Raw genomic sequence first — 54298 nt, 5'->3', positions numbered from 1 at the left:
TGTTCATGAGGGTGCTCTTGCCGCAGCCCGACGGGCCGACGACGGTGACGAACTCGTGGTCCGCGATGTCGAGGGAGACGTCGTCCAGGGCGGTGAAGGTGTCGCGGCCGAGGGGATACGTTTTGCTGACGCCCTGGACGGAGATCTTGGCCGGCTTGCTGGTCATCGGCGTTCCTGCCATCCGGTGAGCTTGCGTTCTGCGAGGAGCAGGATGCGGTCCATGAGCAGACCGAGGATCCCGATCGAGATCAGCCCGACGAAGATGGTCGGCAGATCGTAGTAGAGCTGGGCGTTCTGCATGCGGTAGCCGAGGCCCTCCTGGGCCGCGATGAGCTCCGCGGCGACCAGGGTGGCCCAGGCCGAGCCGAGGCCCACCCGCATGCCGACGAGGATGAAGGGGGTGGAGGCGGGCACCACCACGCGGGCGAAGACGACCGCGTCCCCGGCCCCCAGGACGCGGGCCGCGTTGATCAGGGTGCGGTCGACGTTCACCACCCCCTGGAAGGTGGAGATCACGCACGCCAGGAACGCGGCGAGGAAGATGACGAAGATCTTCGGGGTCTCGTCGATGCCCATGACGACCACGGCCAGCGGGATGATCGCCAGCGGTGGGACGGTGCGGAAGAACTGGATCCAGGGTTCCATCAGACCGCGCGCGATGCCGTACCAGCCCATGAGGAAGCCGACCGGGACGGCCACGGCGGTGCCGAGGGCGAAGCCGATGAGGACGCGCGTCAGGCTGGCGAGGACGTCCTCGCCGAGGGTCCCGTCCGCGATCAGCGTCCCGGCCCGGGAGACGACCTCCGGCGGTGTCGGCAGTTTGAAGCCGGCGGCCGCCGCGGTCCACCACAGTGCGATGCCGAGCGCGACGGACACGGCGTTGAGGATGAGAGGCCGTGCGCGCCGGCTCCGCTGTGAAGGCTCCGACGCGGTTCTCGTGACGTCCGGAGTGCCGGCGTCGTCCGCAGGCGGGGACACCTGTTCGGATGCTGTTGCGTCCCGCTTGTCAAGGACGGACATGGGCGGCTCCTTCGATGGTGGACTCGCCGGCCCCGGCACCTGCCTTCACGTCGGCGGTCTCCGGATACCTGGCCAGGAGTGGGGAGTTGTGGAAGACCGCGGCGAGGGCGCCGATGGCGCCGTCGTCGTCCGAGAGGCGCGCGGCCTCGACGACGGGAGCGGCCGACGCGGTCGGGAAGAGGTCGGCGCCGAGAGTGGCGGCGACCTGCTCGACGATGACGGGCGCCAGCTGGGTGATCTCGCCGCCGATGACGACCTTCGCCGGGTTGAGGGTCATCGTCGCCGCTCCGACGACACGGCCGAGGGCCCCGGCCGCCTCGCGCAGTACCCGGTCGGCGACGGGATGGGCGCGGGCAGCGGCGTCCGCCAGGTCCCGCAGGTCCTTCAGCGGCAGCCCGAACTCCCAGCAGGCGGCGAGGATCGCGGGCACGGAGGCGACCGTTTCCAGACAGCCGCGCTTGCCGCACCGGCACGGCCGGCCCGCCGGGTCGACGGTCACATGTCCCAGCTCGCCGGCCAGTCCGGACGAGCCGGTCACCAGCTGCCCCCCGACGACGAGTCCGCCGCCGACGCCGTCCGACAGACGTACGTAGACCAGGTCGGCGACGCTTTCGGCGCCGCTGATGGCCTCGGCGAGGGCGGCCAGACGTGTGTTGTTGTCGACGATCACCGGGGCGTCGAAGCGTTCGGCGAACGCGACGTCGACTCCTTCGGGGGCCGGGCGGAGCACTGTTCCGGAGGGAGTGGTGCGAGGCCAGGGCCTGCCCTCCGGCGCCGGATAGGGTCCCGGCACGCCGATGCCGATGCCTTGCAGCGCCCCGTAGTGGACACCGGCCTCCGCGGTCAGCCGTTCCACCAGGGTGAGGGCGAGTGCGGTGCGCTCCTGCCAGGGCGTGGTGTCGTCGTAGCGGGTCGCTCCCGACGCCATGATCTCGTGGGAGGCGTCGGCCACGACGACGTGGACGCGTCGATGCCCGAAGTCGACGCCCATGAACTGCGCCGACGCCGGGTCGAGCGCCAGCCGCTCGGCCGGCCGGCCACTGCCCTCACGCCGTGACGCGGTGTCGACGACCACGATGGCGCCCCGTTGCAGGAGGCTCCCGGTGATCTCGGAAAGGGTCGTGCGGGACAGCCCCACGATCCGGGCGATCTCACCGCGGCTCATGGCGCCGTTCTCCTGTAGCGCACGCAGGACACGTTCCTCGTGGGTCCGCCTGACCAGTGCGTGCACTCCGCTGGGCATCTGCATGCCGGTCAAGGTAGGGAGACCCGGCTTTTTCCGTCAACACTCCGACAGAAAAACCTCGGGGCCATTCTTGGGCGCTGTGTGCGCCGAAGAGCTACGGGGTCGCGACTCCTCTGCTCTGCCGCGCAGCGTCATGAGGTGGGCCGACCAGCGGAGACGCTTGGTGCCGGCCCGACCCGGGCGGCTCGTTACCGCATCGTGACCCTTCCGGGTGGTTGCTCGATCCGGCGTCCGACCTGGGCCTTCCGTGGTGAGGACGGGTGCGCGGTGGTCACGCTCCGCACGGCTTATTCATCCGGCCTGTTGACGTAAAAGAGGAGCGGTTCCCATGCTGTGCGGCGGACAGACGGACGACGAAGGAGAAGGCCACTGATGACCACGAACGACAACGCGGTGTACCGGCGATCTCTTCTGGCCGGTGCCGCCGGCCTGGGAGCCGCGGCGGCACTGCCCTTGACTGCGGCCCAGGCGGCGCCCGCGAAGCCCGCGAAGCCGGCGGCCGAGGCGTCGCGGCGGAGATATCCGCCGAACTGGCCCGCCCCGGAGCCCTACGGCGCCGCGGACACGCGGCTGGACCTGTGGCCGCGGGACGACAACTCCTTCGTTCTCCCGCTCGAACCGCGGCCCCGCGACAGGGAGCGCGGACAGGTCTGGATGCGGGACACCTACGTCAACTGTTTCGTTGTCGACGGCCGGCCCCTCTACGTGGCGACGGGCACCACTCGTGTTCCCGGGCTGGACGCGGCCGCTCCGTGGAACGACGGCCTCTTCGTGTGGGTGTCCCGCTCTCTCGGCGGGCCGTGGAGACTGGCCGACACCACCGGCATCCGGCCGGACGCCGAGAAGGGCAAGGTGTGGTCGCCCGAGTTCGTCGGGGAGAACCGGCCCGGACGTACGGTCGTCGCACCCTGGCAGGAGTACTGGCACGACGACCGGTTCGGCAAGCGCGGCAACGTGTGGGCTCCGGAGGTGCACTACGTCAGGGGCAAGTGGTACATCGTCGCCTGCATGGGCGACCACTCCCGCAAGGTCGGCTCGTTCATGCTCGTGAGCGAGGGCGGGGTCGAGGGGCCGTACCGCCTGGTCGAGGGCAACCTCGGCAAGCCGTTCGGGGACCCGTTCGTCGGCGGTCCCGCTTTCGTCGAGCCCGGCGCCTACCACCACATCGACGGCGGCCTCTACAGCGAGGGGGACACCGCCTGGCTCGTCCTGCACAACGATCTGTACGCCAGGTTCCGGGACGACATGGAAGACATCGTCGTCACGACCGGCCTTCCCAAGTTCCGGCAGACGCCCTACGACCCCGAGCCGTACCTCGAAGGCGCGTACGTGTTCAAGCACCGAGGCACGTACTACCTGATGCACGCCGCATGGGACCGGGCGTCGCTCGACGCCTACGGAAGCACGCGTCACGCCTACGACCCGCCGGCGGCAGGCCGTGTGCAGTACCAGTACGACGCGATCGTCGCCGTCTCCGACAGGTTCGAGGGCCCCTACTCCGAGCGGTGGACCCTGGGAGTCGGCGCCGGACACAACAACATCTTCCGGGACCACGGCGGCAACCTGTGGGCGACGTTCTTCCGCAACCCGGCCGCCGGCCACTGGAAGGACCCGGAGCGCGTCGCCGATGCCGCCGTGCCCGGTGTCGTGCGCCTGGAATGGACCGGCCCGGCGGGCAACCGCCTCTACGTCAAGCGCCGTGATGCCGGCCGGTCGATGCGCGAATGACCGTCGGGTGGCGTCCGGGATCGGCCCGCGGCGGCCCGTTCGAGGTCGAGCCGGCCCCACTTCCCTGTGGGCGAAACCGGTTCAGACGTCTCGTACCGGGTCTTCACGCCCGGCAGGGCCGTGCGGGGCGGGCGCCTCGTCCGGTTGCCCGCCTCTGGGCGTGGACAGCAGCTCGCGGCTCCGTTCCGGAGTGAGCAAGGGGCCGAGGAGCGGGTCGGCCACCCAGCCGAGGGGAGCTAGGTGATCCGGGCCCAGGGGCTGCCACCCGGGCACGGCGTCGATCAGGGCGCGCCACGCCTGACCGGTGTCGCCCCGGCCTGCCAGTTCGCGTGCCCGGTCGACCGCCTCGCCGAAGGGGCCGGGGGCCGTGTACCGGTAGGCGCCGGCGCGTACCTGCTCCAGGGTCGCCCAGGCCCGGGACATCAGGGCCTCGTCGGCACCCCGCAGGTGGTGGGTCAGGACGGTGTCGTCCCCGTGCGAGCGGCTCGCGTGCTCGGCGACGAGAGGCGGCAGGAGTTCGGATGCGTACCTAGGGTCGGTCACCAGGCCCGGGAAGTACACCATGTACGTGAGGCCGAGCAGGCGGCGGATCTGGTCGCCCAGGCCGGCGGCGCGAGGCCTGCCGTAGTCCTTGGCCTCGTCCAGCGTCCGCAGCGCGCCTTCCCAGTCACCGCGCAGGGCGTCCCGTCGGGCCTGCTCCACCCGGGCGTCCAGCTCCCGCGTCGTGGCGTTGACGAACTCCGGCCCGTCTTCGGCGCGGTGGGCGCGCAGACTGTGGAACTCGCGGAACATCGCCTCCATGAACGCCCGGAAGCCGCGGTACCGCTCCGGTGCGTCGGCGCGCCGACTCGCCCACGTCCAGACGGCCCATTCGCCGTCCTCGTCCACGTCCTCCGGATCCAGCAGGACGTACGTGGCGTCGGACTCGACGTCGAGCTGGAGGCCGCGCCGCCAGACACCCGCCTCCCACCGTTCCTCCGGTTCGGCGTCCTCCTCCAGGAACTCCTCGAACAGGTCCGCCAGTCGCGACGCGTTGTCGTGCCAGTGCGCGTCCGCCGTGCCCGCCAGCCGCCCCACGAAGCCGCCCGCGTGCCGCCAGCCGTCGCTGACCAGGAGGAAGGACCGGTACGACGGCGGCATCCGCCGGCCCAGACGCTTCTCCATCGCCGCGATCCGCTCCTCGGACGCGGGCGGGAACCCCAGCCACCGCGCCTGCCGCGCGGCCTCGTCGTCCGCGTCCCGCACCTCGTCGTCCGCCGGCGCGTCCGCCCACTCGCCGCTCCAGCGCAGCAGGAAGGTCCGCCAGTCGGCGGCTGCGTCGCCCCGGGCCGCCGTGTTCTCCGTCAGCATGCGCCGATCCTGTCACCCGCCACTGACAGTCACCGACGCCACTGACGGCCCGAGAGGCATGGACCTCCCCTCACGGGGCAACCGGAAGCCTGGCGCCCCACCGGGGGCCTCACTCGTGAGGGGAGACGGAGAGATCATGATCATGCCGGCGGAGAAGGAACTGCGCGCTGTCCTGGCCCGGTTCGCGCAGGCGCGGATCGACCACGACGTGCTGCCCGGCGGCCGCACCAGCCGTGCGCTCGAGGACGCCACCTACACGCTGTGCGTGATCACCGGCTCCCGCACCGCCGAGCAGGCCCTGCGCGCCGCCGACGCCCTGCTCGACCAGTACACGGCCGGCCGCACCGGACTCCGCCGGGAGGACGAGACGCTCGCCGCGTGAGCAGCGGATGATCCCCGGCGACATGCTGTTCGCCGTACTCGCAGGCCCGAAGGCGGGGACGCGCCGGGCGGGCCCGGGTGTGCGACCGTGGAGGTGACGGCCTCCCGCCCGCACCGGAGTTGACCATGACCACAGCGCGTGACCTGGCGCTCGTCGCCGCCGACCCGCAGGACAGGACCGTCGTGGAGCAGGGCGACCTGTCGCTCGCCCTCGCGGGGGCGGAGCTGATCGACCTCCTCGACGCCGAGGCCCTCACCCTGGACGGCGATCTCCTGGTCCCCGCCGGACCCGCACCGGCCGGCGACCCCCTGCTGTCCGAGGCCGCGCGGTGGCTCGCGGACGGCGGACCCGGCGAGACCGTGGACGACTGGCTCTGGCGCCGGGGCCGTGACCTCGCCGGGCGCTACCGGACCGTCCTGGAGGAGGAGGGGCTCGTCGCGCCCGAGCGGCGGAGCCGCAACCCGCTGCGGCGGCAGCGCACCGCACCGGCCGACCCGTCGGCGGCCCGGGCGGCGGGGGAGCGGCGCTCCTCCGGCGAGCCCGTGCTCGGCGCCCTCGCGGCCGCCGTCGGACTGACCGAGCGGGACGGCGACACGCCCGAGGGTCTCGCCGACGACCGGACGACGGTGCTGGCGGCGGTGCTCCAGGCGGTCACGGAACTGGCGGGTGAACGGCAGCGCCGCTCCATCGAGGCCGCGGCCTTCGACAACATCTGGCGCGGCGACTGACCGGCGCGCCGCAGCCCGGCCGCGCCGGCCCGGCGACTGAGCCGCCCGCCGCCCGGCGACCGACCCGATCCCCCCGCCCGGCGACCGGCCGCTGCGAGACGCACCGCGCCCGCCCGCCCGTGACTGACCGGCGTCCGCTCTCCTGACGTGGCTCGGCCGTCCCGTGTTGCCGCCCCCGCGCACCGGTGGTGGGATGGACATTCCCGCGTGCGACGCGGGACGAGGTGACACCGGCGGCTCTCCGCCCCCTCACCCGACCTTCTCCGTCCGCTCCGACCCCGTTCGCCGCGGACCACGCCCCCCTGTGCTCGACGCCGGCCCCGGAGTGACCCCCATGAACACGTACCGAGTCGCGCAAGTGCCCGTCGCCAACGGGTCGTTCGAGATCGTGGAACGCGAGGTGCCCCGGCCGGGCCCGCGTCACGTCCGCATCGCCGTGGAGGCCTGCGGGGTCTGCCACAGCGACGCCATGTTCGTCGCCGCCGGGCTGCCCGGCACGCCGTTCCCCCTCGTGCCCGGGCACGAGGTCGCCGGCCGCATCGACGAACTCGGCGACGGCGCCGACGAGATGGGCTGGCAGGTGGGGGACCGGGTCACCGTCGGCTGGTTCGGCGGCAGCTGCGGTCACTGCGTCCCGTGCCGCCGGGGCGACTTCATCGTCTGCGACACCCTCAAGATCCCCGGCTACTCCTACGACGGCGGCTTCGCCGAGGCGGTCGTCGCGCCCGTGGACGCCCTGGCCCGCATCCCCGACGAGCTCACCGCGGCCGACGCGGGGCCCATGGCCTGCGCGGGCGTCACCACGTACAACGGGCTGCGGCGCAGCAGCGCGCGGCCGGACGACCTCGTGGCGATCCAGGGCATCGGCGGCCTCGGACACCTGGCCGTGCAGTTCGCGGCGGCCATGGGGTACGAGACGGTCGCGATCGCGCGCGGCGCGGACAAGGCCGACTTCGCCAGGCAACTGGGCGCCCACCACTACGTCGACAGCACGGCGGGGCCCGTCGCCCAGGCGCTCCAGGCGCTCGGCGGGGCGAAGGTGATCCTGGCCACCGCGGGCAACTCCGAGGCCATCGCCCAGACCGTGGACGGCCTCACCCCGCGCGGTGAGCTGGTCGTCATCGGGGCGACCGCCGATCCGATGCCCATCAGCCCCCTCCAGCTGATCCTCAAGGGCCGCCTCGTACGCGGTCACCCCTCCGGGACCGCGCAGGACGTGCAGGACACCATGACCTTCGCCGCCCGGCACGGCATCCGCCCCATGACGGAGATCCTGCCGCTGAGCGAGGCGAACACGGCCTTCGGCAAGATGCTGGACGGCAGCGCCCGCTTCCGTATGGTGCTCACTCCCGCCTGACCCGAAGAGCTTCCGCCTGGCCCGAAGAGGCGGCCCCTCAGGCGGCCGTGCCGTCGCTGTCCCGGTACGTCTCCAGGATGCGCAGCCACACCTCGCTGATCGTGGGGAACGCCGGGACGGCGTGCCACAGCCGGTCCACCGGCACCTCGCTCGTGACGGCGACGGTCGCCGAGTACAGCAGCTCCTGGACGCCAGGACCGACGAAGGTCGCCCCGACGACGTTCCGCCGCCCGGTGTCGACGATCACCCGCGCCCGGCCCTGGTACCCCTCCGCGTACTGCACCGCGCCGGCGATCCTCCCGATGTCGTAGTCCACCACGTCGACCTTCAGGCCCGCCCGCTCCGCCTCCCGCGCGGTCGGGCCCACCGACGCCACCTCCGGCTCGGTGAAGACGACCTGCGGCACGGCGGCGCTGTCCGCGGTCGGGGCGTGCCGCCCCCAGGTGCCGTCGTCGAGCGGCTCCCCCTTGGCGCGCGCGCCGATCACGGCGCCCGCGATCCGCGCCTGGTACTTGCCCTGATGGGTCATCAGGGCACGGTGATTGACGTCCCCGACGGCGTACAGCCAGCCCTCGGAGACCTCCGGCACGCGGAAGGAGTCGTCCACCGGCAGCCAGCCGCCCGGGGTGAGACCGACCGTCTCCAGGCCGATGTCCCCGGTGTGCGGCGCGCGGCCGGTGGCGAACAGGACCTCGTCCGCGACCACGGTGTCCCCGTCGTCCGTCGTGACCCGCACCGGACCGTCCCCGCCGTCCTCGCGCTCCACCCCGGTCACGGACCTGCCGAACCGCAGGTCCACCCCGGCCTCGCGCAGCGCGTCGGTCACCATCTCCCCGGCGAACGGCTCCATCCGGCCCAGCAGCCCGCCGCGCACCAGCATCGTCACCTCGGAGCCGAGCGCCCGGAACGCGGTGGCCATCTCCACGGCCACCACCCCGCCGCCGACCACCGCGAGCCGGTCCGGCACCTGCCGCGCCGCGGTCGCCTGCCGGTTGGTCCACGGACGGACGTCCGCCAGCCCCGGCAGGTCCGGCAGCGCGGTGACCGTGCCCGTGCACACCGCGACCGCGTGCCGCGCGGTCAGTTCGACCCGCTCCCCGTCCGGCGTGTCCACGACGACCTGGCGGGGCCCGTTCAGCCGGCCGTGCCCGCGCACCAGGTCCACGGAGACCGAGTCCAGCCACTCCACCTGGTCCGCGTCCTGCCAGTGCGCGGCCATCGCGTCACGGTGCTCGAAGACGGCGGGCACGTCGAGCGGGCCCTCGACCGCCCGGCGCAGACCCGGGACCCGCCGGGCGTCGGCGCGCGCCAGCACGGGACGCAGCAGCGCCTTGCTCGGCTCGCACGCCCAGAACGAGCATTCACCGCCGAGCAGTTCGTTCTCCACGATCACCGTGGTGAGACCGGCGGCACGGGTGCGGTCGGCGAGGTTCTCCCCCGTCGGTCCCGCTCCGAGAACCACCACGTCGTAGGCCGGGGAAGTGCCGTTCATGCCCGCCTCCGTGCACTCGGATGTCGACTGGGCGACGTCTTCTCCAGTGTCCTCCTGCGGGCACGACATCGCCCGGCGTGCGGAGGAGGGCGGGACGCACACCGCCGGTCACGGCCGGGCGGGACGCATCCCGCCGGTCCCGCCCGCCGCCGGCGTGATCAGGGCGGCACCAGGTGCTGGCCGCCGTCGACGTCGTACGTCGCGCCCGTCACGGCCTCGTTGACCATGAGGTGCGCGATCACCGCGGCCACGTCGTCCGGGCCGACGACCCGCCGTATAGGGAGGGTGGCACGCAGTCGCTCACGGCGCGCCTCGAGCCGGTCGCCGAGGAGCGACGCGGACAGGGGCGTGTCGACGAAGCCGGGCGCGACGAGGTTGACCCGGACCGGGGCCAGCTCCACCGCCAGACTCGCGGTGAGCGCCGGCAGGGCGGCCGTCAGCGCCGAGGTCACGGCCGAGCCGACGCCGGGACGGCGGCCGCCGGTCCCGCCGACGAACACCAGCGTCCCGGTGTCCCGCACCACGGCGCCGCCGTACTTGGCGACCCCGAGGGTGAGGGCCAGACGCTCCCCGACGTGGGCGCGCGCCTCGTCGACGTCCATGTCCGCGAGGGGCGCGTAGAAGGGGGACCCGGCGGTGGAGACGAGGTGGTCGACGGGGCCGGGCAGGGCGTCGAAGAACTCCCGGAGGCGGCCCGTGTCGGCGGCGTCGAGGGGAGCGGACCGCTCCGCCCCGACCTCCTCCGCCGCCCGCTCCAGCCGCTCCGGGTCGCGTCCCGCCATCACGACCCGGCCGCCGCGCCGGCGTACCTGACGTGCCGTCGCGAGTCCGATGCCGGAGCTCGCGCCGATCACCACCACGGACTGGTCCGCGAGGTCCTGCGGGAGAGGGGGGCCGGGCGTCATGGGCGCCTCCCGGTGTGGATGCGCGAAGCGGGCGGCCGGGCGACGCGACGCCGGGGCCGCGCTCCCGACGCTACAACGGGGGACCGGAGGCCACCAGTCGAACGGGTGAGCGGTCAGATCCGGGCGCCGGAACCGGGGCCGCGGACGCACCGGGCACGACTCGCCGAACAGGCGCGCGGATTACGCCCGCGGGCCCGCGCCCGGCTGGGCGATCACCGGTGGCGGGCCACCAGGGCCGCTCATAGCTTCGGCCTCATGAACAAACGTCACATCGCGTATCTCGCCTGCGCCACCGCCGTCGTGACGGCGGGACTCGGCGCCGCCCCCTCGACATCGGCCCACCAGTCGGCCGTGCACCGCGTACAGCCCGGGCAGTCCATCCAGAAGGCCGTGGACGCGGCCAGATCGGGCGACACCGTCCTGATCGCCGCCGGCACCTACAAGCAGAGCGTCCAGATCACCCGCTCGGGCATCACCCTGCGCGGCGACGCCGCCGGCCGCACCGTTCTCGAGCCCCCCGCGAGCATCGGAAAGTCCGCCTGCGCCAAGGCGGGCAACGGCGTCTGCGTCACCGGCACCGACAAGAAGCCGCTGAAGAACGTCTCCGTACGGTCCCTGACGGTGCGTGGGTTCGCGAAGAACGGCGTATGGGCGACCGTCACCGAGAACCTCAGGGTGCGCTTCGTGACCTCCGAGAAGAACGGTCAGTGGGGCATCGCCACGGAACGCTCCGCGCGCAGCGTGATCAGCCACAACGTCACCCGCAAGAACGGCGACGCCGGCGTGTTCGTCGCCAACACCGTCGACACCGAGGAAGGCGCCCGCGACGCGAAGAAGACGGTGATCCGCTTCAACGAGACGGCGGACAACCGGGTCGGCGTCACCGTACGGCGGCTGCGCAACCTCAGCGTCGACCACAACGAGGCCACCGGCAACTGTGCCGCCGTGTTCGTCGTCGGCGACGAGTCCAAGCCCCGCGCCGGACACCTCAGCGTCTCCTGGAACCACGTCCACGCCAACAACAAGTACTGCGCCAAGACGCCCCGGCTGCCCTTCCTCCAGGGCTCGGGCATCGTCCTCACCGGCGTCGAGGAGACCCGGGTGACGTTCAACCGGGTCGAGAACAACAAGGGCACCTCCCCGCTGTCCGGCGGCATCGTGCTGTTCAAGAGCCTCGTCGGCACGCCCAGCGAGCGCAACGAGATCCGCGACAACCTGGTGACCGGCAACAGCCCCGCCGACCTCGCCAACCGCGACACCGCCACCACCAACACCTTCAGCGGCAACACCTGCACGCTCTCCGAACCCACCGGAATGTGCTGACCGACCCGACCGTCCCCCCCCACCCACGGCACAACAGCAGAAGCGAGGCAACGGATGACCACCGTTGATCCGGCCCCCGCGCCGCCCATGCGGCTGAGGGAGCTCGTATTCGGAGCGGCCTGCGCGGCCGCCGTACGCGCCGCCGTCCGTCTGGGCGTGCCCGACGCGCTGGACGACAGCCCCATGACCGTCGACGACCTGGCGACGGCGGTGAAGACCCAGCCGCACACCCTGCGACGGCTGCTGCGCGCGCTGTCGTGCCAGGGCGTCTTCGCCGAGAACCCCGACGGCACCTTCGAGCACACCGACATGTCCCGGCTGCTGCGCGAGGACGACCCGCACAGCCTGCGCTACATCGCCCTGTGGTGCACCGAGCCCTGGACCTGGCAGGTGTGGCCGCGCCTCGACGAGGCGGTACGCACCGGCGGCAACGTCTTCGAGGAGGTGTACGAGCAGGAGTTCTTCGCCTACCTCAACGAGTCGGCGCCCGAGTCCGCCCACGTCTTCAACCGGGCCATGACCACCTCCAGCGAGCAGTCCGCGCGGGACGTCGCCCGGCTGCTCGACCTGGACGACGTCCACTCCGTGGTGGACATCGGCGGAGGCCAGGGCCACGTCCTCGCCAGCCTCCTGGAGAAGCACCCCCACCTGCGGGGCACCCTGCTCGACCTGCCGGGCGTCGTCGAGAACGCCGACCCCCGGCTGCGCGACGGCGGCGCGCTCGCCGACCGGGCCCGCATCGTGGCCGGCGACTGCCGCGAGGACGTGCCCGTCGAGGCGGACGTGTACATCATCAAGAACGTGCTGGAGTGGGACGACGACAGCACCCGCCGGGTGCTCGCCGCCATCCGCAGGTCGGCGCGGACCGACGCCCGGGTCGTGGTGATCGAGAACCTCGTCGACGACACCCCGTCCATGCGTTTCACCACCGCCATGGACCTGCTGCTGCTCCTGAACGTCGGGGGCGCCAAGCACACCCGGCAGTCCATGGTGGACCGGCTCACCAAGGCGGGCCTCGTCATCGGCGAGATCCGTCCGGTGAACGCGTACCTGCACGCCTTCGAGTGCACCGTCCCCGCCACGTAGGACCCGCCACACAGGACCCGCCACGTAGGACCCGCCACACAGGACCCGCCACGCAGGGACCCCTACGCAGGGACGAGAAACCCCGAGGCCGCCGGCTCCGCGACTGACGCGGAACCGGCGGCCTCGGGGTTCTCCCGGTTGCGGCGGCTCAGGAGCCGGCGCCGCGCTCCCAGCGGTAGAAGCACTGCGCCATGGCGTCCTTGGGGCCGCGCCACGTGGCCGGGTCGTACGGGCTGACGTACGCCTCGAGCTCCTGGCTGATGCGGCGGAACTCGGGGTGCGAGGCCACCTTCGCGATGGCGGGCGCCGGGTCCTGCTCCGACTCGATGAGGTGCAGGTACACGTCGTCCCCGAACTGGAAGAGACTGCGCCGGCTGACGCCGACCAGGTGGGGGAGCTCACCCCGGTCCGACGCGGCGAACACGTCGGCGATGTCCGGCGCCGAGCCGGGCTTCATCCGGGCGACGATCAGGGCGTGGTGCATGGGATTCCTTCCGGGTCCCCGGCGGGACCGGTGCTCAGCGCGAGGACGCGACGGACGCGGTCTCGGACTCGCGGGCGGCCTGCTCGATCTTGTCCCGGATGAGCGTCATCTGGGTGCGGGAGTTGCGGTTGATGTTGTCCGTCATCCACGCGTCGTCGACCGGCGCGTCGGGCTTCATCGCGAAGTCCTGCGTCCAGCGCATCTCGATCCCGCCCGGCACCTCCTCGTACTCCCACAGGATGTCCATGTGGGCGAAGGGGCCGGTCTCCACGCGGCGGGCGCGCACGGTCCGCTTGGAGCGGTCCGGGGTGCGCTCGGACACCCAGCTCCACACCTTGCCGTTCTCGTCCGGGTGCATGGTCAGCCGGAACGTCGTCGTGTCGCCCTCCCGGGAGAGGACGTCCACCGACGCGTACTCGCTGAACAGCCGCGGCCAGTTCTCGAGGTCGTTGGTCATCTCCCAGACCAGGTCGAAGGGAGCGTCGATGGTGATGCTGTTCTCGGTGTGTCCTGCCACTTTCAGGCTCCAGCCGTGAGGGTGCTGTTGACGAGGTTCAGGAACTCCCGGGGCGTCCTGCACCGCTCCGAGTCGGGCGGCAGGGACGCGCCGTACCGGTTCTCCAGTTCGCCGACGATGCCGAGCAGGCCGAGCGAGTCGAGACCGAAGGAGTCGAAGGGGGACTCCGCGGCGTCCTTGAGTTCCTTGGGGTCGACGGTGATGCCGGCCGCCTGCTTCATCAGGGCGGCCAGCTCGTCGAAGGTCACTTCGGTGGTGATCATGGGTGACTGCTCCTTCCCCGCCCGGATCACCGGGCGGAATCGTCACCGCGGCGCACGACCAGCGCCGCGTTGGAGCCCATCAGTCCCCGGCTGAGGACGAGGGCGGTGCGCAGCTCGGCGGGGCGGGCGTGCTGCGTCACCAGGTCGAGGTCGTGGCAGACGTCGAACACGTTGGGCGTGGGCGGCACCACGCCGTGCTCCATGGCCAGCATCGCCGCCACCGTGTCCAGCACCGGCGCACCGCAGTACGCCCGCCCGAACCCGGTCTTGGGCGCCGTCACCGGCACCCGCGTGCCGTGCGCGCCGAGGGCGTCGGCGATCGCCAGCGCCTCCGCGCGGTCCGCCTCGGGCACGCCCAGGGCGTCGGCGAAGACGACGTCGACCTCCTCCGGGGCGACGCCCGCCTCGTCGAGGGCGCCGGTGATCGCGTGGGCCAGGCCCGCACGGGACTCCGCCCAGCGGGACGCCCCGGTGAACGTCGCCGCGTGACCGGCCACGACACCCCGCACGGGCACCCCGCGCTCACGGGCCCGCTCCTCGTCCTCGACGACGAGCAGCGCACCCCCCTCGGCCGGCACGAACCCGCACGCCTTCTCGGTGAACGGCCGGTAGGCGCGGTCGGGGTCGTCGAGGGTGCTGAGCTCGGGGTAACCGAGCTGGCACACCATCGAGTACGGGGCCAGCGGCGCCTCCGCCGACCCCACCACCATCACGTCCGTGCCGCGCCGCACCGCCCCGGCCGCGTGCGCGAGGGCGTCAAGACCGCCCGCCTCGTCGCTCGCCACCACCCCGCACGGCCCCTTGAGGCCGCCGCGGATGGAGATCTGGCCGGTGCTCGCCGCGTAGAACCAGGCGATCGACTGGTACGGGCCGACGTACTTGGAGCCCTTGCCCCACAGCTTCTGGAGCTCGCGCTGGCCGAACTCGCCGCCGCCGGAGCCGGCCGCGGTGACCACGCCGACCGAGTACGGATCGGCGGGCTCGCCGCCCAGCCCCGCGTCGTCGAGGGCGAGCGCCGCCGCGGCCATCGCGAAGTGGCTGAACCGGTCGGTCTGCACCAGGAAGCGGTCCTCGATCAGGGCCGCCGGGTCGAACGACCGCACCTCGCCCGCCACCCGCAGCGGCATGTGCTCACAGCCCTCGCGGGTGATCAGGTCCAGTACGCCGAGACCTTCGCGGACGGACTTCCAGTAGGCGTCCGTCCGCAGTCCGTTGGGCGCGACCACACCGATGCCGGTGACGGCCGCTCGCCCGGAACGCCGCTTGCTCATCGTGTCCTCCCGCCCGTCCCGGACAGCAGCACCGCGGACTGGAAACCGCCGAACCCGCTGCCGACGGAGAGCACGTGCTCCAGCTTCCGCGGGCGGGCGGTGCGCGGCACGTAGTCCAGGTCGCACTCCGGGTCGGGGGTCTCGTAGTTCGCGGTCGGCGGCACGACCTGGTGCCGCAGCGCGAGCACGCAGGCGACCACCTCGATCGCGCCGATGGCGCCGAGCGAGTGCCCCACCATCGACTTGATGGAGGACATGGGCGTCTCGTACGCGTGCGCGCCCAGCGACCGCTTCACCGCGGCCGTCTCGTGCCGGTCGTTCTGCCGGGTGCCGGAACCGTGCGCGTTGACGTAGTCGATCCGGGTGGGATCGATCCGGGCCTGGTCGAGGGTGCTGTCGATGGCGCGGGCCATCTCCAGGCCCTCACTGGTCAGGCCGGTCATGTGGTAGGCGTTGCCGTAGGTGGCGTAGCCGCCGATCTCGCAGAGGATGTCCGCGCCGCGCGCCCGCGCGTGCTCGTACTCCTCCAGCACCAGCACCGCCGCACCCTCGCCCATCACGAACCCGTCGCGGTGGGCGTCGAACGGCCGCGACGCGTGCTCGGCGTCGTCGTTGTTGGGCGACGTCGCCTTGATGGCGTCGAAGCAGGCCATCGTGATCGGGGAGATCGGCGAGTCCGACGCCCCCGCGACGCAGACGTCCGCCCGGCCCTCGGCGACCGTGTGGAAGGCGTAGCCGACCGCGTCGAGACCGGACGTGCAGCCGGTGGAGACCGTCTGCACCGGGCCCCGGGCGCCGAACTGCTCGGCCACCGTGGAGGCGAGGGTGCTCGGCGAGAACGCCAGGTGCAGCTTGGGCTGCGCCTGGGTGTGGTCCACGTCCCAGCGCCGGCCGCTCTCGCTGACCCGCACGTAGTCCTGTTCCAGCCGGGTGGTGCCGCCGACCGCGCTGCCCAGCGACACCGCGGTCCGCCACGGGTCGAGGGACCCGGTGTCGAGGCCGGAGTGGCGGACCGCCTCCCGGGCCGCGACCACGGCGAACTGGATGTAGCGGTCGGCGTGCTGGCACAGGTCCGCGTCCAGGCCGTGCTCGAACGGGTCGAAGTCGCACTCGGCGGCGATGCGCGAGCGCAGGCCCGCCGGGTCGAACAGGGTGATGCCGCGGGTCGCGGTGCGGCCTGCGGCCAGCAGGTCCCAGAACGCCGTCGCCCCGATGCCGCCGGGAGCGACCACACCTATACCGGTGACGGCCACCCGCCGGGTCATTTTATGGCCTCGCTCGGCTCGGCCGGCCGGGCCGCCTCCGGCCCGCCCACCGTCAACTGGGGCCCGGGCACCGCGCTTTCGTTCTCCTCCGTGTCGACGTGCCCGAGGCTCGGGTGGGGGGCGAGGGGACCGAGGTGGAACACCATGCGGGCCTCCTCGTCGCCGACGTTGCGGAAGCGGTGCCGCATGTCGATCGGGATCATCAGCCCCTGCTCGGCGCGGAGCGCGAACGGCTCGCCGTCCAGGTCCACCTCGAGCGAGCCGTTGACGACGTACACGAACTCCTCGGAGTACGGGTGGTAGTGCTCGGCGATCCGCTCACCGGGCTGGATGACGGCCAGCCCCATGAAGCCGCTCGTGGAGCCCACGGTGGCCGGGGTGAGCAGGGTCCTGAGGTCACCCCCGCGCCGGCGGTTGGGTTCCGTCTCGCTCAGGTCCACGATCCGTGGATGCTGCTTGGACATGGTTGATACCTCCGGGTGTTCCGGTGACGTCCCCGGCGCGACGGCCGCGGGACGTCACCGTGGTCGACCGTCAGGAAGCCGCCGCGCTGCGGTCGGTGACGGGCAGCATGTCGGCGTGCGACAGCAGCCGGTTGAGGGTGCGCTCCGAGTCAAGGGAGCCCTCGACGCCGATCGCGGCGCCGTCCAGGAGCCGCTCCAGCTCCGCAGCCTTGCCCGGGCCCTTGATGCCCAGCGCGGCGAGCGGGTCCAGGTCGAGGTCGCCGGTGACGTCGACGAGACGCACCACGATGTCGTCGCGCTGGAACACGGTGCTCGCGAACACCGGGCTGTCCGGCTCGCCCGCCGCGGCCTCGTCCTGCTCGGCGAGGAACCGCGCCAGGTCCATGCCCCGGCCCGCGACGGCCGGGTAGTACAGCGCGTGCCGCCGCAGCCCGTCGGGCTCCGGCCGGCCGGCCGCCACATGGTGCACGGCGGGCAGCGCGGCCCGGGTGAAGAACAGCCGCGCGGACTCGGGGTCGGTCAGGTCCCGGTCCTGCTCCAGATAGGGGTTGACGGCCTCCTCGACCGCCCGCACCTCCGGCTGGCGCGCCACGTGGCGCAGCGCGGCCAGCAGGTCGCCCTCCACCTCGACGGCCCGCACGACCCGGTTGCCGTGCATGAACAGCGAGGTGCGGCGCAGCCGCGTGGTGTCGTCGACCTGGGCCTTGGGCGACTCGTACCCGGCCAGCAGCTCCGCGACCTTGGACTCGGAGCCCGGCTTGACGGTGAAGGTGAGGGCGTGGCGCGCCACGCCGTCGCCGACCCGCACCGCCGACTGGAGACCGGCCGCCGCCGCGGCGGGGGTGCGGGGCTGCTCGGGGAAGGTCTCGCGCACGACGCTGTAGCGCATCGACCGGGTGTCCCGCACGCAGCTGTGCATCGGCCGGACGGTCTCCACGTGCTCCTCGCTGTTCACCCACGCGAGGAACGGCGGGGCGCTCTCCCATTCGCTGGTGATGAGCCACTGCGACGGGTTCTCGATCGACTGGCACAGCTGGTCGCTGATGTGACCGGGCACGGACGCGACCTTGTTCCGCATGTGCTCGTACGCCTCGAGGAACTGCTCCTGCGCCCCCTCGTACAGGTCGAGCAGCAGGATCACCCGCAGCCTGGAGCCGTCGAAGGCCGACTGCGATATGCGTCCCGACATGGTCATCCGGCGCACCTCTCCTCTTGTTCGGGAAACCCCTGCGGCGGGGCTTCTTCCGGAAGCTCTTCACGGAAGGTCAGGAACGACCGCCGTGTCCGATGGGCAGGGGGTCGCCATGTGTCGATGGTCGGGGCGGCCCCGGAAGCGCGCGAGCGACACGGCGCAGCCGGGTGAACCGCGCGCCATCCGGGTGCCGACCGGACGCGAAGGGCCCCGCACCGGGGATGGAATCAGCGTCCCGTTACCGAACACACCCGGGCGAACGCTGGAGGCGTTTCAATGAACCGATCGGGCACGACCGGCGAGGCGGTCCACCGCACACCCGTCCTCATCGTCGGGGGCTCCCTGGTGGGACTGTCGACGTCCCTGTTCCTGGGGCGGCTCGGTGTGCCGCACACGCTCGTCGAGCGGCACGCGAGCACCTCGATCCATCCGCGGGGGCGGGGGAACAACGTGCGCACGATGGAGCTGTTCCGCACGGCCGGCGTGCAGCAGCGGATCGTGGAGGCCGCGTCGGTCCTGAAGGACAACCACGGCATCCTCCAGACGCCGAGCCTGGTGGGCGACGCGGGCGAGTGGCTGTTCCGGACGATCGACCCGGGCGGCGGCCTCGCCCGCTTCAGCCCCGCCGGCTGGTGCCTGTGCAGCCAGAACGACCTGGAGCCGGTGCTGCTGCGCAGCGCCCGCGAACTGGGCGGGGACCTGCGCTACAACACCGAGATGATGTCCTTCGACCAGGACGGCGACGGGGTGACGGCGCGGGTCAAGAGCCGGGAGACCGGCGAGCACACCACGATCAGGGCGGACTACCTGGTGGCGGCGGACGGCCCGCGCAGCCCCGTCCGTGAGCGGCTCGGCATCGGGCACAACGGTCCCGGCGACCTGTTCCACAACGTCAGCGTCACCTTCACCTCGCGCGGCCTCGCCTCCGTGGTCGGCGACCGCCGGTTCATCGTCTGCTACCTCACCAGCCCGGACGCCGACGGGGCGCTGCTGCCGGTGGACAACCGCGAGAACTGGGTGTTCCACGCCCCCTGGCACCCCGAACACGGCGAGACACTCGAGGAGTTCACCGACGAGCGGCTCACCGCGCACATTCGGCGGGCGGTCGGCGTGCCGGACCTCGACGTGACCGTCACCGGCCGGGCCGCCTGGCACGCCGCCGAGCGGGTCGCCCAGCGGTACGCCGAGGGGCGGGTGTTCCTGGCCGGCGACTCGGCGCACGAGATGTCACCCACCGGGGCGTTCGGCTCCAACACCGGCATCCAGGACGCCCACAACCTCGCCTGGAAGCTGGCCGCCGTGCTCGGCGGCTGGGCCGGACCCGGCCTGCTCGACAGCTACGACGCCGAGCGCCGGCCCGTCGCCGAGGCGACCAGCGCCCGCGCCTCCTCCCGGTCGGTGGAGCACAGCCACCCCGGCTACACGCCCGACGCGGAGGCCGCGGCGCTCGCCGGCCGCAAGGGCGGCATCCTCAACGTGGCCCTCGGCTACCGCTATCCGCGCGGCGCGGTGCTGGGCGCGGACCCGGCGACGCCGGTCGTGCCCGAGGGCCTCGCGCTGAACGGGGAGCCCGGCAGCCGCGCACCGCACCTGTGGCTGGACCGGGCCGGCGCCCGTGTCTCCACGCTCGACCTCTACGAGCGTTCCCTCGTCCTGCTTGCGTCCCCGCACAGCCCGTGGCTCGCCGCCGCGGCCGAGGCGGCGGTGACGCTGCCGGTGCCGCTGGAGGCGTACGGGGTGGGCGAGGGCGCCGACCTGGTGCCCGAGAACGGCGCCGACTGGGCGGCGGCCCACGGTGTCACTCCGGACGGCGCGGTGCTCGTGCGGCCGGACGGGTTCGTCGCCTGGCGGCACGAGGGGCGGGCCGCGGACCCGGCCCGGACCCTGCGGGACACGGTCGCCACGCTGCTGTCCCGCACCTGACCGGCCACCGCACCTGACCGGGCACGGCCGCCGGGGCGGCGCGGGTCACCCGCCGCCGACTCCGCCCTGGCGGCCGCGCTCGGCCTTGGCCAGGTGCTGTTCGAACCGCTGGAGCGCCGGGCCGTCGACGTCCCAGGGCCACGGGGTGACCATGCCCTGGAGCGCCTCGAACACCGGGTGCGCGTCCGCCGCGCGCCCGGCCGCGCACAGCGCGTACGCCAGCACGTTCAGGTCGGCCGGCGCCGCCGCGTGCTGGAAGAACCCCGGCTTGGGCCACAGCGCGGCGGCCTGGTGCAGCGCCGCCGCGAGGTGTCCGCTCTCGAAGAGCTGACCGGCGGTCATCGCCCGCATCCCGCCCTGCGCGAGCAGCCCCTGGTACTGCCGTACGGCCGCGGTGAGTTCGACGGCGGCGCACGGGGCGTTGGCCGGGATGCGGGAGCGGACCGCGTCGACGAAGTCCAGCACCGAGGCGCTGGAGCCGCCCTCCTCGGGCGACAGCAGGGCGAGCATCTGGAGGAACGCCTCGCGGTTCCAGGGGTCGCGGGCGGTGGCCTGCCGCCAGAGGGAGTCGACGTCCTTGTGGTCGTACCGCACGACGCGCGCGGTGCCGAGCAGGACCACCCACGGCAACGGGTCGTCCGGCGACAGCTCGGCGGCCCGGTGACACCGGGAGATCACGGTGTCGGGGTCCTCCAGGCGCCGCTCCTCCAGGGCGCGCACCAGCGTGGTCCAGGAGTGGAACACCAGCGCGTCCACGTCGTCCGGGGCGCGCTCCAGCCAGGTCTCGGCGATGCCCGTGCCGGAGGCGGCCGCGGCCAGCACCGACACCCGGTGGCCGCGGAGGTCCCAGTCGCTCCCCGTCTGCTCCAGCAGCTCGGCGATCAGCTCGGCGTCGGCGGCCTTCCCGCTGCCCCGCTTGCTCAACTTCCCCAGGACCTTGTCCAGTTGGGTGTCCCCGAGGGAACGGGAGATTCGGGGACGTCTGTGGGGGCGCGTGCTGAAGAGGGGCATGTCCGAAGACTAGGAAGCGGATCGCCCCGTTCAACCGGTTCGGGGTGATCGTTATCGATCTGGCCCTTACCGCCGGTCGTCAGGGCAGACCGGGGCGGGGCCGGACAACTCGCCGGCCCCGCCCCGCCGTCGCGCGCGACTCAGGCCGCGGGCGCCGGGTACGTCGGGTACTCCACGCCGGAGACGTACTGGACGACGCGGACGACCTGGCAGGAGTAGCCGAACTCGTTGTCGTACCAGAGGTAGAGGATCGCGTTGTCGCCGTCGACCTTCAGGGCGCCGGCGTCGACGATCGACGCGTGCCGTGAGCCGATGAAGTCGCTGGAGACCGCGTCGGGGGCGCTGATGAAGTCGATCTGGCGCTTCAGCGGCGAGGTCAGCGACACGTTGCGCAGGTGGTCCAGGACCTCCTCGCGGTTGGCCGCGCGGCCCAGCTGGAGGTTGAGGATGGCGATCGACACGTCCGGCACCGGCACGCGGATGGAGCTGCCGGTGATCGGCGCCTTCAGGTCGGGCAGCGCCTTGGCGACGGCCGACGCGGCGCCGGTCTCGGTGATCACCATGTTGAGCGGCGCGGACCGGCCGCGGCGCTCGGACTTGTGGTAGTTGTCCAGCAGGTTCTGGTCGTTGGTGAACGAGTGGACCGTCTCCACGTGGCCGCGCAGCACGCCGTACTCGTCCGCCATCGCCTTCAGCGGCGGCACGATCGCGTTGGTGGTGCAGGACGCGCAGGACAGGATGCGCTCGTCCGGCTTGAGGGTGTCGTGGTTGACCCCGTGCACGATGTTCGGCACGTCGCCCTTGCCGGGCGCGGTCAGCACCACCTTGTCCACGCCGGGCCGCAGGTGCTGCGACAGGCCCTCGCGGTCGCGCCACTTGCCCGTGTTGTCGATCAGGATCGCGTTGTCGATGCCGTACGCGGTGTAGTCGATCTCGGCCGGGTCGTCGGCGTAGATGACCTTGACGACGTTTCCGTTGGCGACGATCGCGCTGTTCGCCTCGTCGACGGTGATCGTGCCCTGGAACTGGCCGTGCACGGAGTCGCGGCGCAGCAGCGAGGCGCGCTTGACGATGTCCTGCTCGCCGCCGCGGCGCACGACGATCGCGCGCAGCCGCAGGCCGTTGCCGGAGCCGGACTTCTCGATCAGCAGGCGGGCGAGGAGCCGGCCGATGCGGCCGAAGCCGTAGAGGACGACGTCGCGCGGCTCGCGGCGGTCGATCTTGTTCGCGCCGGTGGCGCCGGCGACGGCCTCGGCGGTGAACTCGGCGACGGACTTGCCCTGGTCGTCCGCGCGGTAGGCCTCCGCGAGCAGGCCGATGTCGATCTGCGAGGGGCCGAGGTCCAGCGTGGTGAGCGCCTGGAGGAACGGCAGGGTCTCGGTGACGGAGAGCTCCTCGCCGGCGATCTGCCGGGCGAAGCGGTGCGTCTTGAGGATGCTGACCACCGACTTGTTCACCAGGGAGCGGCTGTGCAGCAGGACGGTGACGTCCCGCTCCCGGTGCAGCTTCCCGATGATCGGGATCATCGACTCCGCGATCTCCTCGCGGTGCTTCCAGTTGGTGAACGAGTCTTCGTTGACAGTCACAGCATCATCTTTCGAGCTAGAGGGTGCTCATATGATAGCCATGCCGGTCGGAGGGGTCGGAGGGGGTCCGTCACGGGGGAGAGGCGGGGGCGCCGAGGGAGCGCGGAGGGGGTGCGGAGGGGTCAGGCCGGACGTGCGGGACGGTCGCGCGTCGCAGGGTTGCACGACATGCGAACGGGTACGCGTCCCTCACTGTGCCCGGGGCCGGAGTGTGTCCCGGGCGGGCCGACAACCGCCGCTACCAGGGAATTCTCATGGAAACACCCGCGCACGAGAACAACGCCCCCACGCCCGCGCAGCGGGCCCTGGACGCACTGTCGGAGAACACCGAGGACACGGCCGCGCTGGACGCCCTGGCCAACAGTGACGTGCTGATCCCGGTCCCCGACGACGCGGGCGACGAGGAGGCCGCCGACCCCGGCGCCGTCGCGCTGCCCGTGCTGGAGCAGCCGGGGGGCACCCAGGTGGTGCCCGTGTTCACCTCCGAGCTGGAGATGGCCGGACTGCTCCCGTTCGTGTCCCGCTACCGCCTGGTCCCGCTCGGCGCCCTCGCCGCCCAGTGGCCGGCCGACGACCTGTCCCTCACCATCGACGGCAGCTCCGAACACCGCCTGACCCTGACCTCGGAGGGGGTCCGCACCCTGCTGGCCCGCCCCTGAGGGGGACTGTGACCCGTTGGCCCGTGCCTGTAGGGGCGCGGGCCGACTCGTACGGTCAGTCCCCGAGCGCCCGCGCCAGGGCGGCGCGCTGCACCGGCAGCGTCTCGGCGTGCAGCTCGCGGCCCCGCGCGGTGAGCTGCACATAGACGCCGCGCCGGTCCGTCGGGCAGGTGCTGCGCTCGACCAGGCCGTGCCTCTCCAGCCGGGCGATCAGCCGGGACAGCGCGCTCTGGCTCAGATGCACCCGGCCGACCAGGTTCTGCACCCGGCACCGCTCGCCGCGCGCGGGAGCGGCCGACGCGAGCAGGTCCAGCACCTCGAAATCGGAGCCGCCCACCCCGTAGGGGTGCAGGGCGCGGTCGATCTCGCCCTGGGTGCGGGCGTGCACGGCGAGGATGTCACGCCACCGTTCCTCGAGCCGCGCCTCGTCGGTCGTCCCTGCCATACGGGAACCGTAACATTTGTTCGAAATTCAATGAGTGGCCCGGCGGTCGCGGGCACGATGCCGACGAGAACCCCCGCCACCGCTGTACCTTTCAACCTCCGTGCCGCGCAAGGGCGTTGACTCAGGACAAGCTGCCCGCAGAGCGGGACACGGAGACCCCGGGCGCGGCACAGTGGGAGGGCGCCGGAGACGAGGAAGCCCGGCGGGGAGGTGGACGACATGCTGAGGACTCCCGCCGACGGGACACGACTGCGCATCCTCGCCTGGCTGGGCGAACCGGACACCGCCGAACGCGGCCTCACCGCGGACGACGTCGCCGCCCGCCTCGGCGTCCCCCGCCCCGCGGCCCTCACCCACCTCCGGCTGCTCACCTCCCTCGGCCTCCTCCACCCCACGGGCCAGGACGACACCCCCCGCTACCGCCGCGACGAGATCCGCCTCGCCGAGGTGACGCAGCTGTTCGAGAAGGGCTGGTAGGCCCGGCTCACACGGCGACCGGCCGTTACGCTGATCACCGCGAACGAGTGGGAGACGTACGACGGTGACAGCCCCGGTACCCGAGGAAGCCCGGCCCCGCTCCGCGGTCCGCGCCCAGGCGCCCGTCGTCGCGGCGGTCGCGGCCGGCGGGGGAGCGGGAGCGACGGCCCGGTACGCGGCCACCCTGTGGTGGCCCACCCCGGCGGGCGGCTTCCCCTGGACGATCCTGTGGGTGAACGTCCTCGGCTGCGCCCTGATGGGCGTCCTCATGGTGGCCGTCACCGAGTGGCGCCCCGCTCACCCACTCGTCCGCCCGCTCCTCGGCACCGGCGTCCTCGGCGGCTTCACCACCTTCTCGACGTACGCGGTGGACGTCCGCGGCCTGTTCGAGGCGGGCCGCCCGACGCCCGCCCTGCTGTGTCTCGCCCTGACCCCGGTGACGGCCCTGGCCGCCGTGTGGGCGGCCACCGCGGCCACCCGCCGGGCCCTCCTGGGGCGGCCGGGCGCCGGAGGCACGCGGTGAACTGGCTGTACGTCGTCCTCGGGGCGATGGTTGGGGCGCCGTTGCGGTATCTCACGGACCGGATGGTGCGGTCCAAGACCGGCTCGGCGCTGCCGTGGGGGACGTTCACCGTCAACGTCGCCGGCAGCCTGGTCCTCGGCCTGCTCGCCGGGGCCGCCGCCGCGGGAGTCGCGGGATCCGGTACGCAACTGCTGCTCGGCACCGGCCTCTGCGGCGCCCTCACCACCTACTCGACCTTCTCCTACGAGACCCTCCGCCTGGCCGGGAGCGGCGCCCTCGGGTACGCGGCCGCCAACGTGCTGGTGAGCACGGCGGCCGGCCTGGGCGCCGCCTACGCGGGGGCGGCGCTGGCCGGGGCGGTGTGGCCGTAGGGTCAGCGCCCGGCCTCGCGCAGGGGCGCGCCCACCTGCCGCAGATGGCGCAGCGCCGTACGGTGCGAGGCGACGAGCCCCGACCGGCAGTACGGGATGCCCAGCTCGGCGCAGTACCGCTCGGTGATCACCTGGGCCTTCGCGAGGGCCGGCGTCGGCATGCTGGGGAAGAGATGGTGCTCGATCTGGTAGTTCAGGCCGCCCATGAACACGTCGGTCAGCGCACCGCCGTCGACGTTGCGGGAGGTCAGCACCTGGCGGCGCAGGAAGTCCAGCTCGGTCCCCTCCTCGATCATCGGCATGCCCTTGTGGTTCGGCGCGAACACCGAACCGAGGTAGAGACCGAACAGCCCCTGGTGGACGGCGATGAACACGAGCGCCTTGCCGGGGGAGAGGAGGGTGAAAAGGCCGCCGAAATAGACGACGAAATGCGCCACGAGAAGAGTGCCCTCCAGCACGGGCCGCTTCAGCGACGGACTCCGCAGCGCCTTGAAACTGCTGAAACTCAGATTCAGGCCCTCGAGCGTCAGCAGCGGGAAGAAGAGCGCCGCCTGGTGCTTCCCGACGAACCGGGCCGGCCCCTTGGCCTGCCGCGCCTGACGGCGTGACCACACGATGATGTCGGGGGCGACGTCCGGGTCCTTCTTCTCGTGGTTCGGGTTCGCGTGGTGGCGGGTGTGCTTGTTCATCCACCAGCCGTAACTCATGCCGAGCAGCACGTCGGCCACCAGCAGACCGCCGATCTCACTGGCGCGCCGGCGGGAGAACACCTGGCGGTGCGCCAGGTCGTGCGCGGCCAGCCCGAGCTGCCCGAACACCACGGCCAGCGCGGCGGCGACGAACAGCTGACTCCAGCTGTCGCCCAGCACCAGGAACGCGGCGACGCTCCCGGCGAGCGCCAGACCCACGGCGGTGAAACGCACCGTGTAGTACAGCGGACGGCGGCGCAGAAGTCCCGCCTCGGATATGCGCCGGGACAGCTCGGAGAAGTCACTCCCTCTCGCGGAATGCCCCTCCCGGTCCCTTTTCGGTCCGCTCCCCTCAGGGCTCGTCTGCTTTTCGTCTCCGCCCGGGGAACGGGTGCCGGTCAGTACCGTCGAATTGGCCATGCGCTTCAGTGTGGGTGCGCGGTCCGACGCGCGGAATGGCGGTGGCCCCCGCATGTGAAGGTGTGGTCAGCCCCAGGGCAGGGGGGTGGTGTCCCCAGGGCGGGGGTGTGGCCGGCACCACCCCGGACCGGCCCGCGCTTGACAGTGGACGCGGCCTGCCCGCACGATCGGCCCGTGAACCTGTCAGACAGCCAGACAGGTGGTGCGGGACCGCGACGCGTCAGCGCGACGGAGGCGGTGCTCGCCCACCTCCGCGACGCCATCGAGCGCGGCGCCTACGCGATCGGCGACAAACTGCCCTCCGAGGCGGAGCTCTGCCGCGGACTCCAGGTGTCCCGGCCGGTGCTGCGGGAGGCGCTGCGGGCCCTTCAGACCATGGGCCTGACCGTCTCCCGCACCGGCAAGGGCACCTTCGTGGTCGCCGACGCCGTGCAGGACCCCACCTTCGGCGACTACACGGCCGGACACCTCATGGAGGTGCGCCGGCACGTCGAGATCCCGGTCGCCGGGTACGCCGCCCGCCGCCGCACCCCGGAGGACCTGGACCGGCTGCGGGACCTGCTGGAGCGGATGGAACGGGAGACCGACACCACCGCCTGGGCGGCCATGGACACCCTGTTCCACCTCGCCGTCGCCGAAGCCGCGCAGAACCCGGTGTTCCGGCGGGTCATCGAGGAGATCCGGGACGCGCTGGCCCGCCAGTCCGCCTTCCTCAACGAACTCGGCGGCCGCCGCACCCACTCCGACCGCGAGCACCGGGCCGTCGTCGAGGCCCTCGCCGCCGGCTCCGAGGAGGACGCCGTGCGGGCCATGACCCACCACCTCGACCGCGTCGAGGCCACCCTCACCGACATCGTGCGCCCCCCGCGCACACCGGGCCCGCGCACCACCCCCGAGCAGGCCCGCCACGACAACCCGCAGGCAGTGTGATGCACAGCAGTCTCCCCGCGGCCGCACCCCCGGTCCGCGCACCCCGGCACGCCCCCGTCGCCCACCTGATACGCGGCGGGGTCGTCGAAGGGGTCCACTACGGCTCCGTCGTCGCCCTCGACGCCGACGGCAGGGCCGGCTTCCGCCTCGGCGACCCCGAGGCGGCGTTCTACCCGCGCTCCGCGCTCAAGCCCGTCCAGGCGGTGGCCATGGTCCGCGCCGGTCTCCCCCTCGACGGCGCGCTGCTGTCGCTCGCGGCGGCCAGCCACTCCGGCGAGGAACGCCACCTCGTCGGGACCCTGCGCATCCTCCAGCACGCCGGCCTGACCGAGGAGCACCTGCGCAACGTCCCCGACCTGCCCCTCGACCCCGCCGTCCGGGACACCTGGGTGCGCGCGGGCCGCGGCCCCTCCCGGCTCGCCCAGAACTGCTCCGGCAAGCACGCCGCCATGCTGTGCACGGCGAAGCTGAACGGCTGGCCCGTCGACGACTACCTCGATCCGTCCCACCCGCTCCAGCAGCTGATCGCGGAGACCGTCGAGGACCTCACCGGGCAGCGCGTCGCCACGGTCACCGTCGACGGCTGCGGCGCGCCCCTGTTCGCGGTGTCCCTGGAGGGCCTCGCCCTCGCCGCCGCCCGGATCGCGAGTGCCGCGCCCGGCACCCCCGAGGGCCGGGTCGCCGACGCGATGCGCACCCACGCCGAGATGGCGTCCGGCACGGGCCGTGACGTGGCCGCGCTGATGCGCGCGGTGCCGGGACTGCTGGCCAAGGACGGCTTCGAGGGCGTCCAGGTCGCCGCACTGCCCGACGGCCGCGCCGTCGCCGTGAAGATCGCCGACGGCGCCGGACGCGCCCGCGTCCCGGTCACCGCGGCGGCCCTCACCCACGCGGGCGTGGATCCCGTCCTGCTCACCGCGTTCGCGGGCGAGACGGTCCTCGGCGGCGGCCGCCCGGTCGGCGGAATCCGCCCGGTGACGGGCCTGGGCGCGGCGGCGGAACCGGTCGGCGTCTGAACGGCGGGTCCCACCGCGCCGGGCCGCTCCCGCGCGGTGGACCGAACTGGGCGGCCGGTGCCGGCGGTCACCGCTTCTGCCCCCCCGTCAGTCCTTCGGCACCGGCCCCCACCTCAGCCGGAGGTAGACCGCCACCCCCGCCCCGCCCAGCAGTCCCGCCCCTGTGATCGTCCACCACACCGCACGTCCGTCGGCGTCGTCCCGGCGGGACGCGGACGCCGGCACGGCCACCGCGGCCGCCTCCGGGCCGCCCGGCGGGGCGCCGCGCAGGGCGTCCAGCGAGCCCACCGGGGTCACGCGCCCGGCCGCGTCGAACCCCCAGTCGAGGAGCGCGCGCGCCTCCTCGTAGACCGCGAACCCGTCGTCCGAACGGGGGTTCATGACCGTCGCCACCAGGGTGCGGCCGTCGCGGCGGGCGGCGGCGACCAGGGTGTTGCCGGCATGGCTGGTGTAGCCGTTCTTCACCCCGATCAGCCCCCGGTACGGGGCGACCCCGTCCGCCCCCGTGAGCAGCCGGTTGGTGTTGACGATCGGGTAGCTGCCGCCGTCGCGGGCCGGGAAGCTCGCCTCCGCCCGTGCGCAGTACTCGGCGAACTCGGGGTTGCGCAGCCCCGCCCGGCCGAACACGGCCAGGTCGAACGCCGACGACACCTGGCCGGGCTCGTCGTACCCGTCGGGCGACTTCACCCGGGTGTCGCGGGCGCCCAGGTCCCGCGCCTTCTCCTCCATCCGCTCGGCCGTGGCCCGCCAGCCGCCGCTGAGGGCCGCCAGCACCCGCACGGCGTCGTTGCCGGAGTTGAGGAACACCCCGTTCCAGAGGTCGGAGACCCGGTAGGTCCGGTACTCGGCGACCCCGACGAGACTGCTGCCCGGGCCGATGCCCTCCAGTTCCTCCGGGTCGACGCGGTGCCGGATGCCGGACGGCAGGGCCGGCATCACGGTCAGCGCGAACAGCGTCTTGAGGGTGCTGGCGGGCGGCAGCCTGCGGTGCGCGTCGTGCGCGGCGAGCACCTCGCCGGTGTCCGCGTCGGCGACCAGCCAGGAGCGGGCGGTCAGGTCCGGGACCTCGGGCGCCCCCGCGCGCGGACGGACGTGCGTGCCGGGCCGGTACAGCAGGGACGCCGGCGCGTCCGGCGTCCGTGGCCGGGGATCGACGCCGGGACCGGCGGTCGCCGCGGCGGGCGCGAGCGCCAGCAGACCGGCCGCGCAGAGCACGCACCCCGACACGGCAGCCCGCGAAGCAAATCCGATAGTCATATCGCAAACGTAGGAAGGGGTCTCCCGAACACCGTGCTGCCCCGGCCGGGAGCCGCGCGCGAGCACTCGGATGCTCCGCCCGGCTTGCGGCGGCGTGCCGGCGGGGGAGCGTCCCCGGTGTGCGGGCGTCCGGGCGCGACCGCGGGGCGCTGTCGCGGCCCGGGCCCTAGGCTGGGCGGATGTTCAGCCCCGAAGGCCCCCGACTGAGCGAACTCGCCGTCCAGGCGCTGTCGTCCGTCGAGCGCGGCTACGACCTGCTCGCCCCGAAGTTCGACCACACTCCCTTCCGCACCCCCGACTCCGTGCTGGACGCCACCGTCGCCGCGCTGCTGGAGTCCGGCCCCTACGGCAGCGGGCTCGACCTGTGCTGCGGCACCGGCGCGGGCGTCGACGTGCTGCGCCAGGTGTGCCGGGACGCCGTCACCGGCGTGGACTTCAGCGCCGGAATGCTGGAGGTCGCCCGCTCGCGCCGACGCCCCGAGGGGCTCGACGTGTCCTGGGTGCGGGCGGACGCGCGGGCGCTGCCGTTCGGGCCCGAGTTCGACCTCGTGGTCAGCTTCGGGGCGCTCGGGCACTTCCTGCCGTCCGAGCTGCCGGGCCTGTTCGCGCAGGTGCACAAGGTGCTGCGGCCCGGCGGCCGGTTCGTCCTGCCGGTCGTGGCGCCGCCCCGGCCCGGCTCCCTCGCCCACGCGATGCTGCTCGGGTTCGACACCGTCATGCGGGTGCGCAACGCCGTGTGGCGTCCGCCGTTCGTCATGTACTACCGCGCCGTGCGCTTCGGCGACCTGTGGCGCGGGCTGGAGCGCGCGGGGTTCCGCGTGGAGTTCCTGGCCCTCCCCGAGTTCGGCCGCCGGCGGGACAGGAGCCCCAGGGTGCGGTTGCTCGTGGCCGAGAAGGCCGAGAAGGCCGAGAAGGCCGAGAAGGGGGAGGGGCGGCCACCGCTCGCACCCTGAGCCCGCGGTCCGTCCGAACTCGGCCCCGACTATCCGTTGGATTTTCCAACTCACCAGCCTAGAGTGGCCCGCGTGACGACGACTGCCTATGACGCGACACGGATCGACCCCCGCTGGTGGTCCTTCGAGGGCATGCACGGCGGCTGGGTCGCCGGTGCGGCGCTGACCGCCGTACGCGACGCGTTCGCCGGCGGGCACCGGCCCGTGCGCTCGCTGACCACGCACTACCTGGCCCCGGTCGGGACCGGCCCGCTGCGCTTCTCCGGGACCGCGCCCGCCACCGGCCGGCGCACCGCCACCTGCCTCTTCACCGGCCACCAGGACGGCGAACCGGTCGTCCTCGGCTCCGCGCTGTTCGGACCGGCCCGCGGCGGCCCCGCGCACACCGGCCTCACCGCCCCCGAGGTGCCCGGCCCGGACGACTGCCTCCCCCTCGAACTCCCCGCGGAGCTCGCGCTGTTCGCCCGGCAGCTGGAGATACGCCCCGCCACCGCCGACCTCCCGCTGGCCGGCGGACCCCGGGCCGTGCTCGTCGCGTGGGTGCGCTTCCGGGACGACCGGCCGGTGGACGCGGCGGCCGTCGCCACGCTCGCCGACGTGCTCCCGCCCGCCCTCTACGCCCGCTGGCACACTCCGCGCCCCGTGCCGACCGCCGAGATGACCGTGCACTTCACCGACGCCCTCGACGACGGCCCCGCGCACGGCTGGAGCATGGTCCGCATCCGCACCGACCACGCGGGCGGCGGCTGGGCCCTCGACGACAGCGCCGTGTGGTCGGCGGACCGGCGGCTGCTCGCGGCGGCCCGGCAGGCCCGCGTGGTGCGCGACCCGGTGACCCCTCAGACCGCGGCCGGCACCATGAACTCGTAGACCAGGGCGTCCTCCTGGACGTCCATCACCAACTCGGTCAGCTCCAGCGGCCGGGCGTGCTGGTCGTGCACCTGCCGGGTGACCCGCACCGACGGCGTGCCCGGGATGCGGGTGATCGTGTCGCGGTGGTGCAGCGACAGGCCCGCCCGGCGCATCCAGTCGTAGGTCCGGCACAGCTCGGCGGCGCCGTTGCCGTCGGCCCGGTCGCGGTAGCGGGCCAGCTCCTCCACCTCCGCGAGCGTCACCGCGGAGAACGACGTCACCGCCGTGCGCTGCTCCCGCCCGCCGGGCGACGCGCACCAGTAGCGGTGCACCAGTGTGGGCCGGCCGGGCGCGAGTCCGAGCGGTTCCGCGTGGCCCGGCGGCGGGACCTCCCAGGCGACGGTGGCCCGGGCCACCGTGTCCCGCCCCGCCTGCGGCGCGCCGAGCGGGAAACCGGCGACGGCCGGCGCCTCCACCGGCACGCCCGGCAGCGCGGCATGGCTGCCCCGCCGGTCGGTGGCGATCAGCCCCTCCCGCCGCAGCAGTTGCAGCGCCTGCCGTACGGTCTCCCGGCTGACCCCGAAGTGCTCGGCCAACTGGCGCTCGCCGGGCAGCCGTTCGCCGGGCGGGACGGTCCCGGTGCGCAGTTCGCCGAGCAGTTCGGTGGCGACCCTCCGGTACAGCGGCTCCCCGCCGTGGAGCGGCTGACCGGTGCGGACATGCTGGTGCGGGGTGGTGCGGGCCATGCCGCGCCCTCCTGTTGGTGACGTTCCGTGGCCGTGCGGGCTCGTTGAGCCACCAGATCTAGCATTGGTCTACACCATCAGGGAAGGGCGGTCCGGCAGTTCGGCCGGAACCGTGCGGTGCGTCAGGCGCGGCCCCGCATCCAGCGCAGCTGCGCCGCCTCCTGGTAGGGGCCGCCGCCCTCGTGGTCGTTGAAGTCGTACACCTCGATCGTCTTGTCCTCGTGCGCCCAGGCGTTGAAGGCCGCGAACACCGTGGAGGGCGGGCACGTCTGGTCCTCCAGCGCCGCCGAGAACAGGGCGGGAGCGGTGCCGCGCGCGGCGAAGTGCACCCCGTCGAAGTACGACAGGGTGCGCCGCACGTCCGCCGTACGGCCGCGGTGGGTCTTGAGGAAGTTGCCGATCTCCCGGTACGGATTGCGGTCGGTGAGCGTGGTGGCGCGCGGGAAGTCGCACAGGAACGGCACGTCCGGCGCGATGCCCGCCAGGTCCGGGACGAGGCCGCCCACCGCGATCGTGATGCCGCCGCCCTGGCTCGCGCCGACCGCCACGGTGCGGCTCGCGTCGGCCAGCGGATGCGACCGCGCCGCCTCCACCGCGCGCACCGCGTCGGTGAACACCCGCCGGTAGTAATAGGTTTCCGGCGCGTCGATGCCGCGCGTCATGAAGCCGGGAAACGCCGGACCGCCGCCGACCGGGTCCGCGGTGCCGCCGCCCCCGCCCCACGCGCTGCCCTGGCCGCGGGTGTCCATCACGAAGTGCGCCCGGCCCGTGGACGCCCACAGCAGGTGCTCGTGCGGCAGGCCACGGCCGCCGCCGTACCCGACGAACTCCACCACCAGCGGCAGCGGCGCGTCCGCGCCGGCGGGCAGGGTCAGCCAGCCCTTGACCGGGTGGCCGCCGAACCCGGCGAACGTCACGTCGAAGACCTCCACGGTCGCCAGCCCCGTGTCGACCGGCTCGAACCGCGCGTCCAGGTCGTGCCGGCGCGCCTCCTCCAGCGTGCCGGACCAGAACGCGTCGAAGTCCTCGGGCTCCGTGGACGCGCTGCGGTACGCGCGCAGCTTGTCGAGGGGAAGGTCGAACAGGGACATCTGGGACCGCCTTCGTGAAGGGACCGGGCGAAGCGAGGACACGGTACGTGGATCATGCGGCGCCCCGCCAGGGTGCGGGGAGGGAAGCCCAGGTGGGTGGAGCGGAAAGCGGTTGCTGCAAACAGGTTCGCGGGCGCGGCTCAGACGCCGCGGCGGGTCCAGCGCGGTCCGGTGCGGGCCCAGTCGCGCTCCCACTCGTCGAGCCGGCGCCGCAGCGCCACCCGCCGCACCCCGCGGTGCGCGAGCAGCAGCGCGGCCGCCGTCGCGCCGCCGGCCAGGGTGCCCATGCCGACGCCGTACTGCCACACCGACGCGTCGTCGACCGGCGGCGGCACCTGGCGTCCCCGGGAGTCCAGCCAGACGTGCACCGCCTCGCCGGGGCGGACACGGGCAGGGACCCGCGCCGGCGCCGTACGGGCGCCCTGGTCCGGATCCGTCCAGCGGACCGTCGCCCGGGAGGCGTGCCGCCGCTCCGACTCGGACCCGGCCGGGGCATGCGCGGTCGAGGGGCGCTCCAGCACCTCCGCGCGCACCCGGTGCCGATCGGCGCGCTGCTCGTTCGCGGCCGTCCGCGCGTCCTCGTACGCCCACCGGGCGGTGAGCACCCCCGCCGGCGGAACCGTCAGGCACACCAGCACGGCCACGGCCACCGCCGTCCACGCCTCGACGACGTCCGAGCGGCGGCACAGCGGGCCGCGCCGCCGCCGGGACAGTACCCGCGTGCGCATCTCCTGCCTCCCCTGGACACGTCCGGGCCGGGTGCCCCGGCGGCGGACGCGCGAAACGACGCCGCCAGGGAGCGGCGTCAGGGCGGGACGGATCGGGCTGCGGGCCCGGTCAGCCGAAGCGTTCGATGCGGATGCGCTCCACGGGCTGACCGGCCGCCACCAGCAGCCTGGAGGCGTGCTCGGCGAAGGAGTTGGAGCCGCACACATAGGCCTCCCACCCGCCGGGCGGCCGCTCGGCCAGGAGCGGCGCCACATGCGCGGCGGCCAGACGTCCGACGGCCGCGCCCTCCGGCGCGGTGCGGGTGAACACCGGTGTGGTCTCCGGCCCGTACTCGTCCGCGTAGATCAAATCGTCGGGGCCGCGCGCCGACACCAGCAGGCGCAGCGGCAGGGTCAGGCCCCGGGCGCGGTGGTGCCGCACCATCGACATCAGCGGGACCACGCCCGAGCCGGCGCCCAGCAGCAGCGCGGGCCGGTCGCCCGGCCAGGCGAAGAAGCCGCTGAGCGGCCCCCGCATCTCGATCCGGTCGCCGGGGCGCGCCACCGTGTGGAACCAGCCGGAGACCTCGCCGTCCCGCACATGGTCGAGGGTCAGCTCGATGTGGCCGGAGTCGTCAGGGGCCGAGGCGATCGAGTAGTGGCGCTGGGCCGTGTACCCGTCCTCCGCGACCAGCCGCACCATCAGATGCTGGCCGGGCAGATGCCCCGGCCAGCCGGGCACCGCGAACCGGAAGGTCGACACGCGGGGCGTCTCCCGGCGGATCTCCGTCAGCGTGGCCGTCCGCCACACCGACGCGGTCTGCTCGCTCACGCCGATGCGTCCGGGCACGGCGAAGCGGGTGGCCGGCGTCCTCGGCAGCGTCGTCGGCTCGGTCACCTCAGTCACCTCAGTCACCGGAGTACCGCTGCTCCTCCCACGGGTTGCCCCGCGCGTGATAGCCGTTGCCCTCCCAGAAGCCCGGCTCGTCGTGGTCGAGCAGCCGCAGCCCGGCGATCCACTTGGCGCTCTTCCAGAAGTACAGGTGCGGCACCAGCAGCCGCGCCGGGCCGCCGTGCTCGGCGGGCAGCGGCTCGCCGCCGTACTCCCAGGCGATCCAGGCGCGCCCGCCGGTCACGTCGGCGAGGGGGAGGTTCGTGGTGTACCCGGTGTGCGCGTACGCCACCACGTGCGTGGCCGACGGCAGTGGCCGGACCTGGTTCAGGAAGGCGTCCAGCGAGACACCGCCGAACCTCACCCCGAACTTCGACCAGCCGGTCACACAGTGGATGTCGCCCTCGTACGCGGCGGCGGGCAGCGCGTGGGCCTGCTCCCAGTCCCAGGTGCGGGGCTCGGCCACCAGGCCGTCGATCCGGAAGGTCCAGTCCTCGGGCGCGAGGTCGGGGGTGACCTCGGCGGACAGGACGGGCCACTCGTCCCGCGCGTCGTACTGGCCGGGCGGCAGCCCCGGGTCGTGCGCGCGGGGACGGCCGGTGAAGCCTCGGGTGATGTTCACGTGATCGGCGTTTCCGTTGCGGGTGGTGCGGGTGTTTCCGCACTCCACGGTACGGGGTATCCGCCGCCCGCACGGCACGGGGCGGTGCGGTCCCGTTCACCGGACCGCCGCGGTGATCGTCGGGTAGGGTGGCCGTCCGGCCGCGGACCGACCCGGCCGTCCACCGAGGAGGTGAGACCCATTACCGCTCGTCAGGTCGGGTGCTCTCACCTCGGAACGACACGGTCCACCCGGAACGGGTGACCCCGAGAGCGCCCTTCGGCTCCCGAAAGGCCAGGCTCTTGCCGCACCGCTGCGACCGTTCCCCCTCCTCTCCCTCGTCCGCCCTCCCGTCCCGTGACGCGCTCGCGGCCACGCTGCGCGCGGCGGGCTGCGTGTTCGCCGAGGACGAGGCCGACATGATCCTCGCCGCGGCGGACGGCGACCTGCGTGCCGTCGAGGCGATGGCCGCCCGCCGCGCCGCCGGACTCCCTCTCGAACTCGTCGTCGGCTGGGCCGAGTTCGGCGGTCGCCGGATCGTCGTCGAACCGGGCGTGTTCGTGCCGCGCCGGCGCACCGAGTTCCTCGTCGAGCAGGCACTCGCCCTCGCCCCGGACGCCTCCGTCGTCGTGGACCTGTGCTGCGGCTCGGGCGCGGTCGGCGCGGCGCTGGCGGCGGCGCTCGGCGGCGTGGACCTGCACGCCGCCGACCTCGACCCGGTCGCCGTGCGCTGCGCCCGCCGCAACGTCGAGCCCCTCGGCGGCCACGTGCACCAGGGCGACCTGTTCGACGCGCTGCCCGCACGGCTGCGGGGCCGGGTGGACATCCTCGCCGCCAACGTCCCGTACGTCCCCAGCGACGAGATCGCCCTGCTCCCGGCGGAGGCCCGCGACCACGAACCCCGCGTCGCTCTCGACGGCGGCACGGACGGCCTCGACGTCCTCCGCCGCGTCGCCGCCGAGGCCCCGGCGTGGCTGGCCCCGAACGGCCGCCTCCTGATCGAGACGAGCCCGCACCAGACCCCGGGCGCCCTGTCCGCCCTCAGGGACGCGGGCCTGCACGCCGAGCTGGCGGTCTGCGAGGACCGCCCGGCCCGGGTGGCCATCGGCACGCGGCGGGTGGGCGGGGCGGGGTGAGGCCGGCCGGGCGCGTCCCCCTCCCTCAGCCCTCAGGTGCCGTGACCCGGGCGATCAGCAGGGCCACGTCGTCGAAGTTGTCCGGTTCGTGCAGGGTGCGGAGGAGGAGTTCGCAGACCTCGTCCAGGGAGCGGGACGGGGTGTCGAGGAGAGTGAGGAGGCGGTCGAGGCGTGCGTCGAGGGGGTCACGGCGGGTTTCGACCAGGCCGTCGGTGTAGAGGACCAGGCGGTCGCCCGGCTCCAGGTCGACCGTGGTCGTGGAGAAGGCGACCCCGCCCACGCCCAGCGGCACCCCGGTGGGCAGCTCCAGCAGCTCGGGCGTGCGGCCGGCGCGGATGCGGGCCGGGGGGAGATGGCCCGCGTTGGCGATGACGCATCGCCGCTCACGCGGGTCGTGGACGGCGTAGACGCAGGTGGCGATCGCCTCGTCCAGCTCCACCGTGATCCGGTTCAGATGCTCCAGCAGCACCGCCGGGTCGAGGCCGAGGGAGGCCAGGGTGTGGGTGGCCGTGCGCAGCCGGCCCATGGTGGCGGCGGCCGGGATGCCGCTGCCCATCACGTCGCCCACGACGAGCGCCGTACGGTCGCCGTCCAGCGGGATCACGTCGAACCAGTCGCCGCCGACCTCGCTGGTGGCGCCCGCCGGCCGGTAGCGGGAGGCGACCTCCAGACCGCCCGTGACGGACGGATGGGTGGGCAGCAGGCTGCGCTGGAGCGTGAGCGCGGTGTCGCGGGCGTTCTGGTACCACCGGGCGTTGTCGATCTGCACGGCCGCACGCGAGGCCAGCTCCCTCGCCAGCACCAGGTCGTCCTCGTCGAACGGCCGGGGCTGGCGCGTACGGATCAGGTCGAGCGCGCCCAGCACCTCACCGCGCGCGATCAGCGGCACGGCCAGATACGAGTGGACGCCCGCCCGGGCCAGAATCTCCGCGGCCTCGGGGGAGCGGGCGATCCGCAGCAGGTCCTCGTCCTTCACCTGCGGCACCATCACCGGCAGCCCGGTGCGCACGCACTCGGTGATCAGCCGGTCCGGCGCGTACTGGATCACCCGGCCCGGCGGGTCGGCGGCCGGCAGCACGTCGGACGCGTCGAGCCAGCGCACCGCCACCGCCCGCATCAGCGCCGGCTCCTCCGGGCCGAGGACGCTGCGCCGGCCCCGTACGACCGCGTCGAGCAGGTCCACCGCGGCCGCGTCGGCCAGTTCGGGGACGGCCACGTCGGCGAGCTCGCCGGCCGTGCGGTCCAGGTCCAGCGTGGTGCCGATCCGCACCGAGGCGTCGGCGATCAGCGCGATCCGCCGGCGCGCCGTCTCCGCCTCGGCGTTCGCCCGGTACTGGTCGGTGATGTCGACGACCGACACGGCCGCGCCGAGGACCGTGCCGAGGGTGTTCTCCAGCCGGTACAGGGACACCGTCCAGGCGTGGTCGGCGTCCGGGTCGGCCGGGGTACGGCCGGTCATGAAACGTTCGACCACCGGCCGCCCGGTCCGCAGCACCTCCCGGGCCGCCTCCTCGATGGCCGCCGCGTCCACCAGCGGCAGCACCTCCCGCATCGTGCGGCCCAGGTGCTCGTCGGCCGACAGGCCGTCCATCTGCTCCAGCGCCGGGTTCACCGACACGTACCGCAGGTCCGCGTCCAGGACGGCCAGCCCGATGGGGGACTGGGCGACGATCCGCGTGGACAGCGCCACGTCCTGCTCCAGCCGCCGCACCGTCGACTGGTCGACCGCGAGACCCAGGGCGTACACCTGCCCCCGGTCGTCCAGCAGCCGCATGTTGCGGAACTCCACCAACCGGGTGTCGCCGTCCTTGCGCCGGATCGGGAAGGCCCCCGCCCAGCTCCGCCCGGTGCGCATGACCTCGGCGAACAGCTTCTTCACCAGGTCGAGGTGCTCCTCGTGCACCATGATCCGGGCGGCGTACCGGCCCAGCGCCTCCTGGGCTGTGTAGCCGAACAGTTCCTCCGCCTGGGGGCTCCACAGCACGATCCGCCCCTCGGCGTCCAGGACGACCGAGGCCACGCGCAGGACGTCGAGCAGCCCGCTGGGACGCGCCGGACCGTCCCCGCCGGCCGGGAGTGACCACGCTGCGCTCATCCCACGCCCCGCCTTCGCCGAGTCCGCGGCACGCCGTCGCCGCGCCGCCGTCCCTTTGTTGTACCGCGCGCGAGGGCGATTTTCCGCCGCTCCTGTCGTCCCTTTCCTGCTCCTCCACCATCCTGGCCGGTGACCGCGGCCGCGTCATCGTGGGAGGGGCGCGCGGGTAGTGCGTCGCGTCGTCCGGTGCTTTGCTGAGGTTGGGCGGGGGACGGCGGTGTGACCACGGAAGGAGCGATCACGATGGTCAACGAGCCCACGCACCCGGAGTCCGTGTCGGTCGAGATCAGCGGATGCAGCAAGGACGACGCCCGGATCGTCTTCGACACGCTGTGCGCGTGCTTCGCGTCGGACCGGTGCGCCGACGACGTGCCCGAGGAACTGCACGAGACCCGGCCCACGGTGTGGCTCGGCACGTTCGACGTGGCCGACGCGCACGAGGGGGAGGCCAGGCCCGCGCGGCTGGCCTCCTCGGTCGACGCCGACGTGCACGGCGGCTACTGGGCGATCGACCGGTTCCGCACCACCCTGGACGACCTGTTCCGGGTGAGCGAACTGAGCAAGGTCTCCGGCGACCAGGAGCGCGAACTGCACGTCCGCCTCGAGAGCAGGTGAGTCCGACGTCCGAAGTGAAGGCTGTGCCCTGACGCTGTGCCCTCCGTCACCCCATTGTGCAACTAGTTGCACAAGCCGGTGCGCGTGCCCTACAACTACAGGCACCACACCGCGCACGGAGGGCCAGATGAGCCGTTACCCCCACCTGCTGACCCCCCTGGACCTGGGCTTCACCACGCTGCCCAACCGGGTCCTCATGGGTTCCATGCACGTCGGTCTCGAGGAGGCCGAGGGCGGCTTCTCCCGCATGGCCGAGTTCTACGCCGCCCGCGCCCGCGGCGGCGTGGGCCTCATCGTCACCGGCGGCATCGCCCCCAACGACGAGGGGCGCCCCTACGAGGGCGGCGCCAAGCTCACCACCGACGAGGAGGCCGAGCAGCACCGGGTCGTCACCGCGGCCGTCCACCGCGAGGGCGGCCGCATCGCCCTCCAGATCCTGCACTTCGGCCGCTACGCCTACCACCGGGACCTGGTCGCGCCCAGCCCGCTCCAGGCGCCCATCAGCCCCTTCCCGCCCCGCGAGCTCACCGACGCCGACGTCGAGCGGACGATCGACGACTACGTGCGCGCCGCCCGCCTCGCCCGGCAGGCCGGCTACGACGGCGTCGAGATCATGGGCTCCGAGGGCTACCTGATCAACGAGTTCGTCGCCCGGCAGACCAACCACCGCACCGACCGCTGGGGCGGCTCCTACGAGAACCGGACGCGCTTCCCCGTCGAGATCGTCCGCCGGGTCCGCGAGGCGGTCGGCGAGGACTTCATCCTGATCTACCGGCTCTCCATGCTCGACCTGGTGCCCGGCGGCTCCACCCTCGGCGAGGTGATCACCCTCGCCAAGGCCGTCGAGGCGGCCGGCGCCACGATCATCAACACCGGCATCGGCTGGCACGAGGCCCGCATCCCCACCATCGCCACCTCCGTCCCGCGCGGCGCCTACACCTGGGTCACCAAGCGCCTCATGGGCGAGGTGTCCGTCCCCCTGGTCACCACCAACCGCATCAACACCCCCGAGCTGGCCGAGCAGCTGCTCGCGGACGGCACCGCGGACATGGTGTCCATGGCCCGCCCGATGCTCGCCGACCCCGACTTCGTGGCCAAGGCCGCCGACGGCCGCCCCGAGGCGATCAACACCTGCATCGGCTGCAACCAGGCCTGCCTCGACCACACCTTCAGCGGCCAGATCACCTCCTGCCTGGTCAACCCGCGCGCCTGCCACGAGACCGAGCTGGTGCTCTCCCCGACCCGCCGCCGCAAGCGCGTCGCTGTCGTCGGCGCGGGGCCCGCCGGACTGGCCTGTGCGGTGAGCGCCGCCGAACGCGGGCACGAGGTCACCCTGTTCGACGCCGCGAGCGAGATCGGCGGGCAGCTGAACGTCGCCCGCAAGGTGCCCGGCAAGCAGGAGTTCGACGAGACCCTGCGGTACTTCCGCACCCGGCTCGGCGAGCTGGCCGTCGACGTGCGCCTCGACACCCGCGTCACGGCCGCCGACGTGGGTGACTACGACGAGGTCGTCGTCGCCACCGGCGTCACCCCCCGCGTCCCCGACATCCCCGGCGTCGACCACCCGAGCGTCGTCGGCTACCTCGACGTGCTGCGCGACGCCGCGCCCGTCGGCGACCGCGTCGCCATCCTCGGCGCCGGCGGCATCGGCTTCGACGTCGCCGAGTACCTCACCGACGGCGGCGACAAGGCGCACGAGGACCCCGAGGCGTACTTCCGTCAGTGGGGCGTCGACCTCGACTACGGCGCGCCGGGCGGCCTCGCCGCCCCCGAGCGGCCCGCACCGGTGCGCACCGTCCACCTGCTCCAGCGCAAGACCTCCAAGGTCGGCGCCGGACTCGGCAGGACCACCGGCTGGATCCACCGCACCGAACTGCGCCACCGGGGCGTCACCATGGTCCCCGGCGTGCGCTACGACCGGATCGACGACGCCGGACTGCACGTCACCGTCGGCGACGAGAGCACCGTCCTCGAGGTCGACACCGTCGTGCTGTGCACCGGCCAGGAACCGCGCCGGGACCTCTACGAGGAACTGGTCGCCGCCGGACGCCCCGTCCACCTGATCGGCGGCGCCGACGTGGCCGCCGAGCTGGACGCCAAGCGGGCCATCAAGCAGGGCACGGAGCTCGCGGCGGCCCTCTGAGGGCGGCGCGGCCCGTCCCTAGGATGAGCGGCATGTCACTCCCTTACGCGATCCTCACCGCCCTGCTCGAGAAGCCGTCGTCGGGGCTGGAGCTGACCCGCCGCTTCGACCGGTCGATCGGCTATTTCTGGTCCGCGACGCATCAGCAGATCTATCGCGAGCTGGGAAAGCTGGAGGGGGAGGGCCTGATCCGGGCCCTCCCGGCGGAACAGCCCTCGCGCGGGCAGAAGAAGGCGTACGAGGTGCTGGAGGCGGGCCGGGAGGAGCTGGCCCGCTGGACGGCCGCGTCCCAGGATCCGAAGCCGCAGCGGGATGCGTTGCTGCTGCGGCTGCGGGCCGCGGCGGTGGTGGGGACGGAGGGGCTGGAGGCGGACCTCCGGCGCCACCGGGAGCTGCATGCGCGGCAGCTGGAGATGTACCGGGAGATCGAGCGGCGGGATTTCCCTCCCGGGAAGGGTGGGGCGGAGGATCGGTTGCGGCACCTTGTGCTGCGGGCGGGGATCGATCTGGAGACCTTCTGGACGCAGTGGCTCGATCACGCGGTGGCGGAGGTCGCCGGGATGTCGGAGGGGCAGGGGCGGCAGGAGTAGTCGCCCGGGTGCGGGTGGGTGGGGGCTTGGCGCGCAGTTCCCCGCGCCCCTTGGGGTGGTGCGGGCCGTCTGTGCCTGCCGGTCCGTGGGGGCTTGTGGCGCAGTTCCCCGCGCCCCTGAGGGGGTTTGCGGCAAGGCGCGATGAAGGGGCCCCGGAGAGGGCGCTACCCGCAGGCAGGCCTGTGAGGGCTTGTGGCGCAGTTCCCCGCGCCCCTTGCGGGGCGCGGGGGTGGCGGCGGCCGCCTGGCCGGAGCGCATCGGACGTGGCGGCCGGCGCCGGTCTAGAGGTGGCCGGGGCGGGCCGTGCTGCGGCGGCGCAGGTACCAGACGGTGCCGAGGACGCCGGCGCCGACCAGCGCGCCGCCCGCCACCGCCGTGACGGTGCCGTAGTCCCTCGAACCGCCGCCGACACCGCCCATCACACCGCGGGACGGCGACGCCGTGGGGGAGACCGAGGGGCTGGGCGCGGGGGACACGACCACGGACTGGGTGCCCGCGGTGCTGCCGTTGGAGCACACCACGATCACCGTGTACGTGCCCGCGCTGACGTTGGACCAGGCCGCGGACTGCCCCGCGGACGTCCCGGACAGCGCCACCTGGCGGCCCTGCGAGAAGTTCGCCTGACCGCTGCTGAGCAGCGAGGCGGTGCCCCAGTGGCCGTTGATCTGGCTGCACGCGGAGGTGCTCACCGAGACCGTGTTCCCGGTGGTGCTGACGGAGATTCCGTCCGCGGCAGCCGGTCCGGCCGGCATCAGGGCGAGCGCGGCGGCGGCTGCCACGGTCGGTCCGAGACGGAGCAGTGGCTTCGAGATGCTCATGTGGACTGCCTTCCGGCGGCACGGCCGGCGGTACATCCCTTGCGCCGCCGAGGTCGGGGAGCGCCCGTGCCGCCACGACGTCAGCCAACGGGCAGCCCGCCCGGCGCGCACTCCGGCTGCATCCGTGCAGGTGACGGCGTCCTCCGGGCGGCTCAGCGGGGGTGAGCCGGCGTCAGCCGCCGGCGCCCGTCGTCACCGTCCGCTCGGGGGAGAAGGCGCCCCAGGTTCCGTCCGGCAGCAGCGCCCTGATCCGCACCCGGTGCGTGACCCCCGCCTTCTCGCCCGCGTAGAAGCGGTACGTCGCCCGGTCGCGGGGCGCCTCGCCGCCGTACACGAGTGATGTGACGGGCCGTCCGTCCAGCCGCACCTCGTACTCGGCGACCGTCCCGTCGACGCGCGGCGGCGTCCAGGTCAGGACGAGTTCGTAGGCCCGGCCCGAACGGCGGGACGTCGCGCGGAAGTCGGCCGGCGCCGTGGCCGCGGCGTCGCCGTCCGTGCCGCCGCCGGCGTCGTCGGCGGTGGTGAGACGGACGGCGGGGGAGGCCGGCGAGAGGTTGTCCGCCGCGTCCCGGGCGCGGACCGTGAAGACGTACCGCGTGCCCGGCCGCAGCCCCGTCACCACGGCGGCCGTCTGGTTCCCGCCGACACTGTGGATCTTCGATCCCCCTTGGTGGATGTCGTACGACACCACACCGCGGTCGTCCCGCGCGGCGGTCCAGGAGAGCTGGGCCGCCCGGCTGCCGGCCGCCCGGCCCTCCACGCCCCCGGGGACGGTGGGCGGTGCGGTGTCCGCCCGGACGGCCGCGGGCGTCGTGGCCCGTACCTCCCGGCTGGGCGGGCCGAGCCGCCCGTCCGCGTCACGGGCGCGCACCGTGAAGACGTACGTGGTGGCGGGGCGGAGCCGGGTGATGTCCACCATGTGCGTGGAGACGGGCACGTCCTTGACCTTGGCGCGGCCCCGGTACACCTCGTAGCCGGTCACCTCCGATCCGGCCGGGGCGGACCGGTTCCACATGACGTGGACGCTGGTGGCGCTGCCCGCCTGCGCGGTGACGCCCGTCGGCGCCCCGGGCGGCCGTTCGGCGCCGGCGTCGTCCTGGCCGCCGCCCCAGCGGCAGGAGACGGTCAGCAGCAGGGCGGCGCAGAGCGCGAGCAGGCGGCGCGATGACGCGGTTGGGGTAACGCCACGCACGACTTCGCCTCCTGGGGGTCCCTGCTCCACCGGTCCGTCCAAAGGTCCGTACCAATATGGGGTCACTGACGCGCTCACATCAAGGGGTGGTGCCGGGTCGACCGCCGCGGCGGGTTACGTATCCTGAATCCGGAACGGGCCGAACCGCCTTTGGTTGCAGAGGCGTTCGGGCTCGAGGCGCGGACCGCTGTCGTCGCTGATCCCGCGCCGCCACGGGTGGCTGGACGGCCCGGGTCGACGCGCGCCCGGGCCTCCGGCGCCCTCCGCCCCTGTCGGTTCCCGGGTGCCCCGTCCGGCCCCTTTCGGGGCGGTCACCCTCGTCGCGGCGGGACGAAATGGGGCAAAGTGCCCTGGGTGTGCGTCCCTGTCCCCGACGAGAGGCTCAACTGACCGTGTCCCGTGTCCAGACGCTCACCGTCGCCGTGGCCGGCGTGGCACTGCTGGCCCCCTCGGCGTCCTCCGCCGCGGAGTCGGTTCACCTCCGTCCGTCCAGGGACGAGACGCGGCGCGTCGCCTCCGGCCCCGCGTCCGGCTCCGCCGTCCCCACCGCCCTGCCGCACGTCGCCGTACCGCACCGGGGCCGCGTCGAGCCGGTCGCCCGGGACGGGACGCGGGAGGTGCTGACGCCGATGGCGGGCCCCGGAGGTTCGGCGGCTCCGGAGGCGGCGGCCTCCGGTCCCGCGACGACGGGCTCCGCCACCCCCTCCCCGGACGCTCCCGGACGGACGACGCCCGACCCCGCCCCGTCGGATCCGGAGCGCACCGCCTCCACGTCCCCCGCCCCTGTGACCGCGGCCGACCTGCTGGCCAAGGTGAGCGGCTGCACCCCCGTCTCGCAGGGCCGCTACCGCAAGGACCGCGGCACCGCGGCCACCGTGCCCGTGTGCGGCACGCGTGACGCGGTGTACTGGAAGGCGGACATGGACATCGACTGCGACGGTCGTCCGGGCGCCCACTGCAACGCCGGCACCGACCCGAACTTCTCCTCGTCCACGGCGTTCGCGCAGTCCGACGGCCGTGCGCTCAGCTCCGAGAAGCTGCCCTACGTCGTGGTCCCCGCGCCCAGCGGCATCTGGGACTACCGCGAGCACGGCGTGCGCGGCGGCTCGGTCGCGGCCATGGTCTACCGCGACCGGGTCAGCTACGCGGTCGTCGGCGACGTCGGTCCCACCGACATCGTCGGCGAGGCGTCCTACGCGGCGGCCACGTCCCTGGGCATCGACCCCGACCCGCGCTCCGGCGGCACCCCTTCCGGGGTGACGTACATCGTGTTCAAGGACAGCCGGGTCACCCCGCTGGAGGACCGGGAGGCCGCGGAGACCCAAGGGGAGCGACTGGCGCGGGAGTTCGTCGACTCCGCGGACTGACGCGCCGTACGGGACCCGGATCGACGCGCCGTACGGAAACCCGGACCCACGCGCCGTACGCGACCCGCCCCGGCCGCCCTCACACCTTCCGGTAGCCGTACGCCTCCGAGGCCGCCGCCGCCACCGCGTCGAGGTCCGCGCCCGTGGAGGCGGTGACCACCGCGGCCACCGCGCCCTCCAGGAACGGCGCGTCCACCAGCCGCGTGTTCTCGGGGAGTTCGTCGCCCTCGGCCAGCAGCGCCTTGACGGTGAGCACCGCGCTGCCCAGATCGGTCAGCACCGCGACGCCCGCGCCCCGGTCCACGGACGCCGCCGCCGCGGAAATCAGCTCCGCGCTGGTGCCGAGGTCCCCGCTCTCGGTGCCGCCCGCGGGAGCGACCGGCACCGACTTCCCCGCGCCCGACAGGCCCTGCGCCAGCTCCGCCACGGAGGACGCGACCGCCGCGCTGTGCGAGACCAGGACGATTCCGACCAGCTTCCCGTCGCCCACCTCACTCACCCCCGCCCGCCTCCCCGTCACCGGGTCCGGCCTCCAGCAGGGCCGCGATCAGCAGCGCCGACGAGGTGGCGCCCGGGTCCTGGTGCCCGATGCTGCGGTCGCCCAGATAGCTCGCCCTGCCCTTGCGGGCCAGCATCGGCGTCGTCGCGACCGAACCCTCCCGCGCGGCGTCCCGCGCCGCGGCGAACGACTCGTCCAGCGCGTCCACCGCGGGGAGCAGCGCGTCGATCATCGTCTTGTCGCCCGGCGCCGCCCCGCCCAGCTTCATCACGGCGTCCACCCCGGCCCGCAGGGCCTCCGCGAACTGCTGCCGGTCCACCTCGGGCGCCTCGCCCAGCGCCTTCCCGGTGCGGCGCAGCAGCGTCCCGTACAGCGGGCCGGACGCGCCGCCCACCGTGGACACCAGCAGGCGGCCGGCCTGGGTGAGCACCGCGCCGGGCGTGGCGGGCGGCTCCTTGTCCAGCGCGTCCCTCACCGCCCGGAACCCGCGCTGGAGGTTGCTGCCGTGATCGGCGTCGCCGATCTCCGAGTCGAGGGCGGTGAGCCGTTTCGCCTCGCGGTCCACGGATGCGGCGGTGACCGTCATCCAACGGCGGAAGAAGTCGGCGTCCAGCACGGGAACTCCTCGCGTGGTAGGTGACCGGGGCACGGGCCCCGGTGTCGATCGGCTCCGGTGTGGATCACATTCCCCAGCGCAGCCCGGGCGTACTCACCGGGGCGTCCCACAGGCGCAGCAGCTCCTCGTCGACCTGGCAGAGGGTGACCGAGGCGCCCGCCATGTCCAGGGACGTGACGTAGTTGCCGACGAGGACGCGGGCGACCGGGACGCCGCGCTCGCCGAGCACCCGCTGCACCTCGGCGTTGAAGCCGTACAGCTCCAGCAGCGGTGTCGCGCCCATGCCGTTGACCAGTACCAGCACCGGGTTGCGTGGGGTGAGGTCGTCGAGGATCGCGCCGACGGCGAACTCGGCGATCTCCCCGGACGTCATCATCGCGCGCCGCTCGCGGCCCGGCTCTCCGTGGATGCCGATGCCCAGCTCCAGCTCCCCGGCCGGCAGGTCGAACGTCGGCGAGCCCTTGGCGGGCGTGGTGACCGCGCTGAGCGCCACGCCGAAACTGCGGGAGTTCTCGTTCACCTGCTTCGCGAGCGCCTCGACCCGCTCCAGCGGCTGCCCCTCCTCGGCCGCCGCGCCCGCGATCTTCTCCACGAACAGCGTCGCACCGGTGCCCCGTCGGCCGGCCGTGTAGAGGCTGTCGGTCACCGCCACGTCATCGTTGACCAGCACCTTCGCGACCTGGACACCCTCGTCCTCGGCGAGCTCGGCCGCCATGTCGAAGTTGAGCACGTCGCCGGTGTAGTTCTTCACGATGAACAGCACCCCTGCGCCGCTGTCCACGGCCGCCGCGGCCCGCACCATCTGGTCGGGCACCGGGGAGGTGAACACCTCACCGGGACAGGCCGCCGACAGCATGCCCGGCCCGACGAATCCGCCGTGCAGCGGCTCGTGCCCCGAACCGCCTCCGGACACCAGGCCCACCTTGCCGGCCACCGGAGCGTCCTTGCGGACCACCACCCGGTTCTCCACGTCCACCGTCAGCTCGGGATGGGCCGCCGCCATACCGCGCAGCGCGTCCGCCACCACGGTCTCCGGAACGTTGATCAGCATCTTCATGGGTACCTCCTGGGGGCTGAGCAGGCGGGTCGTCGAACCTGTGGTGCCGGTCGGGCGGTCGCGGGGCGGATGCGTACCGGCAGGAGCCCCACAGGGGCAGTATCGGCCTTGCGCCCGGCAAGGGCACGTGAGACGACGTCCGGCGAGCCGGACGATCTTCCCCGGCGACACGGCCACAGCTCAGGATCGGCCCTCGGCCGGTGCGTTCCAAGGGGGCGTCACCGGGTTTCAATCACGGCACCCGGTACCGGCGTGTACTCCCGCGGTCGTACGCGCGGCCGCGGAAAGACTCCTACGGTGAGCCTGTGAGCCGTACCGATCTCTCACCGCGCCGCTGGATCCCCCGGCCCCTGCCGCCGTTCCTCGCGGACGCCGTGGTCGCGGCGGTCGTCGCGCTGTTCACCGGCCCGGACGCGGCGGTCAACGACCCCGGACACCGGCAGGCGGACGAGGTCACCTGGCTGCTGTTCGCGGTGTCGATCGGCGCGCTGCTGGTGCGCACCCGGTGGCCGGTGGGCGTCGCGGTGGTGACCGGGGCGGCGTGCGCGGGGTGGGCCCTGTACGGACACATCGGCGAGCTGCTGAACCTGCCGGTGATGGTGGCGCTGTACACCGTGGCGGTGCGAGGGAACCGGAGGCGGACCATCCGCACCGGTGTGGTCGCCGCTCCGGCCGCCGGGATCGTGTCGGTGGTCGCGGGCATCGACGTGGCCCAGCCGCAGGGGGCGCCCCTGCTGGAGATGCTGTGGCCACTGGTGCCGCTGCTGCTGGGGGAGCTCGTCCGCGGGCGGAGGGAGGAGGTCCGCGCGTACGCCGGCCGGGCCGCGCGGGCGGAGGCCGAACGGGAACGGGAGGCGCGGCGGCGGGTGGAGCAGGAGCGGCTGCGCATCGCCCGCGAGCTGCACGACGTGGTCGCGCACACCGTGTCGGCGATGACCGTGCAGGCCGGCCTGGCCCTGGACGCGTTCGACACGAAGCCCGAGGTGGCGCGGGCGGCGATGCGGCAGGTACGGGCGTCCGGCAAGGAGGCGGTACGGGAGCTGCGCGCCACGGTCGGCGTGCTGCGCTCCCCGGGCGGCGCACCGGCCGGTCCCGCACCGCGGCTCGAGGAGCTGACGGAGCTGGCGGAGCGGGTGCGGGCGACGGGCCTGGAGGTGACGCTGCGTCTCGACGCGGGCCAGGTCCCGCAGATGGTGCAGCTGGCGGCGTACCGGATCGTGCAGGAGGCACTGACGAACGTGATCAAGCACGCGGAGGCGCGGCAGGTGACCGTGTCCGCGGTCCGGGAGGACGGCCGGCTGAGGGTCGAGGTCGCCGACGACGGCACCGCGCACACCGGGCCGGGGGACGGCTTCGGCCTGATCGGCATGCGGGAGCGGGCCGCGGCCGTCGGTGGCCGCATCGAGGCGGGCCCCGCCCCCGGCGGCGGCTGGCGGGTGCGGGCACACCTGCCCGTCGGCCGGGGAGCGGACGAGTGATCCGGGTCCTGCTGGCCGACGACCAGACCGTGGTACGGGCCGGTTTCCGCGCCCTGCTCGACCTGACCGACGACCTGGTGACCGTCGCGGAGGCCGCCGACGGCGCGCAGGCGGTGGAGCTGACCCGCACCACCCGCCCCGACGTCGTGCTGATGGACATCCGCATGCCCCGCGCCGACGGCCTGGCCGCGACCCGCCGCATCGTCGCCGACCCGGCCCTGGACGCGGTACGGGTGCTGGTGCTGACGACGTACGAGGCCGACGAGTACGTGTTCGAATCACTGCGAGCCGGGGCGGCGGGCTTCCTGCTGAAGGACATCGACCCGGACGACCTGCGCGCCGCGATCCGCACGGTCGCCGCCGGACAGAGCCTGCTCGCGCCCGCCGTGACCCGACGGGTGATCGAGGAGTTCACCCGCCTGAAGACGCCCGAGGCGGGAGCCGCGCGCCGCCTGGACCCGCTGACCGCACGGGAGAGGGAGGTGCTCGCGCTGGTCGGCCGCGGGCTGTCCAACGAGGAGATCGGCGCCCGCCTGCTGATGTCCCCGCTGACGGCGAAGACCCATGTCAGCCGTGTGATGACGAAGATGTCGGCACGGGACAGGGCCCAGCTGGTGGTGCTGGCCTACGAGACAGGGCTGGTGCGCCCGGGCGAGAACTGACCGCCCGCCGGCCGGTCCCGTACTCCCCCCCCCCGTACTCCCGGTGGAGCAGCGGCCGACTCCCGGCGGCGGATGTGCCCCCGGCCCGGTCCTCCGTAGCGTCGGGAACATGATCGAAGCACGGAACCTCACCAAGCGATACGGCGGCCGGACCGCGGTGGACGGCCTGTCCTTCACCGTCCGGCCCGGCTCGGTGACCGGCTTCCTGGGGCCGAACGGCGCGGGGAAGTCGACCACCATGCGGCTCGCCCTGGGCCTCGACACCCCGACCGCCGGGACGGTCACGGTGGCCGGCCGCCGCTACGGCCAACTCCCCGCACCCCTGCGGGACGTGGGCGCCCTGCTGGACGCCAGGGCCGTGCACGGCGGCCGTACGGTACGCCGGCACCTGCTCGGCCTCGCCCGCTCGCACCGCATCCCCGACCGCCGGGTGGACGAGGTGCTGGGCGCGGCCGGCCTGACGGCGGTCGCGGACCGGCGGGCCAAGGGACTGTCCCTGGGCATGGCGCAGCGGCTCGGCATCGCCGCCGCACTCCTCGGCGATCCGGGCGTGCTGATCCTCGACGAGCCGGTCAACGGCCTGGACACCGAGGGCATCCGCTGGATCCGGACCCTGCTGAAGTCCCTGGCGGCACAGGGGCGCACGGTGTTCCTCTCCAGCCATCTGATGAGCGAGCTGGAGCTGACCGCCGACCGCATCATCGTCATCGGCCGCGGCCGGCTGCTCGCCGACACGGACATGCGGGACTTCATCGAGACGCGCTCCCCGGACGCGACGCTGCTGCGCACCCCGGAGCCCGCGCCGATGCGCGCCCTGCTGGAGAGCCACGGCGCCGTGGTGCGCCCGGACCCGGAGGGCGGCTGGCGGGTGACCGGCCCCACGGCCACCGCCATCGGCGAACTGGCCCGAGAGCACGGCCTCGCCCTGCACGAACTCACCCCGTGCCGCTCCTCCTTGGAGGACGTCTACACCGAGCTGACCGGCGAGGCCGTCGAGTACCGGGGGACAGGGAACACCGACGACAAGGAGACACAGCGATGACGACGTCAACGACCACGGCCGCCGCCTCGCCCCCCGGCTTCCGGGAGGCCCTGGCCTTCGAATGGACCAAGTTCACCGGACTGCGCTCCACGCTGTGGACCACTGCCGCGACCGCACTCATGACGGTGATCGGCGCGGTGTTCGTGGGCGCGACCGGCAGCCTGCAACCCGACGACACCGTCCTCGGCGGCAGCCTCACCCTCAGCGTGGTCGCCCTGATGGCCGCCGGAGTGGTGGGCGCGCTGTCGGTGTGCGGCGAGTACTCCAGCGGCACGATCGCCACCACCCTGACCGCCGTGCCCCGGCGCGGCCGCGTGCTCGCCGCGAAGGCCGCGCTGGTGTCGGCGACGCTGTACGCCGTCGGACTCGCCTCCTGCACGGCCGCGTACCTGCTGGGCGACGCGGTCATCGACGGCTCCCACCCCCAAGGGGACCCGCTGCCCGCGCTGTTCGGCATCGCGGCGGTCTTCGCCCTCGTCGGGGCCCTGGGCCTGGCCATCGGCACCTTCGTACGCCACCCCGCGGGCGCGGTCACCACCGTGATCGCCGTCCTGCTCCTGCCGTCCCTCTTCGGCCCCCTCTTCGGCGACCTCCAACGCTGGATCGCCGGCGCGACCCCGACGGCCGCACTGGAAAAGCTCACCCAGACGTCGGACGCCGCCCCGGACACGGTCGGCAGCCTGGGCGCGTGGCCGTCCCTGGCCCTGGTCGCGGGCTACACGGTGCTCGCCCTGACGGGCGCGGCGGTGGCGCTGCGCAGGCGGGACGCGTAAGGGCGGCGCCGGGCGGAGGCCCGTCTACAGGGACCAGCCCAGGACCGGGCTGGTCCTCTCGCCGCTTCGTGCGCCCACGCTCTCGGCGTCGCGTTCCGCGATGTCCAGGAGTTGGCTGCCCAGGTCGCGCAGGGCGCGGCCCGCGGCCAGTTCGTCGCCGATCTCCGGGACGTCCGTGTCCGCCGGGTTCCGGTGGGCGGCGCCGTGGCCGGTGAGGGTCGTCGTCCCGGTGTCGAGGGTGGCGCGCGCCTTCGTCGTTCCGTCCTCCTCGAAGAGGTAGAGGCGGGTCTTCCATTCCAGGGTGTGCGACATGACTGTCTCCTCCGCCGCGGGCGGCCCGGGACGTGCCGGTCCCTTCCGCCTCCACCGTCCGACCCCGGTGGACGCGGCGCACAGGGCCGAAGGTCCCGGGAACGTGCCGTACGGCCCGGGTACCCCGGATCCGTGGCACCGGCGCCGGTCACTGTCCGGCGAACGGCTCCTCGGCCTCGACGGCGGTCGGCCGCGGGCGCGTGTCGTCGACCCCGTACGACAGCTGGTCCACGACCGCGACCACACCGTCCAGCCGGCTCGCCGCGCGCACCGCCACGTCGACGTCGCCGCGCCGCTCCAGCCGGCCGGTGAGGGTCACCACGCCGTCCTCGACGGTGACCGCGAGCGCCCGCGGCGTCAGCCAGAGCGCCGTCCCGAGGACGTCCCTGCGCACCGCGCGCTCGATGGCGCCGTCGGTGCGCAGCACCGCCTGGAGCAGGTCGCCGCGGGTCACGATGCCGACGAGCCGCTCCTCGTCGTCCACCACCGGCAGCCGTTCGACGCCGTGCCCGGTCATGAGGCAGGACGCCTCCGTGACCGTGGCCCGCGCCCGCACGACGACCGCCGGGGCCGCCATCACGTCGCCCGCGGTGCGGGCCCCTCGACGGCCCGGCATCTTCCTGGACGGGCGGCCCGGGCGCGGTCGCGCCAGGTCCGACGCGGATACCACGCCGATCACCCGGTCCTCCTCGTCCGTCACCGGAAGGCCGCCGACGCGGTGCTTCCCGAGCGCACGGATCACATCCCCGAGCGGGGTGCCGTACGCGGCGGTGACCACGTCCGTGGTCATGACGGCGCCGACCTCGGTGACCTTCATTCCTGCGTCTCCTCGCCTCATGGGGTGCCTCCGGGCGGGACGACGGGTTCGCGCCGGGAGCGTTGTTCCCAGCCTCCGGCCGCCGCCGCCCGCATCCCAGGGCCTCAGGGGGTAGGGGAGCGGGGCCATGTGGCCCATATGTTCTCAATGTCGTTTTCGTGGTCCGCCTGCTCCGGGACCGTCCGGCCCGCGTCCCGGTCCCGGTGGCCCCTGCCCGTACGCACCCTCCCCGGCGACGCTGGGCGGCGGCGGGGGAACGCTCCGAGCGAGAGGTGCATGTCATGGAGTCGCCGGTAGTCGTCGGTGTCGACGGGTCCGCCGAGAGCCTCGCGGCCGCCGAGTGGGCCGCCCGCGAAGCCGCACGCCGTGGAACCGGCCTGCGGCTGCTGCACGTACGGGGACGGCACCCGCGGCAGGGCGGCGGTACGGACGCCGCCCGCGCCGCCGGCCACCGCCTGGCCCTGCGGGTCCTGGAGAGGGCGGCGGAACGCGTCCACGCCGTCCGGCCGGACGTACGGGTGCACGAGGTGCAGGCCGAGGGGCCCGCCGCCGTCGGCCTCGCGCGGGCCGCCGGGGACGCCGATCCGCTGGTGCTCGGCTCGCGCGGGCTCGGCCGGGCCGCCGGTCTGCTCGCCGGTTCCGTCCCGCTCGGCGTCGTGGCACGGGCCACCCGTCCCGTCGTCCTCGTCCGGACGGACGCGGGCGGTGACGCCCGGCGGGACGTCGTGGTCGGGGTGGACGTCGTCGAACCCTGCGACGAGGTCCTCGCGTACGCCTTCGAGGCGGCCCGCCGGCACCGTGCGCGGCTGCGGGCCCTGCACGCCTGGCGCGCGCCCGACCGGCTCACCCTGGGCGCGTCCGGCGCGGGTCCGGCCGGTGGCCAGGAGCGGGCCGAGGAGTGGCTGCGCTTCCTGTCCGCCGTGCTCCAGGTCTGGCGGGACAAGTATCCCGACGTCGAGGTGCTGGAGACGGTGGCCGAGGGCAAACCCGCGGGCGCCCTGCTCAAGGCGGCCTCCGAGGCGCGGCTGCTGGTCGTCGGGCACCGGATGCCCGGCCGTCCCGGGCTCCCGCGCACCGGGCCCGTCACCCACGCCGTGATCCAGCAGGCCCGTTGCCCCCTGGCCGTCGTCCCGCACGTCTGACACCCCGACGGCCGCCCGTACAGGCCTGCCCACGGCAAACACCAGGGCCCCCGCCCTCGCGTTCCTCTGGTTGCATACGCCCGACCTGAGTAGATTTGGCGCCGACGTCATGTTTTGCCCGCCGGACCGAGGGTGTGCCGCGCATCGCGGGACTTCCGGGCGAGGACCACATGTTCCAGCTGAGCGCGCCGATCGTCGCCACGTTCGTCCTGTACGTGCTTGCCCTGATCGGGACGGGGATCCGGGCCTACGCCCGCACGCACACCTTCGACGACTTCGCCCTCGGCGGACGCCGCTTCGGCCCCTGGGTCGCCGCGCTCTCCGCGGGCGCCAGCGACATGTCCGGCTGGCTGTTCCTGGCGCTGCCCGGCGCCGTGTACGCGGCCGGGCTCGGCTCCGTGTGGCTCCCCGTCGGGCTCGCCGTCGGGACGTACCTGAACTGGCTGTTCGTCGCGCCACGCCTGCGCACCTACACCGAACGCGCCGGGAACGCGGTCACCCTGTCCGGCTATCTGGAGGAACGGTTCGAGGACCGCACCCGCATGCTGCGCCTGGTGTCCGCCGCGGTCACCCTCGTCTTCTTCACCGTGTACGTCGCCAGCGGCCTGGTGGCGGGCGGGCTGCTGTTCCAGACCGTCTTCGACCTGCGCTTCACCGTCGGCGTCACCCTCACCGGGCTGCTGATCGTCATCTACTCGTGCCTGGGCGGCTTCCTCGCGGTG

The 54298-nt window shown here is 73.7% G+C and carries 56 protein-coding genes and 1 pseudogene (2 of these 57 only partly in view); 26 read left to right on the top strand and 31 right to left on the bottom strand.

Annotation, left to right across the window (positions count from 1 at the left end; all coding sequences use genetic code 11):
* The 3 genes in view from ACFOSY_RS21535 to ACFOSY_RS21525 are tightly spaced (each overlapping or abutting the next) and all read right to left on the bottom strand, a layout consistent with a single transcriptional unit that may run on beyond the window.
* Nucleotides 1–166, bottom strand: partial view of an ABC transporter ATP-binding protein gene (locus ACFOSY_RS21535; protein WP_394309351.1) — the beginning only. Its footprint begins 644 nt before the window's first position; the window shows 166 of its 810 coding nt (coding positions 1–166); its start codon is at nucleotides 164–166; its stop codon lies beyond the left edge, outside the window.
* The gene (locus ACFOSY_RS21530; protein ID WP_394309349.1) at nucleotides 163–1020 is read right to left on the bottom strand and encodes an ABC transporter permease; all 858 of its coding nucleotides are present in this window, start codon (nucleotides 1018–1020) and stop codon (nucleotides 163–165) included. The genes ACFOSY_RS21535 and ACFOSY_RS21530 overlap by 4 nt, the downstream gene beginning before the upstream one ends.
* A complete protein-coding gene (locus tag ACFOSY_RS21525) occupies nucleotides 1007–2263 on the bottom strand; it encodes an ROK family transcriptional regulator (protein ID WP_394309862.1) in 1257 nt (418 codons plus the stop codon). The genes ACFOSY_RS21530 and ACFOSY_RS21525 overlap by 14 nt, the downstream gene beginning before the upstream one ends.
* A 375-nt stretch (nucleotides 2264–2638) precedes the next feature.
* Between ACFOSY_RS21525 and ACFOSY_RS21520 the strand changes: the two genes are divergently transcribed.
* Nucleotides 2639–3994, top strand: a complete 1356-nt coding sequence (locus ACFOSY_RS21520) for a family 43 glycosylhydrolase (RefSeq protein ID WP_394309347.1) — start codon at nucleotides 2639–2641, stop codon at nucleotides 3992–3994.
* Between the two features lie 123 nt (nucleotides 3995–4117).
* Here the strand turns inward: ACFOSY_RS21520 and ACFOSY_RS21515 are convergent.
* Nucleotides 4118–5344 (bottom strand): annotated as a pseudogene (locus ACFOSY_RS21515) (SMI1/KNR4 family protein); the annotation flags it as partial.
* Between the two features lie 136 nt (nucleotides 5345–5480).
* Between ACFOSY_RS21515 and ACFOSY_RS21510 the strand changes: the two are divergent.
* From ACFOSY_RS21510 to ACFOSY_RS21500, 3 genes are all read left to right on the top strand, one after another.
* Entirely contained in the window at nucleotides 5481–5726 is a 246-nt protein-coding gene (locus ACFOSY_RS21510) for a DUF5133 domain-containing protein (protein ID WP_394309345.1), read from the top strand.
* Nucleotides 5727–5851: 125 nt separating this feature from the next.
* Nucleotides 5852–6454 (top strand): GOLPH3/VPS74 family protein, encoded by a 603-nt coding sequence (locus ACFOSY_RS21505; protein WP_394309344.1) that lies wholly within the window; start codon nucleotides 5852–5854, stop codon nucleotides 6452–6454.
* A 334-nt stretch (nucleotides 6455–6788) separates the two neighbouring features.
* A complete protein-coding gene (locus tag ACFOSY_RS21500) occupies nucleotides 6789–7811 on the top strand; it encodes an alcohol dehydrogenase (protein ID WP_394309342.1) in 1023 nt (340 codons plus the stop codon).
* A gap of 37 nt (nucleotides 7812–7848) precedes the next feature.
* On the opposite strand, the gene ACFOSY_RS21495 is transcribed toward ACFOSY_RS21500, so the two are convergent.
* Nucleotides 7849–9303 (bottom strand): dihydrolipoyl dehydrogenase family protein, encoded by a 1455-nt coding sequence (locus ACFOSY_RS21495; protein WP_394309338.1) that lies wholly within the window; start codon nucleotides 9301–9303, stop codon nucleotides 7849–7851.
* 158 nt (nucleotides 9304–9461) lie between these two features.
* Complete coding sequence (locus ACFOSY_RS21490; RefSeq protein WP_394309336.1) at nucleotides 9462–10208, bottom strand: SDR family oxidoreductase; 747 nt, start codon at nucleotides 10206–10208, stop codon at nucleotides 9462–9464.
* Nucleotides 10209–10463: 255 nt separating this feature from the next.
* Between ACFOSY_RS21490 and ACFOSY_RS21485 the strand changes: the two genes are divergently transcribed.
* The gene (locus ACFOSY_RS21485) at nucleotides 10464–11531 is read left to right on the top strand and encodes a right-handed parallel beta-helix repeat-containing protein (protein WP_394309334.1); all 1068 of its coding nucleotides are present in this window, start codon (nucleotides 10464–10466) and stop codon (nucleotides 11529–11531) included.
* A 54-nt stretch (nucleotides 11532–11585) separates the two neighbouring features.
* Nucleotides 11586–12617: a methyltransferase gene (locus ACFOSY_RS21480; protein ID WP_394309332.1), complete on the top strand. Its 1032-nt coding sequence runs from the start codon at nucleotides 11586–11588 to the stop codon at nucleotides 12615–12617.
* 148 nt (nucleotides 12618–12765) lie between these two features.
* On the opposite strand, the gene ACFOSY_RS21475 is transcribed toward ACFOSY_RS21480, so the two are convergent.
* The 7 genes from ACFOSY_RS21475 to ACFOSY_RS21445 form a co-directional block, all read right to left on the bottom strand.
* The gene (locus ACFOSY_RS21475; RefSeq protein WP_048456506.1) at nucleotides 12766–13101 is read right to left on the bottom strand and encodes a TcmI family type II polyketide cyclase; all 336 of its coding nucleotides are present in this window, start codon (nucleotides 13099–13101) and stop codon (nucleotides 12766–12768) included.
* A 34-nt stretch (nucleotides 13102–13135) separates the two neighbouring features.
* On the bottom strand, nucleotides 13136–13618 hold the full coding sequence (locus ACFOSY_RS21470) for an SRPBCC family protein (RefSeq protein WP_394309329.1): 483 nt from the start codon (nucleotides 13616–13618) through the stop codon (nucleotides 13136–13138).
* Nucleotides 13619–13620: 2 nt separating this feature from the next.
* Nucleotides 13621–13881 carry an acyl carrier protein gene (locus tag ACFOSY_RS21465; RefSeq protein WP_031016652.1) on the bottom strand — a complete coding sequence of 87 codons (261 nt, stop codon included), beginning with the start codon at nucleotides 13879–13881 and terminating at the stop codon, nucleotides 13621–13623.
* Between the two features lie 26 nt (nucleotides 13882–13907).
* Nucleotides 13908–15152: a ketosynthase chain-length factor gene (locus ACFOSY_RS21460; RefSeq protein ID WP_394309326.1), complete on the bottom strand. Its 1245-nt coding sequence runs from the start codon at nucleotides 15150–15152 to the stop codon at nucleotides 13908–13910.
* Nucleotides 15149–16417 (bottom strand): beta-ketoacyl-[acyl-carrier-protein] synthase family protein, encoded by a 1269-nt coding sequence (locus ACFOSY_RS21455; RefSeq protein ID WP_394309324.1) that lies wholly within the window; start codon nucleotides 16415–16417, stop codon nucleotides 15149–15151. The genes ACFOSY_RS21460 and ACFOSY_RS21455 overlap by 4 nt, the downstream gene beginning before the upstream one ends.
* A complete protein-coding gene (locus ACFOSY_RS21450) occupies nucleotides 16414–16881 on the bottom strand; it encodes a cupin domain-containing protein (protein WP_394309322.1) in 468 nt (155 codons plus the stop codon). The genes ACFOSY_RS21455 and ACFOSY_RS21450 overlap by 4 nt, the downstream gene beginning before the upstream one ends.
* Before the next feature lie 70 nt (nucleotides 16882–16951).
* Complete coding sequence (locus ACFOSY_RS21445) at nucleotides 16952–18076, bottom strand: SchA/CurD-like domain-containing protein (RefSeq protein WP_394309320.1); 1125 nt, start codon at nucleotides 18074–18076, stop codon at nucleotides 16952–16954.
* A 273-nt stretch (nucleotides 18077–18349) separates the two neighbouring features.
* Here ACFOSY_RS21445 and ACFOSY_RS21440 point away from each other — a divergent pair, with 273 nt between their 5' ends.
* Nucleotides 18350–19996 (top strand): FAD-dependent oxidoreductase, encoded by a 1647-nt coding sequence (locus tag ACFOSY_RS21440; RefSeq protein WP_394309318.1) that lies wholly within the window; start codon nucleotides 18350–18352, stop codon nucleotides 19994–19996.
* A gap of 45 nt (nucleotides 19997–20041) precedes the next feature.
* Here the strand turns inward: ACFOSY_RS21440 and ACFOSY_RS21435 are convergent, their stop codons facing one another.
* A complete protein-coding gene (locus ACFOSY_RS21435; protein WP_394309316.1) occupies nucleotides 20042–20920 on the bottom strand; it encodes a hypothetical protein in 879 nt (292 codons plus the stop codon).
* A gap of 227 nt (nucleotides 20921–21147) precedes the next feature.
* Complete coding sequence (locus ACFOSY_RS21430; RefSeq protein WP_394309314.1) at nucleotides 21148–22593, bottom strand: glyceraldehyde-3-phosphate dehydrogenase; 1446 nt, start codon at nucleotides 22591–22593, stop codon at nucleotides 21148–21150.
* Between the two features lie 254 nt (nucleotides 22594–22847).
* On the opposite strand from ACFOSY_RS21430, the gene ACFOSY_RS21425 reads away from it, so the two are divergent.
* On the top strand, nucleotides 22848–23252 hold the full coding sequence (locus tag ACFOSY_RS21425; protein WP_006134511.1) for an SseB family protein: 405 nt from the start codon (nucleotides 22848–22850) through the stop codon (nucleotides 23250–23252).
* Nucleotides 23253–23307: 55 nt separating this feature from the next.
* Here ACFOSY_RS21425 and ACFOSY_RS21420 read toward each other — a convergent pair whose 3' ends face one another.
* Nucleotides 23308–23697 (bottom strand): MarR family winged helix-turn-helix transcriptional regulator, encoded by a 390-nt coding sequence (locus tag ACFOSY_RS21420; protein WP_394309311.1) that lies wholly within the window; start codon nucleotides 23695–23697, stop codon nucleotides 23308–23310.
* 219 nt (nucleotides 23698–23916) lie between these two features.
* Here ACFOSY_RS21420 and ACFOSY_RS21415 point away from each other — a divergent pair, with 219 nt between their 5' ends.
* The 3 genes from ACFOSY_RS21415 to crcB all read left to right on the top strand — a co-directional run bounded on the left by ACFOSY_RS21415 (nucleotide 23917) and on the right by crcB (nucleotide 25068).
* On the top strand, nucleotides 23917–24174 hold the full coding sequence (locus ACFOSY_RS21415; RefSeq protein ID WP_394309308.1) for a helix-turn-helix domain-containing protein: 258 nt from the start codon (nucleotides 23917–23919) through the stop codon (nucleotides 24172–24174).
* Between the two features lie 64 nt (nucleotides 24175–24238).
* Entirely contained in the window at nucleotides 24239–24697 is a 459-nt protein-coding gene (locus ACFOSY_RS21410; RefSeq protein ID WP_394309306.1) for a fluoride efflux transporter FluC, read from the top strand.
* Nucleotides 24694–25068, top strand: a complete 375-nt coding sequence (crcB, locus tag ACFOSY_RS21405; protein ID WP_394309304.1) for a fluoride efflux transporter CrcB — start codon at nucleotides 24694–24696, stop codon at nucleotides 25066–25068. The genes ACFOSY_RS21410 and crcB overlap by 4 nt, the downstream gene beginning before the upstream one ends.
* Nucleotides 25069–25070: 2 nt before the next feature.
* Here crcB and ACFOSY_RS21400 read toward each other — a convergent pair whose 3' ends face one another.
* Entirely contained in the window at nucleotides 25071–26177 is a 1107-nt protein-coding gene (locus ACFOSY_RS21400) for a fatty acid desaturase family protein (protein ID WP_394309302.1), read from the bottom strand.
* A 174-nt stretch (nucleotides 26178–26351) separates the two neighbouring features.
* On the opposite strand from ACFOSY_RS21400, the gene ACFOSY_RS21395 reads away from it, so the two are divergent.
* Entirely contained in the window at nucleotides 26352–27107 is a 756-nt protein-coding gene (locus ACFOSY_RS21395) for a FadR/GntR family transcriptional regulator (protein ID WP_394309300.1), read from the top strand.
* Nucleotides 27107–28123: an asparaginase gene (locus ACFOSY_RS21390; RefSeq protein WP_394309298.1), complete on the top strand. Its 1017-nt coding sequence runs from the start codon at nucleotides 27107–27109 to the stop codon at nucleotides 28121–28123. Before ACFOSY_RS21395 ends, ACFOSY_RS21390 begins: the two co-directional genes overlap by 1 nt.
* Nucleotides 28124–28210: 87 nt before the next feature.
* Here ACFOSY_RS21390 and ACFOSY_RS21385 read toward each other — a convergent pair whose 3' ends face one another.
* Nucleotides 28211–29380 (bottom strand): D-alanyl-D-alanine carboxypeptidase family protein, encoded by a 1170-nt coding sequence (locus ACFOSY_RS21385; protein WP_394309296.1) that lies wholly within the window; start codon nucleotides 29378–29380, stop codon nucleotides 28211–28213.
* Between the two features lie 179 nt (nucleotides 29381–29559).
* Here ACFOSY_RS21385 and ACFOSY_RS21380 point away from each other — a divergent pair, with 179 nt between their 5' ends.
* Nucleotides 29560–30333 carry a class I SAM-dependent methyltransferase gene (locus tag ACFOSY_RS21380; RefSeq protein WP_394309294.1) on the top strand — a complete coding sequence of 258 codons (774 nt, stop codon included), beginning with the start codon at nucleotides 29560–29562 and terminating at the stop codon, nucleotides 30331–30333.
* 72 nt (nucleotides 30334–30405) lie between these two features.
* On the top strand, nucleotides 30406–31203 hold the full coding sequence (locus ACFOSY_RS21375) for an acyl-CoA thioesterase (RefSeq protein ID WP_394309292.1): 798 nt from the start codon (nucleotides 30406–30408) through the stop codon (nucleotides 31201–31203).
* Here the strand turns inward: ACFOSY_RS21375 and ACFOSY_RS21370 are convergent.
* From ACFOSY_RS21370 to ACFOSY_RS21350, 5 genes are all read right to left on the bottom strand, one after another.
* Nucleotides 31173–31931 carry a GntR family transcriptional regulator gene (locus ACFOSY_RS21370; protein ID WP_394309290.1) on the bottom strand — a complete coding sequence of 253 codons (759 nt, stop codon included), beginning with the start codon at nucleotides 31929–31931 and terminating at the stop codon, nucleotides 31173–31175. The genes ACFOSY_RS21375 and ACFOSY_RS21370 overlap by 31 nt on opposite strands.
* Nucleotides 31932–32053: 122 nt before the next feature.
* A complete protein-coding gene (locus ACFOSY_RS21365; RefSeq protein WP_394309288.1) occupies nucleotides 32054–33022 on the bottom strand; it encodes an acetylxylan esterase in 969 nt (322 codons plus the stop codon).
* A gap of 140 nt (nucleotides 33023–33162) precedes the next feature.
* Entirely contained in the window at nucleotides 33163–33750 is a 588-nt protein-coding gene (locus tag ACFOSY_RS21360; RefSeq protein WP_394309286.1) for an Rv1733c family protein, read from the bottom strand.
* A 109-nt stretch (nucleotides 33751–33859) separates the two neighbouring features.
* Complete coding sequence (locus tag ACFOSY_RS21355) at nucleotides 33860–34579, bottom strand: ferredoxin reductase (RefSeq protein ID WP_394309860.1); 720 nt, start codon at nucleotides 34577–34579, stop codon at nucleotides 33860–33862.
* A gap of 58 nt (nucleotides 34580–34637) precedes the next feature.
* Nucleotides 34638–35243 (bottom strand): sulfite oxidase-like oxidoreductase, encoded by a 606-nt coding sequence (locus tag ACFOSY_RS21350; RefSeq protein WP_394309283.1) that lies wholly within the window; start codon nucleotides 35241–35243, stop codon nucleotides 34638–34640.
* A 281-nt stretch (nucleotides 35244–35524) separates the two neighbouring features.
* On the opposite strand from ACFOSY_RS21350, the gene ACFOSY_RS21345 reads away from it, so the two are divergent.
* Nucleotides 35525–36358 carry a putative protein N(5)-glutamine methyltransferase gene (locus ACFOSY_RS21345; protein ID WP_394309281.1) on the top strand — a complete coding sequence of 278 codons (834 nt, stop codon included), beginning with the start codon at nucleotides 35525–35527 and terminating at the stop codon, nucleotides 36356–36358.
* A gap of 25 nt (nucleotides 36359–36383) precedes the next feature.
* Here the strand turns inward: ACFOSY_RS21345 and ACFOSY_RS21340 are convergent, their stop codons facing one another.
* A complete protein-coding gene (locus tag ACFOSY_RS21340; RefSeq protein WP_394309279.1) occupies nucleotides 36384–38453 on the bottom strand; it encodes a SpoIIE family protein phosphatase in 2070 nt (689 codons plus the stop codon).
* 243 nt (nucleotides 38454–38696) lie between these two features.
* Here ACFOSY_RS21340 and ACFOSY_RS21335 point away from each other — a divergent pair, with 243 nt between their 5' ends.
* From ACFOSY_RS21335 to ACFOSY_RS21325, 3 genes are all read left to right on the top strand, one after another.
* The gene (locus ACFOSY_RS21335) at nucleotides 38697–39068 is read left to right on the top strand and encodes a hypothetical protein (RefSeq protein WP_394309858.1); all 372 of its coding nucleotides are present in this window, start codon (nucleotides 38697–38699) and stop codon (nucleotides 39066–39068) included.
* Nucleotides 39069–39195: 127 nt separating this feature from the next.
* Nucleotides 39196–41211 (top strand): FAD-dependent oxidoreductase, encoded by a 2016-nt coding sequence (locus ACFOSY_RS21330; RefSeq protein ID WP_394309277.1) that lies wholly within the window; start codon nucleotides 39196–39198, stop codon nucleotides 41209–41211.
* A 32-nt stretch (nucleotides 41212–41243) separates the two neighbouring features.
* Entirely contained in the window at nucleotides 41244–41801 is a 558-nt protein-coding gene (locus ACFOSY_RS21325) for a PadR family transcriptional regulator (protein ID WP_394309275.1), read from the top strand.
* 281 nt (nucleotides 41802–42082) lie between these two features.
* On the opposite strand, the gene ACFOSY_RS21320 is transcribed toward ACFOSY_RS21325, so the two are convergent.
* Both ACFOSY_RS21320 and ACFOSY_RS21315 read right to left on the bottom strand, forming a co-directional pair.
* On the bottom strand, nucleotides 42083–42619 hold the full coding sequence (locus tag ACFOSY_RS21320) for a hypothetical protein (RefSeq protein ID WP_394309273.1): 537 nt from the start codon (nucleotides 42617–42619) through the stop codon (nucleotides 42083–42085).
* A 172-nt stretch (nucleotides 42620–42791) separates the two neighbouring features.
* Nucleotides 42792–43811, bottom strand: a complete 1020-nt coding sequence (locus ACFOSY_RS21315) for a fibronectin type III domain-containing protein (protein ID WP_394309271.1) — start codon at nucleotides 43809–43811, stop codon at nucleotides 42792–42794.
* 392 nt (nucleotides 43812–44203) lie between these two features.
* Between ACFOSY_RS21315 and ACFOSY_RS21310 the strand changes: the two genes are divergently transcribed.
* A complete protein-coding gene (locus ACFOSY_RS21310) occupies nucleotides 44204–45178 on the top strand; it encodes a glycoside hydrolase family 75 protein (protein ID WP_394309269.1) in 975 nt (324 codons plus the stop codon).
* Nucleotides 45179–45257: 79 nt separating this feature from the next.
* Here the strand turns inward: ACFOSY_RS21310 and ACFOSY_RS21305 are convergent, their stop codons facing one another.
* The 3 genes from ACFOSY_RS21305 to dhaK form a co-directional block, all read right to left on the bottom strand.
* Nucleotides 45258–45668 carry a PTS-dependent dihydroxyacetone kinase phosphotransferase subunit DhaM gene (locus ACFOSY_RS21305; RefSeq protein WP_394309856.1) on the bottom strand — a complete coding sequence of 137 codons (411 nt, stop codon included), beginning with the start codon at nucleotides 45666–45668 and terminating at the stop codon, nucleotides 45258–45260.
* 1 nt (nucleotide 45669) lies between these two features.
* Nucleotides 45670–46293, bottom strand: coding sequence for a dihydroxyacetone kinase subunit DhaL (gene dhaL, locus ACFOSY_RS21300; RefSeq protein ID WP_394309266.1), 624 nt, complete (start codon nucleotides 46291–46293; stop codon nucleotides 45670–45672).
* A gap of 64 nt (nucleotides 46294–46357) precedes the next feature.
* On the bottom strand, nucleotides 46358–47350 hold the full coding sequence (dhaK, locus tag ACFOSY_RS21295; protein ID WP_006134480.1) for a dihydroxyacetone kinase subunit DhaK: 993 nt from the start codon (nucleotides 47348–47350) through the stop codon (nucleotides 46358–46360).
* 305 nt (nucleotides 47351–47655) lie between these two features.
* Here dhaK and ACFOSY_RS21290 point away from each other — a divergent pair, with 305 nt between their 5' ends.
* The 4 genes from ACFOSY_RS21290 (at nucleotide 47656) to ACFOSY_RS21275 (ending at nucleotide 51305) form a co-directional block, all read left to right on the top strand.
* Nucleotides 47656–48828 carry a sensor histidine kinase gene (locus ACFOSY_RS21290; RefSeq protein WP_394309264.1) on the top strand — a complete coding sequence of 391 codons (1173 nt, stop codon included), beginning with the start codon at nucleotides 47656–47658 and terminating at the stop codon, nucleotides 48826–48828.
* Nucleotides 48825–49490 (top strand): response regulator, encoded by a 666-nt coding sequence (locus ACFOSY_RS21285; protein WP_394309262.1) that lies wholly within the window; start codon nucleotides 48825–48827, stop codon nucleotides 49488–49490. The genes ACFOSY_RS21290 and ACFOSY_RS21285 overlap by 4 nt, the downstream gene beginning before the upstream one ends.
* A 109-nt stretch (nucleotides 49491–49599) precedes the next feature.
* Nucleotides 49600–50532, top strand: a complete 933-nt coding sequence (locus ACFOSY_RS21280) for an ABC transporter ATP-binding protein (protein ID WP_394309260.1) — start codon at nucleotides 49600–49602, stop codon at nucleotides 50530–50532.
* On the top strand, nucleotides 50529–51305 hold the full coding sequence (locus ACFOSY_RS21275; protein ID WP_394309258.1) for an ABC transporter permease subunit: 777 nt from the start codon (nucleotides 50529–50531) through the stop codon (nucleotides 51303–51305). The genes ACFOSY_RS21280 and ACFOSY_RS21275 overlap by 4 nt, the downstream gene beginning before the upstream one ends.
* 24 nt (nucleotides 51306–51329) lie before the next feature.
* Here ACFOSY_RS21275 and ACFOSY_RS21270 read toward each other — a convergent pair whose 3' ends face one another.
* Nucleotides 51330–51617 carry a dsRBD fold-containing protein gene (locus ACFOSY_RS21270; protein WP_394309256.1) on the bottom strand — a complete coding sequence of 96 codons (288 nt, stop codon included), beginning with the start codon at nucleotides 51615–51617 and terminating at the stop codon, nucleotides 51330–51332.
* Nucleotides 51618–51765: 148 nt separating this feature from the next.
* Nucleotides 51766–52434, bottom strand: coding sequence for a CBS domain-containing protein (locus ACFOSY_RS21265; protein ID WP_394309254.1), 669 nt, complete (start codon nucleotides 52432–52434; stop codon nucleotides 51766–51768).
* Nucleotides 52435–52715: 281 nt separating this feature from the next.
* On the opposite strand from ACFOSY_RS21265, the gene ACFOSY_RS21260 reads away from it, so the two are divergent.
* Nucleotides 52716–53576: a universal stress protein gene (locus ACFOSY_RS21260; RefSeq protein ID WP_394309251.1), complete on the top strand. Its 861-nt coding sequence runs from the start codon at nucleotides 52716–52718 to the stop codon at nucleotides 53574–53576.
* A 170-nt stretch (nucleotides 53577–53746) separates the two neighbouring features.
* Nucleotides 53747–54298, top strand: the start of a protein-coding gene (gene putP, locus ACFOSY_RS21255; protein WP_394309249.1) for a sodium/proline symporter PutP. The gene runs 3006 nt beyond the window's last position; the window shows 552 of its 3558 coding nt (coding positions 1–552); its start codon is at nucleotides 53747–53749; the stop codon falls past the right edge of the window.

Origin of the sequence: Streptomyces lusitanus (assembly GCF_042647945.1) — a bacterium.
GTDB classification, from domain to species: Bacteria; Actinomycetota; Actinomycetes; order Streptomycetales; family Streptomycetaceae; genus Streptomyces; species Streptomyces pseudogriseolus.
The sequence above is the reverse complement of the archived record's forward strand: the minus strand, read 5'-3'. Positions and strand labels throughout refer to the sequence as shown.

Bases quoted from the DNA above. Each gene is read 5' to 3' on its own strand.
- ACFOSY_RS21530 (WP_394309349.1), bottom strand. From the start codon at position 1,020: ATGTCCGTCCTTGACAAGCGGGACGCAACAGCATCCGAACAGGTGTCC.
- ACFOSY_RS21525 (WP_394309862.1), bottom strand. From the start codon at position 2,263: ATGCCCAGCGGAGTGCACGCACTGGTCAGGCGGACCCACGAGGAACGT.
- ACFOSY_RS21520 (WP_394309347.1), top strand. From the start codon at position 2,639: ATGACCACGAACGACAACGCGGTGTACCGGCGATCTCTTCTGGCCGGT.
- ACFOSY_RS21510 (WP_394309345.1), top strand. From the start codon at position 5,481: ATGATCATGCCGGCGGAGAAGGAACTGCGCGCTGTCCTGGCCCGGTTC.
- ACFOSY_RS21505 (WP_394309344.1), top strand. From the start codon at position 5,852: ATGACCACAGCGCGTGACCTGGCGCTCGTCGCCGCCGACCCGCAGGAC.
- ACFOSY_RS21500 (WP_394309342.1), top strand. From the start codon at position 6,789: ATGAACACGTACCGAGTCGCGCAAGTGCCCGTCGCCAACGGGTCGTTC.
- ACFOSY_RS21495 (WP_394309338.1), bottom strand. From the start codon at position 9,303: ATGAACGGCACTTCCCCGGCCTACGACGTGGTGGTTCTCGGAGCGGGA.
- ACFOSY_RS21490 (WP_394309336.1), bottom strand. From the start codon at position 10,208: ATGACGCCCGGCCCCCCTCTCCCGCAGGACCTCGCGGACCAGTCCGTG.
- ACFOSY_RS21485 (WP_394309334.1), top strand. From the start codon at position 10,464: ATGAACAAACGTCACATCGCGTATCTCGCCTGCGCCACCGCCGTCGTG.
- ACFOSY_RS21480 (WP_394309332.1), top strand. From the start codon at position 11,586: ATGACCACCGTTGATCCGGCCCCCGCGCCGCCCATGCGGCTGAGGGAG.
- ACFOSY_RS21475 (WP_048456506.1), bottom strand. From the start codon at position 13,101: ATGCACCACGCCCTGATCGTCGCCCGGATGAAGCCCGGCTCGGCGCCG.
- ACFOSY_RS21465 (WP_031016652.1), bottom strand. From the start codon at position 13,881: ATGATCACCACCGAAGTGACCTTCGACGAGCTGGCCGCCCTGATGAAG.
- ACFOSY_RS21460 (WP_394309326.1), bottom strand. From the start codon at position 15,152: ATGAGCAAGCGGCGTTCCGGGCGAGCGGCCGTCACCGGCATCGGTGTG.
- ACFOSY_RS21455 (WP_394309324.1), bottom strand. From the start codon at position 16,417: ATGACCCGGCGGGTGGCCGTCACCGGTATAGGTGTGGTCGCTCCCGGC.
- ACFOSY_RS21450 (WP_394309322.1), bottom strand. From the start codon at position 16,881: ATGTCCAAGCAGCATCCACGGATCGTGGACCTGAGCGAGACGGAACCC.
- ACFOSY_RS21445 (WP_394309320.1), bottom strand. From the start codon at position 18,076: ATGACCATGTCGGGACGCATATCGCAGTCGGCCTTCGACGGCTCCAGG.
- ACFOSY_RS21440 (WP_394309318.1), top strand. From the start codon at position 18,350: ATGAACCGATCGGGCACGACCGGCGAGGCGGTCCACCGCACACCCGTC.
- ACFOSY_RS21425 (WP_006134511.1), top strand. From the start codon at position 22,848: ATGGAAACACCCGCGCACGAGAACAACGCCCCCACGCCCGCGCAGCGG.
- ACFOSY_RS21420 (WP_394309311.1), bottom strand. From the start codon at position 23,697: ATGGCAGGGACGACCGACGAGGCGCGGCTCGAGGAACGGTGGCGTGAC.
- ACFOSY_RS21415 (WP_394309308.1), top strand. From the start codon at position 23,917: ATGCTGAGGACTCCCGCCGACGGGACACGACTGCGCATCCTCGCCTGG.
- ACFOSY_RS21400 (WP_394309302.1), bottom strand. From the start codon at position 26,177: ATGGCCAATTCGACGGTACTGACCGGCACCCGTTCCCCGGGCGGAGAC.
- ACFOSY_RS21390 (WP_394309298.1), top strand. From the start codon at position 27,107: ATGCACAGCAGTCTCCCCGCGGCCGCACCCCCGGTCCGCGCACCCCGG.
- ACFOSY_RS21385 (WP_394309296.1), bottom strand. From the start codon at position 29,380: ATGACTATCGGATTTGCTTCGCGGGCTGCCGTGTCGGGGTGCGTGCTC.
- ACFOSY_RS21380 (WP_394309294.1), top strand. From the start codon at position 29,560: ATGTTCAGCCCCGAAGGCCCCCGACTGAGCGAACTCGCCGTCCAGGCG.
- ACFOSY_RS21370 (WP_394309290.1), bottom strand. From the start codon at position 31,931: ATGGCCCGCACCACCCCGCACCAGCATGTCCGCACCGGTCAGCCGCTC.
- ACFOSY_RS21365 (WP_394309288.1), bottom strand. From the start codon at position 33,022: ATGTCCCTGTTCGACCTTCCCCTCGACAAGCTGCGCGCGTACCGCAGC.
- ACFOSY_RS21360 (WP_394309286.1), bottom strand. From the start codon at position 33,750: ATGCGCACGCGGGTACTGTCCCGGCGGCGGCGCGGCCCGCTGTGCCGC.
- ACFOSY_RS21340 (WP_394309279.1), bottom strand. From the start codon at position 38,453: ATGAGCGCAGCGTGGTCACTCCCGGCCGGCGGGGACGGTCCGGCGCGT.
- ACFOSY_RS21335 (WP_394309858.1), top strand. From the start codon at position 38,697: ATGGTCAACGAGCCCACGCACCCGGAGTCCGTGTCGGTCGAGATCAGC.
- ACFOSY_RS21330 (WP_394309277.1), top strand. From the start codon at position 39,196: ATGAGCCGTTACCCCCACCTGCTGACCCCCCTGGACCTGGGCTTCACC.
- ACFOSY_RS21325 (WP_394309275.1), top strand. From the start codon at position 41,244: ATGTCACTCCCTTACGCGATCCTCACCGCCCTGCTCGAGAAGCCGTCG.
- ACFOSY_RS21320 (WP_394309273.1), bottom strand. From the start codon at position 42,619: ATGAGCATCTCGAAGCCACTGCTCCGTCTCGGACCGACCGTGGCAGCC.
- dhaK (WP_006134480.1), bottom strand. From the start codon at position 47,350: ATGAAGATGCTGATCAACGTTCCGGAGACCGTGGTGGCGGACGCGCTG.
- ACFOSY_RS21280 (WP_394309260.1), top strand. From the start codon at position 49,600: ATGATCGAAGCACGGAACCTCACCAAGCGATACGGCGGCCGGACCGCG.
- ACFOSY_RS21275 (WP_394309258.1), top strand. From the start codon at position 50,529: ATGACGACGTCAACGACCACGGCCGCCGCCTCGCCCCCCGGCTTCCGG.
- ACFOSY_RS21270 (WP_394309256.1), bottom strand. From the start codon at position 51,617: ATGTCGCACACCCTGGAATGGAAGACCCGCCTCTACCTCTTCGAGGAG.
- ACFOSY_RS21265 (WP_394309254.1), bottom strand. From the start codon at position 52,434: ATGAAGGTCACCGAGGTCGGCGCCGTCATGACCACGGACGTGGTCACC.
- ACFOSY_RS21260 (WP_394309251.1), top strand. From the start codon at position 52,716: ATGGAGTCGCCGGTAGTCGTCGGTGTCGACGGGTCCGCCGAGAGCCTC.